At 60.1% G+C, this 57,065-nt stretch carries 48 protein-coding genes, 1 tRNA gene and 5 pseudogenes (1 of these 54 cut by a window edge); 42 read left to right on the top strand and 12 right to left on the bottom strand.

From position 1 onward, the window contains the following. Nucleotides 1–22: 22 nt before the first annotated feature. From ACTG2J_RS05905 to chbG, 24 genes and pseudogenes are all read left to right on the top strand, one after another. Nucleotides 23–1,468 (top strand): HD domain-containing phosphohydrolase, encoded by a 1,446-nt coding sequence (locus tag ACTG2J_RS05905; protein WP_439997283.1) that lies wholly within the window; start codon nt 23–25, stop codon nt 1,466–1,468. Between the two features lie 327 nt (nt 1,469–1,795). After that, nucleotides 1,796–3,364: an ExeA family protein gene (locus ACTG2J_RS05900; RefSeq protein ID WP_040065846.1), complete on the top strand. Its 1,569-nt coding sequence runs from the start codon at nt 1,796–1,798 to the stop codon at nt 3,362–3,364. After that, nucleotides 3,364–4,059 carry a GspB family T2SS assembly factor variant ExeB gene (exeB, locus tag ACTG2J_RS05895; protein WP_139741774.1) on the top strand — a complete coding sequence of 232 codons (696 nt, stop codon included), beginning with the start codon at nt 3,364–3,366 and terminating at the stop codon, nt 4,057–4,059. The genes ACTG2J_RS05900 and exeB overlap by 1 nt, the downstream gene beginning before the upstream one ends. Before the next feature lie 227 nt (nt 4,060–4,286). Next, a complete protein-coding gene (gene exeC, locus ACTG2J_RS05890) occupies nt 4,287–5,120 on the top strand; it encodes a GspC family type II secretion system variant ExeC (RefSeq protein WP_439997903.1) in 834 nt (277 codons plus the stop codon). Between the two features lie 21 nt (nt 5,121–5,141). Further along, nucleotides 5,142–7,181: a GspD family T2SS secretin variant ExeD gene (gene exeD / locus ACTG2J_RS05885; protein WP_216948207.1), complete on the top strand. Its 2,040-nt coding sequence runs from the start codon at nt 5,142–5,144 to the stop codon at nt 7,179–7,181. After that, a complete protein-coding gene (gene exeE / locus ACTG2J_RS05880) occupies nt 7,181–8,686 on the top strand; it encodes a GspE family T2SS ATPase variant ExeE (protein WP_439997282.1) in 1,506 nt (501 codons plus the stop codon). Before exeD ends, exeE begins: the two co-directional genes overlap by 1 nt. Nucleotide 8,687: 1 nt before the next feature. Beyond that, complete coding sequence (gene exeF / locus ACTG2J_RS05875; RefSeq protein ID WP_005338296.1) at nt 8,688–9,908, top strand: GspF family T2SS innner membrane protein variant ExeF; 1,221 nt, start codon at nt 8,688–8,690, stop codon at nt 9,906–9,908. Between the two features lie 97 nt (nt 9,909–10,005). Further along, nucleotides 10,006–10,437, top strand: coding sequence for a GspG family T2SS major pseudopilin variant ExeG (gene exeG / locus ACTG2J_RS05870; protein WP_005338297.1), 432 nt, complete (start codon nt 10,006–10,008; stop codon nt 10,435–10,437). 47 nt (nt 10,438–10,484) lie between these two features. Then, nucleotides 10,485–10,604, top strand: a complete 120-nt coding sequence (locus ACTG2J_RS05865) for a type II secretion system protein (protein WP_082628446.1) — start codon at nt 10,485–10,487, stop codon at nt 10,602–10,604. Beyond that, nucleotides 10,601–11,161: a GspH family T2SS minor pseudopilin variant ExeH gene (gene exeH, locus ACTG2J_RS05860; RefSeq protein ID WP_439997281.1), complete on the top strand. Its 561-nt coding sequence runs from the start codon at nt 10,601–10,603 to the stop codon at nt 11,159–11,161. Before ACTG2J_RS05865 ends, exeH begins: the two co-directional genes overlap by 4 nt. Nucleotides 11,162–11,243: 82 nt before the next feature. Beyond that, nucleotides 11,244–11,603, top strand: a complete 360-nt coding sequence (gene exeI / locus ACTG2J_RS05855; RefSeq protein WP_005338301.1) for a GspI family T2SS minor pseudopilin variant ExeI — start codon at nt 11,244–11,246, stop codon at nt 11,601–11,603. Then, nucleotides 11,600–12,247, top strand: a pseudogene (gspJ, locus tag ACTG2J_RS05850) (type II secretion system minor pseudopilin GspJ); the annotation flags it as partial. The gene exeI and the pseudogene gspJ, both read left to right, overlap by 4 nt. A 112-nt stretch (nt 12,248–12,359) precedes the next feature. After that, entirely contained in the window at nt 12,360–13,361 is a 1,002-nt protein-coding gene (gene exeK / locus ACTG2J_RS05845) for a GspK family T2SS minor pseudopilin variant ExeK (RefSeq protein WP_439997280.1), read from the top strand. A gap of 122 nt (nt 13,362–13,483) precedes the next feature. After that, a complete protein-coding gene (exeL, locus tag ACTG2J_RS05840) occupies nt 13,484–14,668 on the top strand; it encodes a GspL family type II secretion system protein ExeL (protein ID WP_439997279.1) in 1,185 nt (394 codons plus the stop codon). Then, nucleotides 14,665–15,156 (top strand): GspM family type II secretion system protein ExeM, encoded by a 492-nt coding sequence (gene exeM, locus ACTG2J_RS05835; RefSeq protein ID WP_439997278.1) that lies wholly within the window; start codon nt 14,665–14,667, stop codon nt 15,154–15,156. The genes exeL and exeM overlap by 4 nt, the downstream gene beginning before the upstream one ends. After that, nucleotides 15,153–15,920: a GspN family type II secretion system protein ExeN gene (gene exeN / locus ACTG2J_RS05830; protein WP_439997277.1), complete on the top strand. Its 768-nt coding sequence runs from the start codon at nt 15,153–15,155 to the stop codon at nt 15,918–15,920. Before exeM ends, exeN begins: the two co-directional genes overlap by 4 nt. 630 nt (nt 15,921–16,550) lie before the next feature. After that, entirely contained in the window at nt 16,551–16,871 is a 321-nt protein-coding gene (locus ACTG2J_RS05825; RefSeq protein ID WP_005350034.1) for a PTS sugar transporter subunit IIB, read from the top strand. 10 nt (nt 16,872–16,881) lie between these two features. Continuing rightward, complete coding sequence (gene chbC, locus ACTG2J_RS05820; protein ID WP_108541000.1) at nt 16,882–18,243, top strand: PTS N,N'-diacetylchitobiose transporter subunit IIC; 1,362 nt, start codon at nt 16,882–16,884, stop codon at nt 18,241–18,243. A 68-nt stretch (nt 18,244–18,311) separates the two neighbouring features. After that, on the top strand, nt 18,312–19,694 hold the full coding sequence (locus ACTG2J_RS05815) for a glycoside hydrolase family 1 protein (protein ID WP_005350027.1): 1,383 nt from the start codon (nt 18,312–18,314) through the stop codon (nt 19,692–19,694). A 36-nt stretch (nt 19,695–19,730) separates the two neighbouring features. Continuing rightward, entirely contained in the window at nt 19,731–20,084 is a 354-nt protein-coding gene (gene chbA, locus ACTG2J_RS05810) for a PTS N,N'-diacetylchitobiose transporter subunit IIA (protein WP_005350025.1), read from the top strand. A gap of 54 nt (nt 20,085–20,138) precedes the next feature. Further along, nucleotides 20,139–20,966 (top strand): transcriptional regulator ChbR, encoded by an 828-nt coding sequence (gene chbR, locus ACTG2J_RS05805; protein WP_231720413.1) that lies wholly within the window; start codon nt 20,139–20,141, stop codon nt 20,964–20,966. Between the two features lie 145 nt (nt 20,967–21,111). Beyond that, entirely contained in the window at nt 21,112–21,576 is a 465-nt protein-coding gene (locus ACTG2J_RS05800) for a family 4 glycosyl hydrolase (RefSeq protein ID WP_439997276.1), read from the top strand. Next, the gene (locus tag ACTG2J_RS05795; RefSeq protein ID WP_439997902.1) at nt 21,465–22,457 is read left to right on the top strand and encodes a family 4 glycosyl hydrolase; all 993 of its coding nucleotides are present in this window, start codon (nt 21,465–21,467) and stop codon (nt 22,455–22,457) included. Before ACTG2J_RS05800 ends, ACTG2J_RS05795 begins: the two co-directional genes overlap by 112 nt. A gap of 53 nt (nt 22,458–22,510) precedes the next feature. After that, nucleotides 22,511–23,275 carry a chitin disaccharide deacetylase gene (gene chbG, locus ACTG2J_RS05790; protein WP_113738889.1) on the top strand — a complete coding sequence of 255 codons (765 nt, stop codon included), beginning with the start codon at nt 22,511–22,513 and terminating at the stop codon, nt 23,273–23,275. 84 nt (nt 23,276–23,359) lie between these two features. Here the strand turns inward: chbG and ACTG2J_RS05785 are convergent. After that, nucleotides 23,360–23,447 (bottom strand) — tRNA-Ser (locus ACTG2J_RS05785). Between the two features lie 208 nt (nt 23,448–23,655). Here ACTG2J_RS05785 and ACTG2J_RS05780 point away from each other — a divergent pair. From ACTG2J_RS05780 to ACTG2J_RS05770, 3 genes are all read left to right on the top strand, one after another. Next, entirely contained in the window at nt 23,656–24,312 is a 657-nt protein-coding gene (locus tag ACTG2J_RS05780) for a Bax inhibitor-1/YccA family protein (protein ID WP_005338308.1), read from the top strand. 249 nt (nt 24,313–24,561) lie between these two features. Further along, on the top strand, nt 24,562–26,715 hold the full coding sequence (yccS, locus tag ACTG2J_RS05775; RefSeq protein WP_439997275.1) for a YccS family putative transporter: 2,154 nt from the start codon (nt 24,562–24,564) through the stop codon (nt 26,713–26,715). Nucleotides 26,716–26,739: 24 nt separating this feature from the next. After that, nucleotides 26,740–27,090 carry a TusE/DsrC/DsvC family sulfur relay protein gene (locus ACTG2J_RS05770; RefSeq protein WP_019446869.1) on the top strand — a complete coding sequence of 117 codons (351 nt, stop codon included), beginning with the start codon at nt 26,740–26,742 and terminating at the stop codon, nt 27,088–27,090. 112 nt (nt 27,091–27,202) lie between these two features. Here ACTG2J_RS05770 and ACTG2J_RS05765 read toward each other — a convergent pair whose 3' ends face one another. Together ACTG2J_RS05765 and ACTG2J_RS05760 are read right to left on the bottom strand one after the other, a co-directional pair. Beyond that, nucleotides 27,203–28,117, bottom strand: coding sequence for a Gfo/Idh/MocA family protein (locus tag ACTG2J_RS05765; RefSeq protein WP_338710238.1), 915 nt, complete (start codon nt 28,115–28,117; stop codon nt 27,203–27,205). Between the two features lie 163 nt (nt 28,118–28,280). Continuing rightward, nucleotides 28,281–29,126 carry a LysR family transcriptional regulator gene (locus ACTG2J_RS05760; protein WP_439997274.1) on the bottom strand — a complete coding sequence of 282 codons (846 nt, stop codon included), beginning with the start codon at nt 29,124–29,126 and terminating at the stop codon, nt 28,281–28,283. A gap of 105 nt (nt 29,127–29,231) precedes the next feature. Here ACTG2J_RS05760 and ACTG2J_RS05755 point away from each other — a divergent pair, with 105 nt between their 5' ends. The 4 genes and pseudogenes from ACTG2J_RS05755 to ACTG2J_RS05740 all read left to right on the top strand — a co-directional run bounded on the left by ACTG2J_RS05755 (nt 29,232) and on the right by ACTG2J_RS05740 (nt 32,705). Beyond that, complete coding sequence (locus ACTG2J_RS05755) at nt 29,232–29,840, top strand: short chain dehydrogenase (RefSeq protein WP_005347588.1); 609 nt, start codon at nt 29,232–29,234, stop codon at nt 29,838–29,840. Between the two features lie 183 nt (nt 29,841–30,023). Beyond that, entirely contained in the window at nt 30,024–30,548 is a 525-nt protein-coding gene (locus ACTG2J_RS05750; protein WP_439997273.1) for a DinB family protein, read from the top strand. Nucleotides 30,549–30,563: 15 nt separating this feature from the next. After that, a pseudogene (locus ACTG2J_RS05745) lies at nt 30,564–30,991 on the top strand (hypothetical protein). A 214-nt stretch (nt 30,992–31,205) separates the two neighbouring features. After that, entirely contained in the window at nt 31,206–32,705 is a 1,500-nt protein-coding gene (locus ACTG2J_RS05740) for a histidine-type phosphatase (RefSeq protein WP_439988903.1), read from the top strand. Between the two features lie 3 nt (nt 32,706–32,708). On the opposite strand, the pseudogene ACTG2J_RS05735 reads toward ACTG2J_RS05740, so the two are convergent. Next, nucleotides 32,709–33,266, bottom strand: a pseudogene (locus ACTG2J_RS05735) (DUF3362 domain-containing protein); the annotation flags it as partial. Nucleotides 33,267–33,387: 121 nt separating this feature from the next. Between ACTG2J_RS05735 and ACTG2J_RS05730 the strand changes: the two are divergent. Further along, nucleotides 33,388–34,095, top strand: coding sequence for a hypothetical protein (locus tag ACTG2J_RS05730; protein WP_439988904.1), 708 nt, complete (start codon nt 33,388–33,390; stop codon nt 34,093–34,095). A gap of 353 nt (nt 34,096–34,448) precedes the next feature. Next, nucleotides 34,449–34,667: pseudogene (locus ACTG2J_RS05725) on the top strand (IS4 family transposase); the annotation flags it as partial. A gap of 61 nt (nt 34,668–34,728) precedes the next feature. Here ACTG2J_RS05725 and ACTG2J_RS05720 read toward each other — a convergent pair. The 3 genes from ACTG2J_RS05720 to ACTG2J_RS05710 all read right to left on the bottom strand — a co-directional run bounded on the left by ACTG2J_RS05720 (nt 34,729) and on the right by ACTG2J_RS05710 (nt 41,468). Further along, a complete protein-coding gene (locus ACTG2J_RS05720) occupies nt 34,729–37,128 on the bottom strand; it encodes a YgiQ family radical SAM protein (RefSeq protein WP_439997272.1) in 2,400 nt (799 codons plus the stop codon). A 174-nt stretch (nt 37,129–37,302) separates the two neighbouring features. After that, nucleotides 37,303–40,419, bottom strand: coding sequence for an efflux RND transporter permease subunit (locus ACTG2J_RS05715; protein WP_421289256.1), 3,117 nt, complete (start codon nt 40,417–40,419; stop codon nt 37,303–37,305). After that, entirely contained in the window at nt 40,419–41,468 is a 1,050-nt protein-coding gene (locus ACTG2J_RS05710) for an efflux RND transporter periplasmic adaptor subunit (protein WP_439997271.1), read from the bottom strand. The genes ACTG2J_RS05715 and ACTG2J_RS05710 overlap by 1 nt, the downstream gene beginning before the upstream one ends. A gap of 197 nt (nt 41,469–41,665) precedes the next feature. On the opposite strand from ACTG2J_RS05710, the gene ACTG2J_RS05705 reads away from it, so the two are divergent. Next, nucleotides 41,666–43,204 (top strand): sensor domain-containing diguanylate cyclase, encoded by a 1,539-nt coding sequence (locus ACTG2J_RS05705; RefSeq protein WP_439997270.1) that lies wholly within the window; start codon nt 41,666–41,668, stop codon nt 43,202–43,204. 46 nt (nt 43,205–43,250) lie between these two features. After that, complete coding sequence (locus tag ACTG2J_RS05700) at nt 43,251–44,126, top strand: patatin-like phospholipase family protein (RefSeq protein ID WP_439997269.1); 876 nt, start codon at nt 43,251–43,253, stop codon at nt 44,124–44,126. A gap of 71 nt (nt 44,127–44,197) precedes the next feature. On the opposite strand, the gene ACTG2J_RS05695 is transcribed toward ACTG2J_RS05700, so the two are convergent. Next, a complete protein-coding gene (locus ACTG2J_RS05695) occupies nt 44,198–45,538 on the bottom strand; it encodes an APC family permease (RefSeq protein WP_421302068.1) in 1,341 nt (446 codons plus the stop codon). Between the two features lie 199 nt (nt 45,539–45,737). Further along, entirely contained in the window at nt 45,738–46,004 is a 267-nt protein-coding gene (locus ACTG2J_RS05690; RefSeq protein WP_005338367.1) for a helix-turn-helix domain-containing protein, read from the bottom strand. Nucleotides 46,005–46,262: 258 nt separating this feature from the next. Here ACTG2J_RS05690 and ACTG2J_RS05685 point away from each other — a divergent pair, with 258 nt between their 5' ends. The 3 genes from ACTG2J_RS05685 to ompA all read left to right on the top strand — a co-directional run bounded on the left by ACTG2J_RS05685 (nt 46,263) and on the right by ompA (nt 49,499). Beyond that, a complete protein-coding gene (locus ACTG2J_RS05685) occupies nt 46,263–46,859 on the top strand; it encodes a hypothetical protein (RefSeq protein ID WP_411240555.1) in 597 nt (198 codons plus the stop codon). A 308-nt stretch (nt 46,860–47,167) separates the two neighbouring features. Next, nucleotides 47,168–48,190 (top strand): porin OmpA, encoded by a 1,023-nt coding sequence (locus ACTG2J_RS05680; protein ID WP_041202285.1) that lies wholly within the window; start codon nt 47,168–47,170, stop codon nt 48,188–48,190. Nucleotides 48,191–48,497: 307 nt separating this feature from the next. Further along, on the top strand, nt 48,498–49,499 hold the full coding sequence (gene ompA / locus ACTG2J_RS05675; protein WP_113738922.1) for a porin OmpA: 1,002 nt from the start codon (nt 48,498–48,500) through the stop codon (nt 49,497–49,499). A gap of 104 nt (nt 49,500–49,603) precedes the next feature. Here ompA and ACTG2J_RS05670 read toward each other — a convergent pair whose 3' ends face one another. Together ACTG2J_RS05670 and ACTG2J_RS05665 are read right to left on the bottom strand one after the other, a co-directional pair. Continuing rightward, nucleotides 49,604–51,298: an NAD-dependent malic enzyme gene (locus ACTG2J_RS05670; RefSeq protein WP_157161190.1), complete on the bottom strand. Its 1,695-nt coding sequence runs from the start codon at nt 51,296–51,298 to the stop codon at nt 49,604–49,606. A 69-nt stretch (nt 51,299–51,367) separates the two neighbouring features. Further along, the gene (locus ACTG2J_RS05665; RefSeq protein ID WP_279497931.1) at nt 51,368–52,225 is read right to left on the bottom strand and encodes a helix-turn-helix transcriptional regulator; all 858 of its coding nucleotides are present in this window, start codon (nt 52,223–52,225) and stop codon (nt 51,368–51,370) included. 120 nt (nt 52,226–52,345) lie between these two features. Between ACTG2J_RS05665 and ACTG2J_RS05660 the strand changes: the two genes are divergently transcribed. Together ACTG2J_RS05660 and ACTG2J_RS05655 are read left to right on the top strand one after the other, a co-directional pair. Continuing rightward, nucleotides 52,346–53,725: an MATE family efflux transporter gene (locus ACTG2J_RS05660; protein ID WP_279497930.1), complete on the top strand. Its 1,380-nt coding sequence runs from the start codon at nt 52,346–52,348 to the stop codon at nt 53,723–53,725. A 123-nt stretch (nt 53,726–53,848) separates the two neighbouring features. Beyond that, nucleotides 53,849–54,097 carry a YciN family protein gene (locus ACTG2J_RS05655; RefSeq protein ID WP_005338382.1) on the top strand — a complete coding sequence of 83 codons (249 nt, stop codon included), beginning with the start codon at nt 53,849–53,851 and terminating at the stop codon, nt 54,095–54,097. A gap of 33 nt (nt 54,098–54,130) precedes the next feature. Here ACTG2J_RS05655 and ACTG2J_RS05650 read toward each other — a convergent pair whose 3' ends face one another. After that, nucleotides 54,131–55,252: a GGDEF domain-containing protein gene (locus ACTG2J_RS05650; RefSeq protein ID WP_005349944.1), complete on the bottom strand. Its 1,122-nt coding sequence runs from the start codon at nt 55,250–55,252 to the stop codon at nt 54,131–54,133. 246 nt (nt 55,253–55,498) lie between these two features. Here ACTG2J_RS05650 and ACTG2J_RS05645 point away from each other — a divergent pair, with 246 nt between their 5' ends. After that, on the top strand, nt 55,499–56,896 hold the full coding sequence (locus ACTG2J_RS05645; RefSeq protein ID WP_040066712.1) for a nucleobase:cation symporter-2 family protein: 1,398 nt from the start codon (nt 55,499–55,501) through the stop codon (nt 56,894–56,896). A gap of 102 nt (nt 56,897–56,998) precedes the next feature. Beyond that, a pseudogene (locus ACTG2J_RS05640) lies at nt 56,999–57,065 on the top strand (lipoyl protein ligase domain-containing protein); its annotated part runs 629 nt beyond the window's last position; the annotation flags it as partial.

The raw sequence follows: 57,065 nt of genomic DNA, 5'->3' as shown, positions 1-57,065 counted from the left end.
AACCAGCAACATGGGTGGGAATATGCAGAGGATCACGGGGCGCTGCGCCCTGCACTACGGGGTAACCCTGTCACTATTTTGTCTCTATGGCTGGCAGGTTTGCCCGTTTCTCGAGAGTCTCACCCTGCCCCAGTTGCTGGGGCCGACCCTGGTGACGTTCGCCATCATGTTCGCCGTGCGCAATTGGCTGCTCTCAAGAAGGCCCTTGGCGCGCAACGGGCTGGACGGGTTTGGACTGGAGGTGGGTTTCTACCTGCTGGGAGCACTGCTGCTCTCGGGCTACAACGCCCTGACCCACGACTTCCCGCTGGAGAGTCACCTCAAGGTGCTGCTGGGGATGACCACCCTCGGCTTTCTGGTGGCGGCCGATCTGACCCTGGAGCGGGATTGGAATCGGGCCAGAACACGGCAAGCCGAGCAGAGCCTGGCACTGAGCCACCCGCTGGCCATGCCGCTGCCACGCAAGTTCACTCTCTTTACCCTGGCGACCCTCACCCTGCTGGGGGGCGTCTTCTTCTTGCTGTTCAACAAGGATCTGGAGTGGCTGGTGACGGTGGAGCGCAGCCTGCCGAGGGTCGATGCCCAGCACTACATCCTGTGGGAGATCGCCTTCGTAATGACGGTGACCTTCTGTTATCTCGCCCTCATTATTCACGGTTATGGTCGCAATCTCGGCCTATCCCTGCGCCAGCAGACCAGCACAATGGCCAGAGTGCAGTGCGGTGACTTCGACGCCCGGGTGCCGGTCACCCGGGATGACGAGTTTGGCCTTATCGCCGCCAGCACCAATCAGATGATCGGTGAGCTGAAATCCCGCAGCGACGAGCTCAACCTGACCCGCGACGTGGCCATCCTCGGCCTCGCCTCGCTGGCGGAGACCCGGGACAACGAGACTGACGCCCATATCATTCGCACCCAGCACTACGTCAAGGCGCTGGCGCAATACCTCAGTCGCAGCGATTGGGATCGCTATCCGCTCGATGACGCCACCATCGATCTGTTGTTCAAGTCTGCCCCCCTGCACGATGTGGGCAAGGTGGGCATTCCCGATGCCATCCTGCTCAAACCGGGCAAGCTGACCGACGAGGAGTTCGCCATCATGAAGCGCCACCCGCAGATCGGCGCCGATGCGCTGGCGAGTGCCGAGGCGCAGCTGGGCTCCAACTCCTTCCTGCGGCTGGCCCGGGAGATCTCCCTCACCCATCACGAAAAGTGGGATGGCAGCGGCTATCCGGCAGGGATGGCGGGTGAAGCGATTCCCCTCTCCGGGCGTTTGATGGCGGTAGCAGATGTCTACGATGCCCTCATCTCGAAACGGGTCTACAAATCTGCTTTCAGCCATGAGGAAGCGAAGGAGATCATCGTGAAGGGGAGCGGCAGCCATTTTGATCCCGGCATCGTCGCGGCGTTTCTCGCCTGTGAGGCGCAGTTCAGGGAGATTGCCGCGCAGTTTCAGGATCACCACTGAGCAAGTACATGCTGACCAGCTTGCCCTGATGGCTGACAGGGCAACCGGCGTCATAGATTGTACACAAACAGGTCCGACCATGGTCAGCTCAGCGCCATGCTGACGGCCTTTGCCACGCCGTGCCCATATTGATATTTCCCTTTATTTACAGCTATTTTTTGTCATTATGTGATCCGGGTTCGTGCCAATGACGCTACCGGGATCACAAGATGGCAGGAAAAGGCCGCAATTTGCCCTTCGGCGCCAATGATGGCTTCCAATGAAAGCGAGGTTTGCTATCATCCGGAGACATTTTTCATCTGTCGCCGGCTACAAAAGAATACCCTCATGTACACACAGTTCTTCGGCCTCTCGGAACACCCGTTTTCCATCTCGCCCAATCCCAAGTACCTCTATATGAGCGAGCGCCACGGCGAAGCCCTTGCTCATCTCAACTATGGATTGCAGGATGGCGGCGGCTTTGTGCTGCTGACCGGCGAAGTGGGCACCGGCAAAACCACCGTCTCCCGCTGCCTGCTGCAACAGCTCCCCGCCGAGACCGAGATCGCCTATATCCTCAACCCCTCCCTGACCGAACGAGATCTGCTGGCCGCCATCTGCGACGAGTTTCAACTTCCCTATCCCGAAGATGCCGGGATCAAGCGGCTGTTCGACCTTATTCGCGATCACCTGCTGGCCAACCTGGCGGCAGGCAAGCGCAGCGTGGTACTGGTGGATGAGGCGCAGCACCTGCTGCCCGGCGTACTGGAGCAGCTGCGCCTGCTCACCAACCTCGAAACCGACGAACGAAAACTGCTGCAGGTGGTGCTGATCGGTCAGCCCGAGCTGCAACAGATGCTGCGCCAACCCCTGCTGCGTCAGCTGGCCCAGCGCATTACCGCCCGCTATCACCTGCTGCCGCTCTCTCACAGCGATGTGGATGCCTACGTCCGCTTCCGGCTGCAAGTTGCAGGCTGCGTACAACCCATCTTTACCCCGCGCGCCATCAAGACGCTTCATCGCCTGAGTGGCGGCATCCCCCGTTTCATCAACCTCATCTGCGACCGCGCCCTGATCGCCGCTTTCGCCCGTGGCAGCTACAAGATTGTCCACAGCGATATCAGCCAGGCCGCCTTCGAGGTCAATGGCGTTCGGGACGAAGGGAGCTGGGCCTCCGGTCTGATGGTGACGCTGGCGGGCGCCCTGCTGGTGGCCGCAGGCTGGTGGGGCTGGCAATTTTTCGGCGTGTTCCCCACCCGTCCGGTAGTCAAGGTCGAGGTGCCGGTCACCATCGACGAGACCGCCGAGCAGCAGGAGCAGCTGACCGAGGCGATCAATCAGGCCATCGACCCCGACAGCGCCATGCAGAATCTCTATCGGGTCTGGGGTTATGAACCGGAACCGTTCGAGGCAACCTGCGACAACGCGCCCCGTGCCGGTCTGCGCTGTCAGGAGGGAGAGGCGAGCCTCGACGAGCTGCGCGCCCTGCAGTATCCCGCCATGATCACGCTCACTGACCAGACTGGCGGCCTCTACTATGCGACCCTGGTCAATCTGGGGCCGAACAAGGCCAGCCTGATGATCGGCGACCAGAGCTGGCAGGTGGATCGCCAGTGGCTCAGCGACAACTGGGGCGGCAGCTACACCCTGCTCTGGCGCATGCCGAAAGGGGGCGTCAGCCTGATCGCCAGCAATGCCGGTCAGACCCAGATCCAGTGGCTCGACAATGCCCTGAGCCGTGCGCTGCAGCAACCCGAGCGCAAGGTGCGCCGTTTCGATGGCGAGCTCAAGAACAAGCTGCAGCAGTTCCAGCGAGATCAGGGGCTCACCCCTGATGGCATCGCGGGCAGCAATACCCTGCTGCGTCTCAACGCCCTCTCCGGTGAACCCATGCCCAGACTGGAGGAGGCCTCCTGATGTCTACCCTGCTCAAGGCGCTGCGCCGTGCGCAGCAACCGCAACTCTCCGCCCATATTCCGGCCATGGGCTTGCCCATGCCCCGGGAAGAGGAGCGCAGCCCACGCCGCATCGGCTGGCTGCTGGCCCCCCTGGCCCTGTTGCTGGGGGCGGGCGCCAACTATGGCTGGCATCTGCTCCACCTGCGCCCCATCGAGGAGAAGGTGGAGGTGAAAGAGGTGATCACTCCGCCCTTCGTGCGGGTCGAACCCAAGGCAATGGTGACCCGTCCACTGCCCCCGCCCCTGCCGGAGCCGGTGGCCCAACCCAGAGCAGTGGCCAAAAACGAAGGGACCAGTCAGGGGAATACCCCCGCGCTGAGTCTGGCCGAGCAGCTGATGAAAGCCCTCAATGAAACGCCATTGCAGGAGACGCCACACGCCACCGGCCAGAACAACGTGCAACCGGCCCAGTTGATGGCGCTGGGCTCGGCACCCCAGTCGGTGCGCCAGCAGGTACCGCAATTGAGCTACGGCTCTCATGTATTCTCCTCCAACCCCGCCAAGCGCGCCGTAGTGCTCAATGGCCGGGAATACCGGGAGGGGAGCGAAATCGCCCCGGGAGTCGTGCTCGCCACCATCGACCAGCAATACATAGTGCTGCAGGTCGCCGGACAGAGCGTGACCCTCAAGGCGCTGCAGGATTGGCGAGGGTGAGTACGCACCGTACCCTGATGTTCGCTGGCAAGCAGGATGCACCTCACCTGAGTGCCACTTTTGTGAGCATTCAAAGGTTTACGGTGTGATGAAATATCCATTTTTACGGTTTGGCGCACCCCGACCCGTTGTGTCACAGCCACTGGCCGTACACAATACGCAGCCGCCCCAGAGCCTGGAATTTGTTGATTAATATGACGCTACGATTCAGGGATGACATCTTGACCATGCTGCTGGCCCAGTGCCGGCGGCTTCCCATGACCAGAGTCACCCAGGTGGCCTTTCTGGCGCTGCTGATCATACTGGCCCAGCAGAGCGCAGCCCTCACCTGGCGTCTGCTCACCCTGGCAAGCCCGCAAACCAGCCAACCGTGGCAACCCTCCGCAGTGGCGGTCAGCGGCCAGAGCAACCCGCGCCTTGAACTGGGCGAGGTAAGCCGACTGGCGCTGTTTGGCAAGGCGATCCCCAAGGCGCAGGCCAAAGCCGCCGTGGCCGCCAATGCGCCGCGTACCCAGCTCAATGCCCAGCTCAACGGGGTGCTGGCCAGCTCGGATCCCGCCAAATCCATCGCCATCATCGCCATGTCCGGCATCCAGAACTCCTACGGGATCGGTGACATGATTGACGGCACCCAGGCGCGGATCCGGCAGGTCTATCCGGATCGGGTGATCATCGAGCGGGATGGCCGCGACGAGACCCTGATGCTGGATGGCGAGGAGTATGGCAAGCCGCTGCCGCAGACCAACGCCGCCCCCCTTGGCTCCCTGCGCAGCGAGCTGATGGCCGATCCGGGCAAGATCACCGATTACCTCAATATTTCACCGGTTCAGGTGGATGGCCGCATGACCGGCTATCGCCTCAACCCGGGCAGCAATCCTGAGTTTTTCAACCAGAGCGGGCTGCAGGCCAATGACCTGGCCATCAGCATCAACGGGCTGGATTTACGGGACAACATGCAAGCCATGCAGGCGATGCAGCAGATGGCTGGCGCCACGGAAATGACAGTGACCGTCGAGCGACAGGGCGAACAGTTCGACATCTTTGTGCGCTTGTCAGAATAATGATTTGGAGTCGTACCAATAATGACCACTAAAGGGAAAAGCTGGCGTCTGGCCACTATCGCAGCGGCACTGATGATGGCGGGCTCAGCCTGGGCCACCGAATACTCTGCCAGTTTCAAGAACACCGAGATTGAAGAGTTCATCAATACGGTGGGCAAGAACCTCAATAAAACCATCATCATAGAGCCCTCGGTGCGCGGCAAGATCAACGTGCGCAGCTACGACCTGCTCAATGAGGATCAGTACTACCAGTTCTTCCTGAGCGTGCTCGACGTCTACGGCTTTGCCGTGGTACCGATGGACAACGGGGTGCTCAAGGTGCTGCGCTCGCGGGATGCCAAGACCTCCGCCATTCCGGTGGTGGATGGCAGCAACCCGGGCTCCGGCGACGAGATGGTGACCCGGGTAGTGCCGGTGCGCAACGTCTCAGTCCGCGAACTGGCGCCGCTGCTGCGCCAGCTCAACGACAACGCCGGCGGTGGCAACGTGGTGCACTACGAGCCCTCCAACGTGCTGCTGATCACCGGCCGCGCCGCCGTGGTCAACCGCTTGGTGGAGGTGGTGAACCGGGTCGACCGCGCAGGCGATCAGGATGTAGACATCATCAAGCTCAAGTTCGCCTCGGCAGGTGAAATGGTGCGGCTGGTGACCAACCTCAACAAGGATGGCAACCCCCAGGGGGGCACCGCCTCCCTGCTGCTCTCCCCCAAGGTGGTGGCCGACGAGCGCACCAACTCTGTGGTGGTGAGTGGTGAGCCGAAAGCACGCGCCCGCATCATCCAGATGGTGCGCCAGCTCGACCGCGACCTGCAAAGCCAGGGCAACACCCGGGTCTTCTACCTCAAATATGGCAAGGCCAAAGACATGGTAGAGGTGCTCAAGGGGGTTAGCTCCAGCATCGAGGCCGACAAGAAGGGCGGCGGCGCAACCACAGGTGGCGCCAGCATCGGCGGTGGCAAGCTGGCCATCTCAGCCGACGAGACCACCAATGCGCTGGTCATCACCGCCCAGCCGGACGTGATGTCCGAACTGGAGCAGGTGGTGGCCAAACTCGATATCCGCCGCGCCCAGGTGCTGGTGGAGGCGATCATCGTCGAGATGCAGGATGGCGACGGCCTCAGCCTTGGCGTCCAGTGGGGCAATGCCAACGGCGGCGGCACCCAGTTCACCAACTCAGGTCTGCCCCTCGGCAGCGCCATTGCGGCGGGCAAGGATTACCAGAATGGCAAGACCGACACCGCTGCCGGTCTGCTGAAAGAGTTCAACGGCATGGCCGCCGGTTTCTATCACGGCGACTGGGCCATGCTGGCCACGGCGCTGGCCTCCAATACCAAGAACGATATTCTCTCCACCCCGAGTATCGTCACCATGGATAACAAGGAGGCCTCCTTCAACGTCGGTCAGGAGGTCCCGGTCCAGAGCGGTTCACAAAGCTCCACCACCAGCGATCAGGTGTTCAACACCATCGAGCGCAAGACGGTGGGCACCAAGCTGGTGGTGACCCCGCAGATCAACGAAGGGGATTCGGTGCTGCTCAATATCGAGCAGGAGGTCTCCAGCGTCGCCCAGACCCAGGCGACCGGTACTGCCAACCTTGGCCCCACCTTCGACACCCGTACCGTCAAGAACGCGGTACTGGTCAAAAGTGGCGAAACTGTGGTGCTGGGCGGTTTGATGGACGAACAGACCAAGGAGCAGGTCTCCAAAGTGCCCTTGCTTGGCGATATCCCGGTGCTGGGCTATCTGTTCCGCTCTACCTCCAACACCACCTCCAAGCGCAACCTGATGGTCTTTATCCGGCCGACCATCTTGCGTGATGCGGACGTCTATACCGGTGTCTCCAGCAACAAATACAGCCTGTTCCGCGCCGAGCAGCTCAATGCCGCCTCGCAGGAGGGGTATCTCACCTCCCCCGCCCGTCAGGTATTGCCTGCCTATGGCCAGGATGTGATGGTGTCGCCCGAGCTGCAAAAAGAGATCCAGAAGCAGATCAACGAGATGCGGAGCAGACAGCAAAGCACTGTCGAGACCACCACCCCGTTTGTGCAGAGTAAGCCCTGATGAGTGCCTACCATCTGGATGGAAGCGTCGGGCCTGCGCCACTGCCCGAGCTCCCCTTTGTCTTTGCCCGCAACTTCGGGGTGATCCTGATTGAGCGGGACGGCGCCCCCGTGCTGCAGTGCCGCCCCGGTGTCATCCCGCAGGCCCTGCTGGAAGTGCGGCGGGTCGCGGGTTGCAGCTTCGCGGTGGAGCAGCTCGACAACGAGGCCTTCGAAGAGCTGCTGATGGCTCACTACCAGCGCGACTCCTCCGAGGCGCGCCAGCTGATGGAAGATCTCGGCAACGAGATGGACTTCTTCGCCCTGGCCGAAGAGCTGCCGCAAAGCGAAGATCTGCTGGATGCCGATGACGACGCCCCCATCATTCGTCTCATTAACGCCATGCTGAGCGAGGCGATCAAGGAGGAGGCCTCCGATATCCATATCGAGACCTTCGAGCGGGCGCTGGTGATCCGCTTTCGCATCGATGGGGTGCTGCGGGAGATCCTGCGCCCCCATCGCAAGCTGGCCTCACTGCTGGTGTCGCGGATCAAGGTGATGTCGCGGATGGATATCGCCGAGAAGCGGGTGCCGCAGGATGGCCGTATCTCGTTGCGTATCGGCGGCCGCGCCGTCGACGTGCGGGTCTCCACCATGCCGTCCAGCTACGGCGAGCGAGTGGTACTGCGTCTGCTCGACAAGAACAACGTGCGCCTCGAGCTCAAGCAGCTGGGGATGACCGCGGCCAACCGCACCATCATCAGCGAGCTTATTCGCAAGCCCCACGGCATTATTCTGGTCACCGGCCCGACCGGTTCCGGTAAGTCCACCACCCTCTATGCGGCGCTCTCCGAAATCAACTCGCGGGATCGCAACATCCTGACGGTGGAAGACCCCATCGAATATGACCTCGAAGGGGTGGGCCAGACCCAGGTCAACACCAAGGTGGACATGACCTTCGCCCGCGGCTTGCGCGCCATTTTGCGTCAGGATCCGGATGTGGTGATGGTGGGGGAAATTCGAGATCTGGAAACCGCCCAGATCGCGGTGCAGGCGTCGCTGACCGGTCACCTGGTGATGTCGACCCTGCACACCAACACCGCCATCGGTGCTATCACCCGGATGCGGGACATGGGGATCGAGCCCTTCCTGCTCTCCTCGTCCCTGCTGGCGGTGCTGGCCCAGCGGCTGGTGCGCACCCTCTGCCCCGATTGCCGTGCCCCGCGCCCCATCACCGAGCAGGAGCGCCTCGCCATGGGCATCGAGCTGGCCCCCGATCAGCAGGTGTGGCGCCCGGTCGGCTGCGAGCTGTGCAACCACACCGGCTACCGTGGCCGAACCGGCATTCACGAGCTGGTGGTGATCGATGAAGCGGTGCGTGAAGCCATTCACAGTGCCAGCGGCGAGCTCGCCATCGAGCGGCTGATCCGCGGCCACACCCCCAGCATCCGCCGTGACGGCATCGACAAGGTTCTCAAGGGGCAGACCAGCCTCGAAGAGGTGCTGCGCGTGACCCGGGAAGATTGAGATGGCGGCATTCGAATACAAGGCCCTCGACAACAAGGGGCGCAGCAAGAGCGGCGTGATGGAGGGGGATTCCGCCCGTCAGGTACGCCAGTTGCTGCGCGAGCAGGGGCTCACTCCCCTCGAGGTGAACGAGACCACCGAGAAGGCGAAACGGGAAGCGACCCGCTTCGCCCTGTTTCGGCGCGGTGCCAGCACTGCCGAGCTGGCTCTGATCACTCGCCAGTTGGCCACCCTGGTCGGGGCCGGTCTCACCATCGAAGAGGCGCTCAAAGCGGTGGCCGAGCAGTGCGAAAAGGCCCATTTGCGCTCTCTGGTGGCGACCGTGCGCAGCAAGGTGGTGGAAGGTTATTCGCTGGCCGACTCGCTGGGGGCCTTTCCCCATGTATTCGACCAGCTGTTTCGCTCCATGGTGGCGGCCGGTGAAAAATCGGGCCATCTGGAGAAGGTGCTCAACCGCCTCGCCGACTACACCGAGCAGCGCCAGCATATGCGCACCAAGCTGCTGCAGGCGATGATCTACCCCATCGTGCTCACCTGCGTCGCCATCGGGGTTATCTCGATCCTGCTTACCGCAGTGGTGCCCAAGGTGGTGGCCCAGTTTGAACACATGGGTCAACAATTGCCGGGCACCACCCGCTTTCTCATCGGCACCAGCGAACTGATGCAGGCCTACGGCCTCTGGTTCCTGCTGCTGATCTTCCTTGGCAGCTTTGTCTGGCGCTGGTGGCTCACCGATGAAAAGCGTCGCCGACGCTGGCATCAGGTACTGCTCGGTCTGCCGGTGATTGGCCGGGTCAGCCGCGGTCTCAACACCGCCCGCTTCGCCCGTACTTTAAGCATCCTCAACGCCAGTGCGGTGCCCCTGCTGGAGGGGATGAAGATCTCCGGCGAAGTGCTCTCCAACGACTTTGCCAGAATGCGCATTCTCGAGGCTGCCGAGCGGGTACGCGAGGGGACCAGTCTGCGCAAGTCACTGACCGAGACCAAGATTTTCCCGCCCATGATGCTACACATGATCGCCTCCGGCGAGCAAAGCGGCGAGCTCGACAGCATGCTGGAGCGGGCGGCAGACAACCAGGATCGGGAGTTTGAATCCCAGGTCAATATCGCCCTCGGGGTGTTCGAACCCATGCTGGTGGTCTCCATGGCCGGGGTGGTGCTGTTTATCGTGATGTCGATCCTGCAGCCGATCCTCGAGCTCAACAACATGGTGAATATGTAAGTTTCCGGTGTTCGGTGGCGCCGCTGGCGGCTCGCCGAACCCACCCAGTGATCACTCTCTGATGGGCCATCCCATCTCATTCGTTACGGAGCAACTCATGAACAAACGTCGTCAATCCGGTTTTACCCTGCTGGAAGTCATGGTGGTCATCGTGATCCTCGGCATTCTGGCCAGTCTGGTGGTGCCCAACCTGATGGGCAACAAGGAGAAAGCTGACCAGCAAAAAGCGGTCTCCGATATCGTGGCGCTGGAAAACGCCCTCGACATGTACAAGCTGGACAACAACCGCTACCCGACCACCGAACAGGGTCTGGATGCGCTGGTGACCAAGCCTTCTATCGATCCGGCGCCGCGCAGCTACCGCGATGGCGGCTACATCAAGCGCCTGCCGCAAGATCCCTGGGGCAACCCGTACCAGCTGCTGAGCCCGGGCCAGTTCGGCAAGATCGACATCTTCTCCATGGGTCTGGATGGTGAAGCCGGTACCGATGACGACATCGGCAACTGGAACCTGAAGGATTTCCAATAAGTGATATGTCGCCAGCGCATTCACTCCGCCTTGCTGGAGCAGCCTGAATGAAGGCTGCGCCATCTGCTCGTCGCCAATCCGGCTTTACCCTGCTGGAGGTGCTGCTCGTTGCCATGTTGATGGGTCGGCTTGAGGCTACCGCTATGCAGTTGAGGCTAGCGCCATGAAACAGAGTCGCCAATCCGGCTTTACTCTGCTGGAAGTGTTGCTGGTCGCCATGCTGATGGGACTAGTGGCCACCGCCGTCACTCTCAGCATGGGAGGCGCCAGAGGAGATCGGGAGCTGGACAAGCAGGCGCGTCGCCTGATGGCGACGCTGCAGCTGGCGCAGGAGTATGCGGTGATGGATGGTCGGCTGGTAGGCATTCGCATCGAGGATAACGGCTGGCAGTTTATGCAGCGTCAGGCCAAGGATCGCAAGTGGCTGGCCCTGACTGGCGACAAGCAGCTGGGGCCCGTGCAACTGGCCGAGAACATGACGCTGGCGCTGGAGCTGGAAGGCTTTGGCTGGCAGCCGGACTCCGACGAGAAAACCGAACAGAAGCGCGACGAGAAGGAGCGCACGCCGCAGTTGCTCATCTTCCCGGGCGGCGAGCTGAGCCCGTTCGTGCTCACCTTCACCCAGCAGGATGACGATGCCCGCTACACCCGCATCGTCAAGGGGGACGAGTTCGGCCGCCTCACCCTGCTCACCGGTGATGAAGATGAAGAGGTGAGCGAGTGAACGCCCGCGGTATGACGTTATTTGAGAAAGGAGTGATGGTGGCGCCACCTCTGTGCCAACAACATGTGCAACGGGTGGCACGATGAACGCACGGGGCATGACATTACTCGAAGTGATGGTAGCGCTGGCAGTCTTTGCCATCGCGGGTCTCGCGGTAATGAAAACCGCCAGCGAACACCTCTCGGCCCTCAACTATCTGGAGCAGAAGACACTCGCCACCTGGGTGGTGGAGAACCAGTTGGTGCAACAGAAGCTCGAGAACAAGTGGCCCGGCGACAGCTGGGTGGAAGGGGATGAGCAGATGGCGGGCAGCACCTGGTACTGGCGCTATCGCGGCGTTGCCACCGCCGACAACAACTTCCGGGCACTCGATATGGAAGTGCGCACCGAGGCCAAGGCCGAGAACCCGGTCGCCATGATGCGGACCTATATCAGCCGATGACCCAGCTCTCCGCCCGCACGCCTCGCCCCGTCCGTCACGCCGGTTTCACCCTGCTCGAAATGCTGGTGGCGATCGCCATCTTCGCCACTCTCAGCATGGGCGCCTATCAGGTGCTGCAGGGGGTACTCACCAGCGACGAGGTAGCCAAGCGCAAGGAGGCTCGCCTCAACGAACTGCAGCTCGCCTTCACCCTGCTGGAGCGAGACATCACCCAGATGGTGCCGCGCAGCGGTCGCATCGAGGGGGAGAACAACAAGGTGCTGCTGGCGGCTTCCCGCTTCGGCCAGCAGAGCGATGACTGGGGCATGGCCTTTATGCGCAGCGGCTGGCTCAACCCGGACGGCATGCTGCCCCGCTCCCATCTGCAGCGGGTCGGCTGGCGTCTCAAGGATCAGAAGCTGGAGCGCCTGAGCTATCTCTATCCGGATCCGGTGATCGGCACCGAGCCGCGCATCCAACCGGTGCTGACAGGGATCACGGCGTTTCGCCTCTACTTCTTCGACAAGGGCAACTGGAAAGAGGAGTGGAGCCAGCGCAGCGTGCTGCCCTACGGGCTGGCAGTGGAGCTGGATCTGGAAGATTACGGCACCATTCGCCGTCAGTTCCTGATTGGCGCCGGTGGCCAGCGCGCCGAAGAGAACAGCCAGAGCAGCAACCCCGACCAGGGGGGCGGCAACAACAGCAATAACGGGAACAACGGCGGCAACGGCAATACCAATGGCGGTAATGGTGACAGCCAGAACGGAGAGGGCGCCAATGCGGGCTAATCTCGCCTCACCCGATCGCCAGCGCGGCATGGCGCTGCTGGTGGCGCTGCTGATCCTCTCGGTAATGGTGATCATCGCCAGCAATATGAGCGGCCGCCTGCAGCTTGAGCTGCGCCGCACCGCCAACATCACCACCGGCAAACAGGCGTGGTGGTATGCCCTCTCGGCAGAAGCGCTGGTGAGCAAGGTGCTGACGCAGGATTTCAAGGACAACCCCGAGGTGGTCAACCTCAGCCAGAACTGGGCCCGCAAGAATAGTGTGTTTCCGGTGGACGATGGCCAGCTCAAGGGCGAGGTGACCGACCTGCAATCCTGCTTCAACCTCAACAGCCTGAGCGTGGCCTCCAAGGCGGGGAGCGGCGAGGAGCTGGCTCAGCAGCCCTATCCGGTGCAGGTGTTTCGCGAACTGCTCAAGCAGCTGGCGATGGATGATTACGAGGCGGCCCAGCTCACCGACGCCATCCGTGACTGGACCGACAAGGATACGGTGCTGGTCTCCAGCCTTGGCGCAGAGGACGCCTATTACGAGGGTCTCAAGCCACCCTACCTGACCGCCAACCAGTGGATGCTGGGCAAGGATGAGCTGCGGGCGGTGCGCGGGGTGACGGCCAGGGTCTATGCCAAACTGGCCCCCTATGTCTGCACCCTGCCCAACGACAAGTTGAAGATCAATATCAATACCCTTGCCCCCCAGCGCCCCGAGCTGCTGGTCGCCCTTTATCTGGGCACTATCGGGCTGGATGACGCCAAGCGGGTACTGAGCGAGCGGCCACAGAAGGGGTGGAAAGAGCCCAAGCTGATGACGGATCAGCTCGCACCGGTCGACTCGGTCAAAGGGTTGAAAGATGCGCTGGTGGTCAAGAGCGACTTCTTCGAAGCCCGAGTCGTGGCCGAGGTCGGCGACAACCGGGCCTGGCTCGAAACCCTGTTCCAGCGGGGCAAGGACAATAAACTGGTGATGCTGCGCCGCCTCAGTAGCGGCGCCGAATAAACAGCGCATCTGCGGGCCCTCGCCCGCGGGTACGAGAGATGTTGGATGCAGCCTGCGGGCTGCGCACCGGTTGCCAGGGCGCACAACGCCCTTTGCAAACCGGTATCGCAGGAGAGAGATGCGTGAGCGAAAGTCTGGTCATTCGACTGGGGACCAATAAACAACAACCCGTGGCCTGGCTGGTCTGGTCCGGTCAGGAGCAGGAGATCATCGCCTCCGGCGAGCTCCCCTCCGCTGATGCGTTAGGCGAGTTGCAGGAGCGCGCTGGCGGCCGTCCCGTGGTTACCCTGGTGCCGGGCAGCGATCTGATCTTCCGGCGCGTCACCCTGCCGGGTCGCTACAACCGCCAGTCGGCGGCGGCCCTCCCCTACCTGCTGGAGGAGCAGATCGCCTCCGATGTGGACGAGCTCCATCTGGTGGTGCTGGCCCACGAGGGCCAGCAGGTGGACCTGATGGCGGTGGATCGGCAGAAGATGGCCGAGTGGCTCGGCTGGCTCGATGCCGCTGGCCTCAAGAGCCTGCAACTGCTGCCCGATGTGCTGGCGCTGCCACAGGCCGCGGATGGCTGGTCTGCGCTGCAACTCGGCAATGAGTGGCTGGTACGCCAGGGCCCCTGTCAGGGGATCGTCGCCGACGAGCCGCTGCTGACTATCTTGCTGGCAACCGAAGTCGAGCCGGTCACCATCCACAGCCACACCCCGGTGCCCGCCATTGCCGCCGCCAACTGGCAGGCGGCAGAGCCTGAACTCCCTATTCTGCTGCTGGCCAAGGGGGCCCTCACCTGCCGGGCCAACCTGCTGACCGGCCCCTATCGACCCCAGACCGAATATGCCCGCTACTGGTTGCAGTGGCGCAAGGTAGCCATCACTGCGGGTCTGTTGCTGCTGGTGGCCCTCGGCCAGCGCGGCGTGCAGCTCTATCAGCTCACCGAGCAGGACAAGGCGCTGAAAGCGGAGATCCGTGCCGTCTATACCCGCATCTTCCCGGGTGAAAGCCGCATCGTGAACGTGCGCAGCCAGATGAACCAGCATCTGCAACAGATGGGACAGGCCCCGCAAAACGGCGTGCTGCTGATGCTCACCGAGCTGGCCCCCACCTTTGCCGAAGTCCCCGGCCTGAAACCACAGGTGATGCGCTTTGATGCCAGTCGCCGCGAGCTGAGGCTGCAGGTGACCGCCCCCGGCTTCGCCGAGATCGAGCGGTTCCGCGAGCTGGCCGGCAAGCAATTCGAGGTACAGCAAGGCGAGGTGCGCAGCACCGAGGGCAAGGTAGAGGGCGCACTGGTGCTCAAGGGTAAATCATCATGATGGAAAAATTGCAGAGCTGGTGGCACGGCATCACAGCACGGGAACAGCGGCTGGTGGTCGCAGGCGGCGTTCTGCTGCTGGTCGGTCTCTTCTACTGGAGCGTCTGGCAGCCCATCGCCAACCGCATCGCAGAGCGGGAGCGGCAAGTGCAAAACCAGCAGCAGACCCTCGCCTGGCTCAAGGAGAAGGGTGAAGAGGTGCTGGCCATGCAGGGGGGCTCGGGTCGCCAGATCGACACCAGCGGCACCCTGGAAGGGGTGGTCAACCGCACCGCCTTCAACCACAAGATCAAGATTGCCCGACTGCAACCCCAGGCGCAGGAGCTGCAAGTGTGGATCGACACGGTCCAGTTCGATGACTTGCTGCTCTGGCTCTCCACACTGGTGGATCAGCACGGCATTCAGGTTCAAATCATCGAGATCGCCCGCGAGGATCTGGCCCCGGGTCTGGTCAAGGTCAGACGTTTGCAGTTGAGTCGTCCCCAATGAAAAAACGCATCCTGATTGCCAGCCTGTTTCTGGCAGCCTATCTGCTCTTCCTGCTGGCCACCCTGCCCGCAGCGCTGGTGGCTCGCCATCTGCCGCTGCCTGTCAACGTCGCCAATCTGCTGAAACTGGAAGGGGTGAGCGGCACCCTCTGGAGTGGCCAGATTGCCCGACTGCAATATGCCAGCGAATCGGTGAACCAGCTGCGCTGGGATCTCAACGGCTGGTCGCTGCTGCGCTTCGCCCCCGAAGTGGCCATACGCTTTGGCGATCGCAACGGCCTCAATGGTCAGGGCGTTGTCGGCTGGAATGGCGCCGCCTTCGGCCGGGATCTGACCCTCAACGCCCCCGCCCCCTGGTTGCTGAGCCGGGTGCCGATGCGCCTGCCGATCCCGATCACCGTCACCGGCCAGCTACAGCTCAAAGTGGAGCAGTTTGCCCAGGGCAACCCCTGGTGTGACAACCTCTACGGCAACCTCGACTGGTACAACGCCAGCGCCGATACCCCGGCGGGCAAGCTGGATCTGGCCGACCCCGAGCTGAAACTCACCTGCCTCGACTCCAAACTGGTGGCCGAACTCAAGCAGGGCTCCGATGCGGTGCAGACCATAGGTCGCCTCGAGCTGCAACCCAATGGCCAATACCTGTTCCAGGGCACCCTGAAACCGGGCCCAGAACTGCCACCGCAGATGCAACAAGGACTCCCCTTCCTCGGCCAGCCCGACAGTCAGGGCCGCTTCCCCCTGCGCTATCAGGGGCGGATCTAACCCCTATCCCGCCGACCCCGGAGCCACTCCGGGGTCAGCTTGTTTATCCCTTTGTGCCTTCTCCTCTCACTGCACTGACCCCCTCAGCCCTTACTCATTTAACTCTGACGTACCGCCACATCCCCTGCAAGAGTGTCTGATCCCCCTCTCTTTCAACCCGCTCTGCGCAGCAACAACCAGCCTCACTCGTCAATCCATTTGCCGTAAATGGTCAATGAGCGCACACCTTGCTCAAAAAGTGGCAACTCGCCACAGCCAAATTAAATATCAATAAGATTGCATCGCTTGATAAATGTGAGCTGTCACCCGTTATTGATCTTTTCCAGCCACATTACAGCCGCCCACAAAAGCATAAAAATAACTAGCTGAAAAATAACGATTAAAAAAGAGAGTCATCCTCTTCACGCCCCATTCAATCTCATTTCCTTTGTGCCAACCCATCAGAAATGTGAGCAACGGCAAAACAACAGGTCAACCAGAAACTATTGATAAAAACATCGAAATACCAGATGGAACCCAGATGCCGATACAATGAAGTCAACTGGAGATGATTGATTTGTCTTGATAACACAACAGGCAACCATCTCGACCGATCTGTTCATTTGGTTTTCAAGCGTTGAGGGAAGGGTTATGGAAAAGAAGCGTATCTACCTGTTTTGCTCTGCCGGGATGTCCACTTCACTGCTGGTTTCAAAGATGAAGGCGCAGGCAGAAAAATATGATGTGCCGGTGCTGATCGATGCCTATCCGGAGACCCTGGCTGGCGAGAAGGGACAGGATGCCGATTTGGTGCTGCTGGGCCCGCAAATCGCCTACATGCTGCCGGAGATCCAGCAGCAACTGCCGGGCAAGCCGGTCGAGGTGATCGACACCCTGCTCTACGGCAAGGTCGATGGCCTCGGCGTACTGAAGGCAGCGGTAGCCTCCATCAAGAAGAGCCTCGCGCAGTAAGGAGACCCCTGTGAGCAACATCATCGCATCGTTGGAGAAGGTCATACTGCCCATAGCCGTCAAGCTGGGCAAACAACCTCATGTCAACGCCATCAAGAACGGTTTTATCAAGCTGATGCCCCTGACGCTGGTCGGGGCCATGTTTGTTCTCATCAACAACGTCTTTCTGAGCTTTGGCGAAGGCTCCTTCTTCTACTCTATCGGCGTGCGGATCGATCCCGCCACCATCGCCACCCTTGATGGCCTCAAGAGTATCGGCGGCAACGTCTATAACGGCACCCTGGGGATCATGTCCCTGATGGCCCCCTTCTTTATTGGTCTGGCACTGGCCGAAGAGCGCAAGACCGACCCCCTGGCCTCCGGTTTGCTGTCGGTTGCAGCCTTTATGACCGTCACGCCGTTCAGCGTGGGCGAAGCCTATGCGGTCGGCGCCAACTGGCTGGGCGGAGCCAACATCATCTCCGGCATGCTGATCGGTATCGCCGTGGCCGAAATGTTCGCCTTTATCGTCCGTCGCAACTGGGTCATCACCCTGCCAGACAGCGTTCCAGCTTCTGTCTCCCGCTCCTTCTCGGCTTTGATTCCGGGCTTTATCATCCTCTCCATCATGGGGGTGATCTCCTACCTGCTGAACAATGCCGGCACCAACTTCCACCAGCTGATCATGGACAGTATCTCCACCCCGCTGGCCAATATGGGGGGTCTGGTGGGCTGGGTCTATGTGATCTTCTCCTCCTTCCTCTGGTTCTTCGGTGTACACGGCATGCTGGCGCTCACTGCGCTGGAGTCAGGCGTACTTTTCCCCTTCGCCCTGGAAAACGTAGCCCTCTACAACCAGTACGGTTCGGTCGAAGCGGCGTTGGAGGCAGGCAAGCAGTTCCACTTCTGGGCCAAGCCGATCACCGACTCCTTCGTCTTCCTCGGCGGCACCGGTGCCACGCTGGGCCTCATCATCGCCATCTTTATGGTCTCCCGCCGCGATGACTACCGTCAGGTCGCCAAGCTGGGTCTGCCCTCCGGCATGTTCCAGATCAACGAGCCCATTCTGTTCGGCTTGCCGGTCATCATGAACCCCATCCTGCTGGTGCCCTTCATCCTGGTGCACCCGGTACTGATGGGGATCACTATGGCGGCCTACTACGCCGGGATCATCCCGCCCATCACCAACATAGCGCCATGGACCATGCCGACCGGCCTGGGTGCCTTCTTCAACACCAACGGCAGCGTGGCCGCCTTCTGTCTGGCGATATTCAACCTGGGTGTCGCGACCATGATGTATATCCCCTTCGTGCTGATTGCCAACAAAGCGCAGAACGTCATCGATGAAGAAGAGGAGAGCGAAGAGGATATCGCTCTGGCTCTGAAGTTCTGATAACAGCCATTCCAATGACAGCAAGGGAGGAGCAAAACTCCTCCCCTAACAGCCTGGAGAAGTAACCCATGCAGTATCGTTTTCCGGATAACTTCTGGTGGGGCAGCGCCAGCTCGGCCCCGCAGATGGAAGGCGCCGCCAACCGCGGCGGCAAATCCGCCAATATCTTTGACTACTGGTTCTCCATCGAACCGCAGCGTTTCCACAACGGGGTCGGTCCGACCGACACTTCTACCTTCTATGACAACTTCGAGAGCGACATCAAGCTGCTCAAGCAGCTGGGGCACAACAGTTTTCGCACCTCCATCTCCTGGTCACGGCTGATCCCGGACGGGGTGGGCGAAATCAACCAGGAGGCGGTCAGCTTCTACAACGCCGTCTTTGACCGGCTGCTGGCCGAGGGGATCACCCCGCTTATCAACCTCTACCACTTCGACATGCCGATGTGCATGCAGGAGCGTGGCGGCTGGGAGAGCCGGGAAGTGGTGGCCGCCTATGTGCGCTACGCCACCCGCTGCTTCGACCTGTTTGGCGGTCGCATCAAGCACTGGTTCACCTTCAACGAGCCGATTGTGCCGGTCGAGTGCGGCTACCTTGGCCACTACCACTACCCCTGCGTGGTCGATTTTGGTAGGGCGGCCACCGTCGCCTACCACACCGCGCTGGCCCATGCCGGTGCCGTGCAGGCCTATCGCGCCTGCCAGCATGATGGCGAGATCGGCATCATCCTCAACCTGAGCCCGACCTATCCCCGCTCGCAGGATCCGGCAGATCTCGCCGCCTCCCGCATCGCGGATCTGCTGCTCAACAAGAGCTTCCTCGATCCGGCCCTGAAGGGGAGCTACGACCCCGAGCTGGTCGCGCTGCTAGAGCAGTACGACTTGCTGCCGCAGATCGAAGAGGGTGACAAGGCGCTGCTCGCCGCCGGCAAGGTGGATATCCTCGGTATCAACTACTACCAGCCGCGCCGGGTCAAGGCCAAAGAGGTGGCGTGGCAGGGTGTACCGCGCACGCCGGAAGATCTGTTCGACTACTACGAGATGCCGGGCCGCAAGATGAACCCCCACCGCGGCTGGGAGATTTACGAAAAAGGGATCTACGACATCCTCACCGACCTGCGAGTCAACTACGGCAACCTGCCCTGCTACATCTCGGAGAACGGCATGGGGGTCGAAGGGGAAGAGCGCTTTATCGGTCCCGAGGGACGGGTGGAGGATGACTACCGCATCCAGTTCATTCGCGAGCACCTCCAGTGGCTGCATCGCGCACTGGAAGAGGGCAGCGCCTGTCGCGGCTATCACCTGTGGACCTTTATCGACAACTGGTCGTGGCTCAACGCCTACAAGAACCGTTACGGCTTCGTCCGCCTCGATCTGGAGAGCCAGCAGCGCACCATCAAGAAGAGCGGCTACTGGTTTGCCGAGGTAGCGCGCAACCATGGTTTTAATTAACGGTTTCAATTAACGCATTTACGTAAGGAACGACACATGTTCGATCTGGACAACATCACTGAAGAGGCCACCACCAGCAACGATCTGGAAGAGGTGGTAATGGGGCTTATCATCAACTCCGGGCAGGCCCGCAGTCTCGCCTACACCGCGCTGAAAAAGGCCAAGGAGGGGGACCTGGCCGCCGCTCACCAGCTGATGGCCCAATCCCGCGAGGCGCTCAATGCCGCCCATCTGGTGCAGACCCAGCTGATCGAGGACGATCAGGGGGAAGGCAAGATCCCGGTCACCCTGGTGCTGGTCCATGCCCAGGATCACCTGATGACCTCCATGCTGGCCCGTGAGCTGATCAGCGAGCTGATCGAGCTGCACGAAAAGCTGCAGAACCAATAACCTCTGGACGGGGCGAGAGGCCCCGTCATCGACCCGCAGATCAGGAAGCGACTCATGAGCGTTAAAACAATCCGGGAAACCGAACTGTTTAACAACAAACCATTCCACATGTTCATCTACAACAAACAGGTGAGCGGAACCGGTTTGCACCAGCACGACTACTACGAGTTCACCCTGGTACTGACCGGTCGTTACTATCAGGAGGTCAACGGCAAGCGGGTGCTGCTGGAGCGGGGGGACGTGGTGTTTATCCCGCTCGGCTCCCGCCATCAAAGCTTCTACGAGTTCGGCACCACCCGCATCTTCAACGTTGGGATCACCCGTACCTATTTTGACGAGCACTTCAAATACCTGCTGCCGGAACACTTCGTCGCCTCACAGGCCTATGCGCTCAAGAGCGAGTTCCTCAGCTACATCGAGTCGGTGCTGGTCTCACCGGGGTTTAGGGAAGAGGCGCTGACCGAATTTCTCGAAGTGGTGACCTACGCGGTGATGAACCGGCTGCGTCACTACAAGGAGACCTCCGCCAGCGATGATCTTCCGCTCTGGCTCCACGAAACCGTGGAGCGGATGCACGATCGCCCCCTCTTTGCCGAGGATGCGCTGGCCAACATGGTCTCCCTCTGTGGCAAGAGCCAGGAGTATCTGACCCGGGCCACCCGGCGTTACTACAACAAGACGCCGATGCAGATCATCAACGAGATCCGGATCAACTACGCCAAGATGCAGCTGGAGGTGACCAACAACTCGGTGGCCGATATCGCCTTCGAGACCGGCTACAACGACGTCAGCCTCTTTATCAAAAACTTCAAGAAGCTCACCTCGTTTACCCCGGGCAGTTACCGCAAATATCTCTATCCGAAATTCGAAAGTTCAGCCTGAGACCAGCGAGTTGCTGACCTAAACAACCCAGTTCAAGAGAACCAATCCATTGTGACCAGCCCCTGCCACAGGCGGCTGCGGCCCCTCTCACCATGAAGACAGAGCGGCCACCATCAAACCTAGAAAGATCGATGAAGAGGGATTTATGAGCGAGAAGATCAAGGTAGTCACCATTGGCGGCGGCAGCAGCTACACCCCCGAGCTGGTCGATGGTTTCATCAAGCGCTATGCCGAGCTGCCCATCAGCGAGCTGTGGCTGGTGGATATTCCCGCTGGCGAAGAGAAACTGAACATCATCTTCGACCTCTGCCAGCGGATGATCCGTCAGGCAGGCATCCCCATGACCCTGCACAAAACCCTGGATCGCCGCGAGGCACTGGTGGGCGCCCACTTCGTCACCACCCAGCTTCGAGTCGGCCAGCTGCAGGCGCGGGAGAAGGTGAGCGCATCCCGCTCAGTCACGGCATGCTGGGGCAGGAGACCAACGGCGCGGGCGGCCTGTTTAAAGGGTTACGCACCATTCCGGTTATCTTCGATATCATCCGCGACGTGGAAGCGCTTTGCCCGGATGCTTGGCTTATCAACTTCACCAATCCGGCCGGCATGGTGACCGAAGCGGTGCGCCGTCATACCAACTTCCGCCGCTTTATCGGGGTGTGCAACATTCCGGTCGGCATGCAGATGTTTGTGCGCGATGCCCTCCAGCTGACCGAGCAGGATCACCTCTCCATGGATCTGTTCGGCCTCAACCATCTGGTCTTTATCGGCGATGTGCTGGTCAACGGCGAATCCCGCTTTGACGAGCTGCTGGAAGGGGTCGCCGATGGCAGCCTGACCCGCGCCAGCTCGGTCAAAAACATTTTCGACCTGCCGTTCGAACCCGGTTTTATCCGCGGCTTGCGCCTGCTTCCCTGCTCCTACCTGCGTTACTACTTCAAGGAGAAAGAGATGCTGGGGATCGAGATGGGCGAGTTCTATAAAGGCGGCGCCCGGGCTCAAGTGGTGCAGCAGGTCGAGAAGAAACTGTTCGAGCTCTACCAGAATCCCGATCTGTGCGAAAAGCCCAAGGAGCTGGAGCTGCGTGGCGGCGCCTACTACTCCGATGCAGCCTGCGAAGTGATCAGCGCCATCTACAACGACAAGCAGAGCGAGCACTACGTCATCGTGCCCCATCAGGGCCATGTCACCAATATCCCGGCCGACTGGACGGTGGAGATGAGCTGCCTTATCGGGCGTGACGGTGCCATCCCCCACCCGCGCCTCACCCGCTTTGACGACAAAGTGAACGGGCTGGTGCACCTCATCAAGAGCTTCGAGATAGCCGCCGCCAAGGCTGCCATCAGTGGCGACTTCGATGACCTGCTGCTGGCGATGAACCTCAACCCGCTGATCCACTCCGACAACGATGCCCGCATCGTCGCCCGCGAGCTGCTGCTGGCCCACCGCGAACACCTGCCCAGCTTCGCCGCCGCCATCGACGCCCTCGCCTGAGGCCAACACGCCCCACCCGAACTGGCGGGGCGCTTAACCGCAAGGGAATCCTCATGAGCAAGAGATTGATCATTAACGCCGACGACTTCGGCCTCTGCCGCGCCCAGAACTACGGCATCGTAGAAGCGTTCGAGCACGGGGTCGTCAGCTCCACCAGCGCCATCGTCACCTCCCCCGCTATCGCGCACGCCGCCTGGCTGGCCGAACGCTTCCCCGAATTGCCAGTCGGGCTGCACTTTATGCTCAGCTGGGGGAAGCCGCTCACGCCGCTCACCTCGCTGGTGAACGAGCAGGGCGAGCTCAACAAGGGGATCTGGCACAAGAGCGAGGCGGGAGAGCTGGATCTGGCCGAGATATCCGGCGAGCTGGCGAGTCAGTATCAGCGCTTTGTCGAGATCTTCGGCCAACGGCCGACCCATATCGACAGCCACCACCATGTTCATATGTTGCCGACTATCTACCCGCTGGTGGAGGCTTTCGCCAAGGCGCATGGCCTGCCCCTTCGCATCGACCGGGGCGAAATAGCCCGCCACGGACTGACCGTCAACCATCCGCAGAGCTGCGATCGGTTCGACGACCGCTTCTACGGCGCGCAGCTGACCCAAGACAGCCTGCTGCAACTGCTCGATGAGGCCAGTGAACAGGGGGCCCATTCGCTCGAGATCATGTGCCACCCCTCCTTTATCGATCTGGAGATGCAAGGCAGCTCCTACTGCCAGCCCCGCCTCAACGAACTGGCAATCCTGACCGACCCGTCCCTGCCCGCCCTTATCGCCGAGCGCGGCTACCGCCTCGCCAGCTATCGGGAGTGGCAATAGCCAGCACGCCATCAGGTGGACCGGTAAAAACCGCAGATGCAAAAAAACCCAAGCGGGTGACCGCTTGGGCTTTCTCTTTGAATATGGCGGAGGAGGTGGGATTTGAACCCACGGATGGTCGCCCATCGCCGGTTTTCAAGACCGGTGCATTCAGCCGCTCTGCCACCCCTCCGAACGGCGTGCATACTACGCTAAGCCCTTGTTCATATGCAATACATATTTCCTGTGGAATAGTGTGCGGGAGCAAAAGGGCAGGTGGCTTGAAATTGTTCCTCGTCATCCCTATTTGTTCTACATACAATGCGTAAACATGCAGTAACAAACAGCGATCACGAGGCGGCTGCTCGCCGTCTCACCCGGACATCAAGAGGACACCCAAGATGGATACCCGTTCTATCTACACTGGCACCCAAAGTGCCGTACGCGATACCAACAAGGTACTGCGTAACACCTATATGCTGCTCTCCCTCACTCTGGGCTTCTCTGCCGTGGTGGCGGGGGTCGCTACCGTGATGAACATGCCGCCGCTGCACTGGGCCGTGTTCCTGATCGGTGTCTACGGTTTGATGTTCCTGACCGAGAAGAATCGCAACAACGGCATGGGGCTGGTCTTCACCTTCGCCCTGACCGGTCTGCTGGGCTATAGCCTGGGCCCCATCATCAACATGTACATGAACAATGGTGGTGGCGAGATCGTGATGACCGCCCTTGGCGGCACCGCGCTCACCTTCTTCGGTCTGTCGGCCTATGCCCTGACCACCAAGCGTGACCTCTCTTTCATCGGCGGCATGCTGTTCGTCGGTTTCTGGGTACTGCTGGTGGCCATGATTGCCAACATCTTCCTGCAGATGAGCGCCCTGAGCCTGGCCCTGTCCGCCATGTTCATGCTGTTCTCTTCCGGCGCCATCCTGCTGACTACCCAGCAGATCGTGCGCGGCGGCGAGACCAACTACATCTCCGCCACCGTCACCCTGTATGTCTCAATCTACAACATCTTCCTGAGCTTGCTGAGCCTGCTTGGCGGCAACCGCAACTAATCAGAAACCCCGCTTCGGCGGGGTTTTTATTGGCTCCTCTTTCTGTCAGGATAAGTTGTAAATCAAGGATATGAAGCGAAGTGGCCCTGATTTGGATCAGGGCCACTTCGCGCTTGGCGGGTTACTATCTCGCTCTCGTTTCGATCAAGGGTTTCACCTGTCTCATGCCGATGGATCTCTCTGGCCTGCTGCGCCGACTGCTGATTGATAGTCACATCGATTTTGCTTCGCTCAAGGGTGGTGCCTAGCATGCCCATGGAATTCTCCGGTTTGTTACGCCGACTGCTGACCGATAGTCACATCTACTTCGCTCTCAAAGTGCTGCTGGCCATTCTCGGTCTGCTCGCCTTTACCCTGGCCACCGGCAATATCCAGCTCACCGTGCTGCTCTCCCTCGGAGTCGTGGCGGGCGCCATCGCCGAAACCGACGACAGCCTGTGGGGACGGCTCAAAAACCTCGCCATGACGCTCATCTGCTTCATGTTCGCGTCCCTGTGCGTCCAGTATCTCTACCCCACCCCCTGGCTGTTTGCCATCGGGCTCGCCAGCTCCACCTTTATCTTCGTGATGGTGGGGGCGCTAGGTGCCCGCTACGCCACCATCAGCTTCGGCTCGCTGCTGATCGCCATCTACACCATGCTGGGAGCCGCCAAGGCGCCAGATCTTTTCTACCAGCCGCTGGCCCTCGGCGCCGGCGCCCTCTGGTACGGGCTGGTCTCGTTTATCTGGCTCTGGCTGCTCCCCTACAAGACCCTGCACGAGCAGCTGGCCCAGAGCTACTTCGCCCTTGGTCGCTACCTGCTGGAGAAATCCCGCTTCTTCCCGGCGGACGAGCACGGCGCCCAGGCCATTCGCCACAATCTGGCCCAGCTCAACATCAATCTGGTGAGCGCGCTGACCCTCACCAAATCGGCCCTCAACGCCCGCCTGAGTCGCCGCCATCCGGCGAGCCCAGAGCTGGCCAGCCTGCTGCGTCTCTACCTGCTGGCACTGGAGATTCACGAGCGCGCCACCTCCAGCCACTACCCCTACAGCCGGCTGGAAGCAGAGCTCAAGCAGGGCATCGTACTGGAAGGATTTCAGGAGGTGTTTCTGCAACTCTCCGAGGCGTGCCAGCGGCTCGGTTACGCCATTCTGGTGCACAAGCCCTACTCCCATAACAAGCGCATCCACTGGACGCTGGAGGCCCTCGGCGATCAGCTGGAGTTCACCAATCTCAAGCAGCACTACCCGAAAACCCTGCTGACGCCGATGAAGTTCCTGCGCCGCAATCTGGCCAGCATCAACCAGCTGCTGGGCAGCGCCGAAGTGCTGCAAAACCCCGAGCAGCCGGAGCAGGAGCTGCCCGCGCTGGCGCGCCCGCCCCGCCTGCCACTGCTGACCCAACTCAAGCAGCACCTCACCTTGCACTCCATGGTGTTTCGCCATGCGCTGCGCCTCTCCCTTGGGCTGGTGATTGGCTACGGCATATTGCAAGCCTTTGATATGGATAAGGGCTACTGGATCCTGCTGACCGTGCTGTTTGTCTGCCAGCCCAGCTACAGCGCCACCCGTCGCCGACTGGTGCAGCGGATGCTCGGCACCTTTGCCGGTATTCTGGTGGGCATTCCGGTGCTCTGGCTGTTCCCCGAGCTGCACATCCAGCTGGTAGTGATGGGGCTCGCCGCCTTCCTGTTCTTCACCCAGGTGCGCAACAACTACAGCGCCGCGGTCTGCTTTATCACCCTTTACGTGCTGATGGCGTTCAACCTGCTCGATGGCATCGGCTTTGCCATTCTGGGGCCGCGGTTGCTCGATACCCTGCTCGGCTGCCTGATCTCCTACGGGCTGGTAGCCTGGCTCTGGCCGGACTGGCAATACAAGCGGCTGCCGACGCTTATCGCCAACTCGCTCTCGGCCAACGCCCGCTACCTCTCGGCGGTGCTGGCGAGCCTCAAGCAGCAGCGGGACGAGTCCATCGACTATCGGGTGGCACGCAAGAGCGCCCATCTGGCGGACAGCGAACTGGCCACCGCCTGGCAGAGCATGCTGGTGGAGCCGCAAAAGCGCCGCCGCTTCCTCGATCTCTGCTTTACCCTCACCTGGCGCAACCACGCCCTGCTCTCCTACATCTCGGCGCTGGGGGCCCATCGCGACAAACTTGAGGCCATCAGCGGGCTGGATGAGGTGCGCCACCACATCTGCCACACCCTGGAGCAGGCCGCCGGTCATCTGGCGGGCAACCCCTCCAGCTCCATCGGAGGTCAGTGCCCCATTCTTTGCACGGACAGCAGCGAGGAGCAGCTGATGCTGACCCAGCAGCTCAACCTGATCAGCGAGCTGGCGGATCAGCTGCTGCATCTGGCCAACGAGAGCCGGTTGCTCACCGGGGATCAAGGCGCTACCATGCCCGCCCAATCCTGATAGCCCCATAAGCGAGGAGCCCTTATGTCTGCGTCCGAAAAACATCAGCTGGAATTCAACGGCCAACTCATCGAGACCGATGCCAAGGGCTACCTGCTCAACAGCAACGACTGGAGCGAGGAGCTGGCGCTGGTGCTGGCGGCGCAGGAGGGGATCACGCTTGAGGAGCCGCACTGGGAAGTGGTGCGCTTTGTGCGCGCCTTCTATCTGGAGTTCAACACCTCCCCCGCCATCCGCGCACTGGTCAAGGCGATGGAGAAGCAGTACGGCCCAGAAAAGGGCAACAGCCGCTATCTCTACAAGCTGTTCCCGGAAGGGCCAGCCAAGCAGGCAACCAAGATTGGCGGCCTGCCCAAACCGGTGAAGTGCATCTGATCCCATGCATCTCATCCCATAACAACGGGGGGCCGCAACTGCGGCCCCTGTTGTTTTTGGTGCGCTATCTTCGTGCACCTCGTCTTCATATATCGCAGGCTTCCAGCCAGCCTTATCCCCGCTTGTCAGCCAGCGCCACCAACTGCTCCGCCAGCCGGTGGCCGTGCAGGTAGGAGTCGATCAGCTCGCCATCTGCCTTGCCCGATTCAATCTGCTGATACCAGTGCTCCAGCATGGCAGCAAAGCCGCGCTGGGCCAGCACCGGCTGCCAGTCGTTGGGGCTAAGCATCTCGGCCTGCTTGTCGCGGGCGATGCTGCCGCGGGTGCAGTTCTCAAGGTGCAGGGAGAGGTTGTCGCCGTAGGCATCGATGCGCTCCTCGGTGATCCCGGCGCTGCGGTTCATGCTGCCGCTGATGGCGCGATCGCCACTTTGCCAGCTGATGCTCACCCCGGCCAACAGGCTGTTGTCCTGCGCACAGGGGCGCAATACCGCATGAAAGTCGCCGACCGGCACGCCACCATAAAAACAGAGGCTGTCGAGCACATGGATAAAGTCGTCGAACAGAAAATCCCGCGCCTTGCCGGGCAGGGCAAAGCGATGTTTCTGCCAGTTCAGCTCGGTAAGCGGCTGGGCCCGCGCAGCGTCCATGGCGGGCAGATAGCGGCGGTTAAAGCCGGTAAAGAGGGCGCAATCTTGCGCGATGGCGAGGTTGGCCAGCGCTTCTGCCTCGGCCAGATTGTCGCATAGGGGCTTGTCGACAAAGGTGGGGATACCCGCACGCAGGCACTGCTCGGCCAGCTCGCGGTGAACGGCGGTAGCGGCGTGGATCATCACAGCGTCGGGACGGCTGGCCAGCAGGGCCGCCACATCGGTAAAGCACTCGGCGACCCGATACTGGCGGGCCAGCTTTTCCAGCACCGCTGGATTGCGGGTGCAGAGCAGCGGGGTGACCCGCTCGTCGCTCGCCAGCAGCGGCAGATAGGCTTTTTGGGCGATATCCCCCAGACCAATCATGGCAATGCGCATCTCAACTCCTTTTCACTCGATAACGGGACAAGCAGATAACTGCCCGCACCATCGCAGGATTTGTCCCGCAGATCCAGCCTGCCGTTAGCGCACTGGCTGGTGTGTGCAGCTCTCGGCAAACGGCGATGTTATCTAGGCATGGCAAGATCGCAAACCGACTTGATCACCTCGGCCAGCCACTCGATGGCGAGATTGCCCTGACTTTTGCGGTGTCTGCCGACCACCACCTCGAACGGCTGCGGCGCCCCGGCCAGCTCCACGGTGCGAAAATCGCCGAGGGCGGCGATGGCCGATGGAATGCAGGCCGCCACGTCATTGACCGACATAAAGGCTTGCAGCGAGGTATAACAGGGGAGCGTCGCCACCGCCGCGTTGGCAACCTGCTGCGGGCTATCTGCCCTTCGAAATTGCCGACGCTGTTGGCGAACTGCACAAAGGGGATGGCCGCCAGATCCTGCGGGGCGTTGTCCGGAAGATATCGGGAGTCGCGGCGCAGCACGCAGCAGTAGTGATCCCGACGCAGGGTGGAACGCAGCAACCCCGGGTCGAGATAGGCATCAAAACCAATCACCAAATCGACCTCGCCGCTGGCCAGTGCGTCCAGATGCTGCTCGGTCTGAAAGTCCACCACATCGAGCCGGATGGAGGGCGCCTGAGTGCGCAGGGCGCTCGCCAGCCTTGGGATAATGGCAAGCTGGGCATACTCATTGGCCATCACCCTGAAAGTGCGCTGGCTGCTGGCGGGGTCGAAGGGGGCAGCCACAAAGACCCCGTCGATATCGGCCAGGATCTGCTCGAACTTGTCAGCCAGCTCGCAGGCGTAGTCGGTCGGCTGCAACCCGGCGCTTTGGCGGATAAAGAGCTCGGCGGGAAAGAGCTCGCGCAGCTTTTTCAAATGGCTGCTCACCCCCTGTTGGGAGATCTCCAGCAGCTCGGCCACCCGCGACACGCTCTTGTATCTCACCAGCAGCACCAGCACCCTCATCTGCCTGATATCGATCTTCTCCACCCTTACCTCACCAATTTCAGTTGTATCACATACAAACCACCCATGATTTACATTGTATCAGTGGCTCTCTAACCTTGCAGCTCTTCCAGCAAAGCGAGGTTAACGATGAAAACAGTCATTCTGATTGGTGCTCAGGGAAAAATGGGGCAAGCCGCCCTCAGTGGTCTGGGCAAGCACAAGGTGATCACCGCCAGCCGCTCCGGCGAGGGGTGTGATTTTCAGGTGGATATCACCAGCAGAGAGTCCATCGAGCGGCTCTACCAAAACGTGGGATCCTTCGATGCGGTGGTCAATACCGCAGGATTTTGCGAATACGCCCCCTTTGGCGAGATGAGCGACGAGCAGTGGCAAACCACCATCCAGAGCAAGCTGATGGGGCAGATCAATCTGGTCAATATCGGCCTCAACTACATCAATCAGGGGGGCTCCTTCACCCTGATCTCCGGCATCCTCAATATCAAGCCGATCCCGCTGGCCATTGCCGATGCCACCACCAGCGGCGCCATCGATACCTTTGTCCAGTGCGTGGCCCACGAGCTGCCCCGCGGCATCCGCATCAATGTGGTCAACCCGACCGTACTGGAAGAGGCGTGGGACGTATATGGCGAGATGATGCCGGGCTTCCAGCCGGTGCCGGGCGCTTTGGTCGGCAAGGCATTTGAGCGCTCCGTCGATGGCTTTATTAGCGGCCAGGTGCTCTATGTCGATGCCTGATCCGGTTCAGGTGTGACCCCAATGCCTTTGTAATTCCTTGTCGATGTTTTTCCTCTTCCCCGAAAGCTCTGCTCTCGGGGCTTTTTCTATGACGGGGGGCAGAACAGCAGCAGAACGGGTTTCGTATTGAGCCCATTTTGGCTACCATGCCGCACTTCACGAAGCGACAAAGGCAAGGACGCGATGAGCAACAAGACACTGCAATCCCTCTTTCACTACAAACGCTGGGCCGATAGCGAGCTGCTGGATGCCATCGCCATGCTCGATGCGCAGCAATATGGCGAGGCCCACCACACCTGCCTCAGGATCTTCAACCATATCCATGTGGTCGATGCCATCTTCAAGGCCAATCTGCTGGGGGAAAACCATGGTTTTACCGCCACCAATACGCCGGAGACACCGACCCTCACCGCCCTGCGCAGCGCAGTCACCAAGCTGGATAACTGGCTGGTGGATTACGTCGCAGCGCTGAGCCCGCAAGAGGGGGCAACCCCGCTCTCGTTTCACTTTGTCGATGGTGACAAGGGGCAGATAAGCCGCGATGAAATGCTGCTCCATCTGGTAACTCATGGCGGCTATCACAGGGGAGCCATCGGGCGGATTCTGGTGCAGTGTGGCATCACGCCGCCGCGCGATACCCTGACCACCTTTTTGCATCGCAGCGAGCCGGAGCGACGTGGCCAAGATAGCGCGTCACTGGCGCAATAACGGAGTCTTGCCCTTATGAATCGTCTTGTATGTATTTCTCATCCGCTGCTGCTCGCGCTGCCATTGCTGCTAGGTGGCTGCGCTGCCGCCATCGATCACTATTCGGGGCGCTTTCGCGAGACCCTGACACAGGGACAACCCCGAGAACATATCCGTGCCGAGTTGGGCGAACCGCAGCCTTGTACACAAGGCCAATATCTGGATACGCCGCAGGTCAAAGGGTGCGATCGCTTTACCGTGCTCGGCAAGATCCACAAGCGCGCTGACGGCAATGGTCAGGCCACGGCAAGCGCCGTGGGGAGCTGATCCTGATACCGATGACAGTAGCTGGGGTCGCGGCGGACTATACCCAGCGCCACACCATTACCGTCTATTACGGTCGGGACGATCACTACCTGTTTCACACCCTGCAGAACGCCAAGGGGCAGGAGGTAAGACAATAAGCCCCCATCCCAAACGCGCTCACTGACCACTCAGCCGTGACCGGCGCAGTGGTTGGTTGAGCCTCTATTGCCTTCCCTATAGCCATCTCCTGCCCCTCCCCTTGCTTACTGCTTTATCAGAAGTCATCAGCCTGTCATCTGGCCGACATCCCGCGGTCATTTTCAAGTCATAGAGTTTTTCACTTATTTTTCATATGGATAGATAAGGAACATCATGACTTTCCCGCGCTCTTCTTATGTGGCTTTGGCCGTCTCGCTGGTCTTGCTTGGCGGCTGCCAGTCAGAGAACGAATCGTCTACCGACAGCCAGGGCAAAACCGCCTATCAATACAGCACCAAAGCGGTCTACAGCCCGCAGCAGCAGGCGGAGAGCTACGAGCCAGCGCCTCAGGGGTTCAGCCCGGTCTTTACCGAGATGGTGGCGCGCCACGGCTCGCGCTCCCTCTCCAGCCCGAAATATGACGTACTGACCAAGCTGGTATGGGAAGAGGCGCAGCGTCAGGGGGCGCTTACCACCCTCGGGCAGGGGCTGGGAGGCAAGGTCGATCTGGTGACGGCCGCCAACCAGAAACTGGGCTATGGCCTGCTCTCGGCGCTGGGCAAGGAGGAGCACGCCAATCTCGCCACCCGGCTGGCGGCGCGGCTGCCGACCCTGCTCAACAGCAGCGAACCCCACTGCATCAAGGTGGTCACCTCGGGCAAGGACAGGGCCAACGAAAGCGCCTTCTACTTTATGGAGAGCCTCAAACGCGACGTGAGCTATGTCAGCGACTCGGCGCAGTGCTACCTCACGCAGGATGACCCCTCGAAAATCGACAAAAAGCTGGTCAACAAGTTCGAGCTTTACTTCCACAAGACCACGCCCGAGGGGGATTACGCCCGCTTCCTGCCCGCCTATGAGAGCTACCAGCGCTTTATCGGCGACGAAGATGCCGGAATCGCCCCGGCCCCCGAGCTGGCCAGGGCGCTGGATCAGCTTAAAAACCTGAGCAAAACCAAAGAGATGGCCCGCAGCATGCTGGAGCGTATCTACAGCAAGGGCTTTGTCGACTATCTGGCGGGCGGCGTCGAGTTTGTCGCCGTCAATCCGGAAGATGGCGGCATGACCTATGTGCGCGACGAAGTGGATGCCGCCCTGATGCTCTACAACCTCTTTATCATCGGCCCCGGCATGATCCGCGAAGCGCAGGCACAGGGCAGCGAACCTTGGGCGCTGGAGCAGTTCCTCACCCCGGAAGAGTCTGCCTGGTTCTCCTACCTCTCCGATGCGGAAGATTTCTACGAGAAGGGGCCGAGCTTTGCCAACCAGAGCGCCCCCTACGCCATTGCCCAGCCGCTGCTCGACGGCCTGTTTGGCGAGGTGCAGCGTCAGGTGGTGGAGGGTGAGCAGAGCCGACGGGCCACCCTGCGCTTTGCCCACGCCGAAGCCATTATCCCCCTCGCAGCCCTGATGAAGCTGGAAGGGAGCCGTCAGGGGGCCAGCCCGGATCAGCTGTTCAGCCAGCAGAACAACGAGTGGCGCGGCGGCTGGGTCTCCCCCTATACCGCCAATATTCAGTGGGATATCTATCAGAACGGGCAGCGGCAAGTGCTGGTCAAGATGCTCTATAACGAAAAGGAGATCGCCTTTAAGACGGGCTGCCAACCCTACCAGAGCAGCAGCCACTACTACGACTTCGAGGAGCTCAAGCGCTGCTACGGCTATAACGGCTAACCCTTAGCGCGCCGGTCGCTTGGCACCACTCCCTTTGGCCGTTGGCTTGCCGCCCTGAGCAGCGGGTTTGGCACCCGGCTTGGCAGAGCCGGCGCGGGTTGGCGCGTTGCCCTTATGGGCGGTTTTTCCGACAGGTTTACCCTTACCAGCACTCTTGCCTTCGCCCTGTGCGGCCGGTTTGCCGTTAGCCGCCCCTTTCTGCAGTTGGGAACCCACCGGCTTGCCGCCCGTCGGTTTGTTGCCTGCACCATTGCCACGCTGGTGTTCGCCTCTTTGTTGAGACATTGGGCTATGGCGAGTCAGGGCAGGTTTCAGCCCCTTGCCGCTGGCGGCACGTTCATTGCGTCCTTCCACTGGCACCAGACAGCCTGGGCCGTTGCCAATCAGGTGGCCCTTGCCCATGGCGAGCAGGGCTTCGCGGATCATCGGCCAGCCAGCGGGATCGTGGTAGCGCAGCAGCGCCTTGTGCAGGCGGCGACGGCGCTCGCCTTTGGCGACAAACACATCGCCACCGCTGCGGCTCACCTTGTTTAATGGGTTTTTCTCCGTGTAATAGATTGTCAAAAAGGTGGGTGTCCCAGATTTACCCTAAGGTGGAAAACTGTACGTCATCATTCTACTATTAGATGGCAACAGGAGTTTTTACAAAAAAAACACGTAATTTGAGCCGGAGGTAATAAACATGAAGAAAAACATTATTTTTTTGTTGGCATCATCAATTATCTTACTTGGATGTACCGCTAATGATGGTAAACTTTTGCGTAGTATGATGCCAGAAATAGCAGACACCTTACAAACAACTGGAATAAACACTAATAATGATTCGATGACCCAATCAGGAATGGTATTAGAAGCCATTCACGAAGCTCTCCCTGAAAATACCAGCTCAGAAGACATAAATTCATCAGCGTCTGATCCTGATCCATCAGAACATTCATTGATATTAACAGCCAGTGCAGAAAATACCAGAATAACTTTACCTTCAAGTATTTTACAAAAAGCTAGTTGCAATGGAGATTTATCATTTCTTTCTCCACTGCTACCTAACTATCAGGACAGTAACCTTAATAGTGTAAGAGATATAATATTAAATTCATCCATATCTGATGCTATTCAAGCCGCCAAGTCACAAGGATATACAAAAAGTGAAGCCTTAATCTCACTCGAGCAACAGGCGATTGAACATGATAATACTGCAGCGGAGGCAGCATCAAGCGCAGATAACACACAGGGAGCTGGATCTGCCATCGAAAGAGCAAAAAATGATACTTTGTCATTAAACTTTACATGTGAGGGTGTTTACAATAGCAGTGTTTGTGCATTTATAATGAACAGATGGGGTTCGCTAGGATCTCGAGCAAGTGGAGCTTTGTTTTCAAAATGTTGGTAGAAAAAACGCTATTTTCTAAAAAACTTGCATGTTCCTGAATAACCTTAACTCCAGACGCCGGCTTCAAGCCGGTGCCTTCTTTACACCACTTTAATACGCACTTAATTTATAAATCCTCTTAGATTTTTAGGAAAGAAATTTAAGTATCCATCATCCAGTTATAATGTGACTGATTAGCATAGTAGTTCTTAAAGTTATTATTTAAGCTTGTAAATACTCAAGCAAGCTGATATCCATATTACTATCTGTAAAATTATAAAAAGATGCCCATCTGGTCGTAATGCCAATCAGTTAAGGAGCCATTTACAGTGCCTCCTGATGTGTAAAAATCTGAAGCCTGTTTGTACAGATCTAGTTATCACATGGCATCGGTCTATCTCATCCATGAACTGAGCTGCATTCCGTACCTGTCATCGGGGAGTATTCCGAAGCGGGTGGCAGAGCTGGAGAAGCAAGCGGGGCAGTTTGTGTTGCGGGAACGAAGAGCGCGGAGTTACCCCCATAGTGTGAAGGCATGGCCACTGACGTATGCGGTACAAAAAGCCAATAAAAACAATGTCAGTCAGGCTTGACTGACTGGCATTGCTCCTCCGGTCGCCTTTTTATTTTCTATCGCTTTCCAATCAGGAAATATTACCGAGCCGGTCGCTTGGCACCATTACCTTTAGCCGCAGGCTTGCCGCCTTGAGCAGCGGGTTTGGCACCCGGCTTGGCAGAACCAGCACGGGTCGGCGCCTTGCCCTTACCAGCCGGTTTGCCCTTGCCTGCACTCTTACCGGCATTCTGGCCTGCGCCTTGTCCGGCGGGCTTGCCGTTCCCCAGCTTGAGCTCGGAGCCCAGCAGCTTGCCATTGCCCTTGCCGCTCTTGTTGGCGCTGCTGTTGGCGTGCTGGCCGTTGCTCAGGCCCGCAGCCTTGTTGCCTGCGCCATTGCCGCGCTGATGGGCAATGTTACTGTGGCGAGTCAGGGCCGGTTTCATCCCCTTGCCAGTGGCGGCACGCTCGTTGCGCCCTTCCGCAGGCACCAGACAGCCGGGGCCATTGCCAATCAGGTGGCCCTTGCCCATGGCGAGCAGGGCTTCGCGGATCATCGGCCAGCCAGCGGGGTCGTGGTAGCGCAGCAGCGCCTTGTGCAGGCGGCGACGGCGCTCGCCCTTGGCGACAAACACATCGCCACCGGTGCGGCTCACCTTGTTTAACGGGTTTTTCTCCGTGTAATACATGGTGGTGGCGTTGGCGAGCGGCGACGGATAGAAGTTCTGTACCTGATCGAGCTTGAAGCGGTTCTCTTTGACCCAGAGCGCCAGATTGATCATGTCTTCATCGGTGGTGCCCGGGTGGGCGGAGATAAAGTAGGGGATCAGGTACTGTTGCTTGCCCGCCTCTTTGGAGTATTTGTCGAACAGCTCCTTGAACTGGTAATAGCTGCCCATGCCCGGCTTCATCATCTTGGAGAGCGGCCCCTCCTCGGTGTGTTCTGGCGCGATCTTGAGGTAGCCGCCGACGTGGTACTTGGCCAGCTCCTTGATGTAGCGGGGATCTTCCACCGCGATGTCGTAACGCACGCCGGAGGCGATGAGGATCTTCTTGATCCCCTTGAGGTCGCGCGCCTTGCGATAGAGGTTGATGGTCGGGCTGTGGTCGGTGTCCATGTGCGGGCAGATGGTGGGCCAGACACAGGAGGCGCGACGGCAGGTCTGCTCGGCCTTGGGGCTCTTGCAGCGCAGTTTGTACATGTTGGCGGTGGGGCCGCCGAGATCCGAGATGACGCCGGTAAAGCCCGGCACCTTGTCGCGGATATCTTCGATCTCTTTCAAGATCGACTCTTCCGAGCGGCTCTGGATGATGCGCCCTTCGTGCTCGGTGATAGAGCAGAAAGAGCAGCCGCCAAAGCAGCCGCGCATGATGTTGACCGAGGTCTTGATCATCTCGAACGCCGGGATCTTCTCGTTGCCATAGGCCGGGTGCGGCACCCGCTGGTAGGGCAGGCCGAATACGCCGTCCATCTCCTCGGTTTCCAGCGGGAAGGCGGGCGGGTTGACCCAGACGATGCGATCGCCGTGGGCCTGCGACAGGGCGCGGGCACAGCCGGGGTTGGTCTCGTGGTGCAGAATGCGCGAGGCGTGGGCGTAGAGCACCTTGTCCTCTTTCACGCGCTCGAACGCCGGCAGCTTCACATAGGTTTTTTCCCACGGCTTGGGCTTGGGCGGCTGCACCAGCACAGGCTGGGCCTCCTGCGCGGCAGGGGCCGCGTCAATGGCATCGTCCGAGCAGGGTGCCCCTTCCATATAGGGGTTCATGATGGGATCGATGCGGCCAATCTGGTCGAGCTTGCTCGAATCCACCCCTTTCCAGCCCGGCAGCGGCTCCTTGCGGATGACGGCGGTGCCGCGAATATCCTGCATGGTGTCGATGGTCTCCCCCGCTGCGATGCGGTGGGCCACTTCCACCAGCGGCCGCTCGGCGTTGCCGTAGATGAGGATATCGGCCTTGGCATCGAGCAGGATGGAGCGGCGAATGGTCTCGGACCAGTAGTCGTAGTGGGCGATGCGGCGCAGGGAAGCCTCGATGCCGCCGATGACCACCGGCACCTCTTTGAAGGCTTCTTTACAGCGCTGGGTATAGACCAGAGTCGCGCGATCCGGCCGCTTGCCGCCCACATCCCCCGGGGTGTAGGCGTCGTCGTGGCGCAGCTTTTTGTCGGAGGTGTAGCGGTTGATCATGGAGTCCATGTTGCCCGCGGTGACCCCGAAGAAGAGGTTCGGTTTGCCCAGACGCATAAAGTCATCCTTCGATGACCAGTCCGGCTGGGCGATGATGCCGACCCGAAAGCCCTGCGCCTCCAGCATGCGGCCGATCACCGCCATGCCGAAGCTCGGGTGATCCACGTAGGCATCCCCCGTCACCAGAATGACATCGCAGCTGTCCCAACCGAGCTTGTCCATCTCTTTGCTGGACATGGGCAGGAAGGGCGCCGTGCCGTAGCACTCGGCCCAATAGCGGGGATAGGAGAAAAGGTTGGGTACCGGCTGCATTTTGAACACCTGGAAAAATTCGGGTCGCGCATTATACCGGTTGCGGCCAAGGGGAGCGATGGCTTTTTGTCCCTATAGATCCCGCGGAATAGGCCGCCGCCCGCAATAGCAAGGGCGCCCGCAGGCGCCCTTGTGATGATGAGGCTGATTTACTGGCCTCCGTCAGGATTGAGGTCAGAGCGCCGGAGGGTGCGACTCCCCTGCCCCCTTGGCGGCCAGCGCTTCGTCTACCTGCTGATCCCGCGCCCCTGTCATGCCAGCGTGACGGGCGATCAGATGGTAGATGGCGGGCACCACCAGCAGGGTAACCAGGGTCGCCAGCGACAGCCCGAAGAAGACCACAGTCCCCACCGCCATCCGGCTCTCGTAGCCAGCCCCCATGGAGAGCATCAGCGGCACAGCGCCGATAATGGCGGTCAGCGAGGTCATCAGGATGGGGCGCAAGCGGCGCACCGAGCCTTTGATTATCGCCTCCTCGAACCCTTCGCCGCGCTGGCGCAGCTGGTTGATGAACTCGACGATGAGGATGCCGTTTTTGGTCACCATGCCAATCAGCATGATCATGCCGATCTGGCTGTAGATGCTCATCTCCTGCCCCGTCAGCCAAAGGCCAAGCAGGCCGCCGAAGATGCCGAGTGGCACCGTCACCATCACCACCGCCGGGGTCAGGGTGCTCTCGAACTGGGCCACCAGCACCAGATAGACCACCAGCAGGGCGAGGCCAAAGACCAGCACCATCTCCCCCTGATTGTCGCGGTAATCCTTGGAATCACCGGCGTAATCCACCGTCATGCCGGTGGGCAGGTTGGCGTTGGCCCAGCCATCGAGGAAATCGAGGGCCTCACCCAGGGTGTGGTCGGGGTGCACGTCGGCAGTCAGGGTAATCGCTTTTTGCCGCTGGTAGTGGTTGAGGCGGTTGGCGGTCGCCACCTGCTTGACGGTGGCCAGAGTCGAGAGACTGACCATCTCGCCATTGGCCGCCTTCAGGTAGATGCGACCGAGATCCGAGATGCCGTTGAACTCGGTCTGGTTGCCGCGCAGGTAGACGTCATACTCCTCGCCCCTGTCCACATAGGTGGTCTTGCTCGCCCCGCCCAGCAGGGTCTGCAAGCTGTTGGCCACGGTGGAGACCGGAATGCCGAGCTGGCTGGCGCTGTCGCGATTGATGGTCACCTGCAGCTCGGGGGTCTTCTCGGCGTAGTCGAGATCCGGGCTCAGCATCAGGCCGCTGCCCTGCGCTGCCTGTTGCAGCGCCAACCCTTGCTGGTAGAGCTCGGCATAGTCGTTACCCTGCAGCACGAACTGCACCGGCGCGGTGGAGCCACCCCGGAAGCCGGGCTGGAAGGTGCGGATCATCACATCGGGAATGCCGGATAGCTTGGCACCCAGCGAGCGGGAGAACTCGGTGGCGGTGACGTCGCGCTCCGCCCAGTCGGTGAGCTGGATAATCACCATACCGGTCTGATCGCCGCCACGACCAAAGGCAGGGGTACTGAAGCTCAGCGCCTGCACTACCCCTTTGCCCAGCATCGGCATGATGGCGGACTCCACCTGCTGCATGTTGCGCTTCATCCGCTCGATGCTGGTCCCCTCTGCCCCCTTGACGAAGACATAGATGACGCCGCGATCCTCGGTCGGGGTAAGGCTGGTCGGCAGTTGGGTAAAGAGGGCACCGATACCGCCCAGACAGAGCAGCAGCACCAGCGGCGTCCAGCGGGAGCGACGCAGCACCCATGCCAGCAGGTGGCGATAGTGCCCCTCCAGCCAGCCGAGCCCGCGATCGAGCCCGGCTGTCAGCCGGTTCGGTTTATCCAGCGGGCGCATCAACCAGGAGCCCATGGCCGGGGTTAGAGTCAGCGCCACCAGCGAGGAGCAGAGCACCGCCAAGGAGAGCAATATCGCAAACTCGGTAAAGAGCCGCCCCACCATGCCATCCATAAAGGCGATGGGGACAAACACCATCACCAGCACGGCGGTGGTAGCGATGACCGCAAAGCCCACCTCGCGGGTGCCGTGCCAGGCGGCCAGCAGGGGCGGTTCACCCCGCTGCAGATGGTGGTGGATGTTCTCCACCACCACGATGGCATCATCCACCACCAGGCCGATGGCGAGAATAAGGGCCAGCAGGGTGATGAGGTTGATGGAAAAGCCGAAATACCAGGCGCCGATAAAGGCGGAGATGAGCGATACCGGCACCGTAATGGCCGGAATGAGCGTGGTGCGCCCCTGGCCGAGGAACAGATAGAGCACCGCCACCACCAGCACGGCGCAGATGGCCAGGGTCTCGTACACCTCGTCGATGGCCTGCTTGATAAAGATGGTGGAGTCGTAATCCACCTCGAGCTTGGCCCCCTCCGGCAGGAAGCGCTGCATCTCACCGAGTTTCTTCTCGATCCCCTGTGCCACTGCCAGCGGGTTGGCGGTGGACTGGGCGACGATGCCGATACCCAGACTCTCTTTGCCGTTGCGCTGATAGGCGCTGTCTTCGTTCTTAGCTCCCACCTCCACGTCGGCGATATCGGCCAGATAGACGCTCTGACCGTTGGCGGCTGTGGTGACTTGCAGCTGCTGGAAATCTTCCGCTGTGTGGTAGAGACGGGCGATCTGCACCGCCATGGTCATGGAGTTGTTGCGGATCTCGCCACCCGGCAGCTCGATATTCTCCCGCTTGAGGGCCTCTTCCACATCGCTCACCGTGATACCACGGGCGGCCATGTCGGCCGGGCGCAGCCGCACATACATCACCTGGGTGAGATCGCCGGAGAGCGCCACTTCGCTCACGCCGTCCACCAGACTCAGGGGGTCGACCAGCACCCGGTTGGCGTAGTCGGTCATGGCGGTGCGATCCATCTGGCTGCTGCTGAAGTTGAGCCAGATCGCCACATCGCCGTTGCCGCTGTCCTTGGTCACCAGCGGCTCGTCCACATCATCGGGCAGCCGTGGCCGCGCGCGGGATAGGGCATCGCGCACATCGGAGATCCCCTCCACCATGTTCCAGCCGAGCTTGAACTCGACGGTGATCATCGAGCGCCCCTTGCGGGTCATGGAGTTGATGTTCTTGATGCCGCTGATGCCGGATAGCTGATCCTCGATGGGCTTGGTGACCTGACTCTCCATCACCGAGGGGGCGGCCCCCTCATAGGTAGTGGTGATGGAGACCGACGGGATCTGCACATCGGGCATCTCCCGCACCGTCAATTTGCTGAAGGCGACCAGACCAAACACGGTGAGCAGGGCGCTGAGCACCACCGCCACCAGCGGGCGGCGTACTGAGATATCGGAGAGCCACATCAGCCGTTCACCTCGGCCAGATCACGCACCTGCACCCCATCACGCAGATTGACCAGCCCCTCGACCACGATGCGATCGCCGACCTTCAGCCCCTCGGTGACCCAGACGGTCTCCCCTTCGGTCTCGCCGAGCACCACAGGCACCCGCTTGACCCGGCCATCGGCCTCGAGACGGTAAACAAAGCGCTGCTCACCAGCGTACTCCACCGACTGGGCGGGGATCAGGGTAAGCTGCTGGGCGGGCAGCGCCAGCTCCACATTGAGCAGCATGCCCGGACGCAACTGACCGTTGCCATTGGGGATCATCACCCGCGCCTTGATGTTCTGGGTATCGTTGGAAATGCGGCTGTCGAGGGTGGTCAGGGTGCCGCTGAATTGCTGATCCGGCCAGGCAGTACTGGTGGCGGTGACCGCCATGCCCGGTCGCAGCAGGGAGAGGTAACGCTCCGGCACCGCCAGATCGAGGCGCAATTTGTCCAGTTCATCGAGGTGCAGCAGGGTATCGCCACTATTGACCAGCGCCCCTTCGCTCAAATCAATCAGGCTCACGGTACCGGCAAACGGCGCCTGCAAGTTACGCAGGGAGAGCTCGTAGCGGGCGGCATCGAGGCGTGCCTGCACCTGGGCCACGGTGGCCTCCTGCCCCTCCAGCTCGGATTGGGTCACGGCGCCACGGGCCACCAGCTTGCGCATATCACTCAGCTTGCGGTTCTCGTCGCGCAGACTGGCGCTCTGCTCGGCCAGCTCAGCCTGCTGTTTGCCCGCATCCAGCGCGATCAGGGTCTCCCCCTTCGCCACACTCTGGCCAGATTGCACCGCAATCTTGACGATGCGACCGGTCACTTCGGGGCTGATGATGACGGAACGATTGGCCGCCAGCTTGCCCACCAGCTTGAGGGTCGGCTCGGCCAGACTTTGCTTGACGGTTTGAGTGCGGATATTGACCTGTCTCGTCGGTGCTTTGGCGGCGGGTTCGCTGTGACGCAGCGCCCAGACGCCGGCAACCACGATTAGAAGAAGGCCCAAGCCGAGCCAGATACGCATTTTCATCGAACAGTCCATGAAGAGTGAGAGGGTAAATCCAGATTGGGGCCATTTTAGCCCCAGACTATGCCGTGACTATGTATAAATGTGACAAAACGTAACAAGAGCGGGATAAGCTCACTCTGTTTCAGGTCGCGCCGTTTGTTTTCACGCCACATCGCATACACTAACGACAATTTCCTTCGCAACCCGACTGACTGCCTATGCCCAAAATGTCTGACCACCGCTTTCTCACACGCCTGACCTGGCTCCTGTTCGCCGTGGTCATCCTGCTGATTGGTCTGACCTTGCGGCAAAGCCTGAAACAGATAGAACGCCTCTACCAGAGCGATACCCTCAACAGCGCCATCTACCTGCGGGATCGGTTCAAACAGACCGAAGTGTTTCTGGAGGCGATGCGCGGTCAGGCCGAAGAGCGACTGCGCAGCGACCCCCAGTCGGTGCTCACCCGCCAGCTCTATCGCCATATCGAGGCGCTGCCAGAGGGGCTGGCCCTCGACAAACTCCCCGGCGATTTACCGGCCGGACTGGCGGGCAACCTCACCGGTGACGGCCCGCTGCCGCCCCCCGGCAGTGCGCGGGAGGCGCAACTTCATTTGGCCCTGAGCCTCTCCCCCTTGCTGGCCACCGCCAGTCAGCGCCTGGGCAGCGAGATCGCCTGGGCCTACTTCACTGGCGTGGACAACTTTATCTACCTCTATCCCTGGATCCCCTCCAGCCAGTTTCGCTTTGCCCGCAGCATCTATGACAAGCACTACTGGCAGGATGCGCTGATGTCACCCAACCCCCGCCGGGACACCATTCTCTCCCGCCCCTACGAAGATTTTGCCGGACTGGGCACCATGGTCACCATGTCCCAGCCTCTCTACAAGGACGGCTCGCTGGTAGGGATGATCAGCATGGACATCCTGCTCTCACGCTTGCAATCGCAGCTCAATCAGCTGGCGCCGGCGCTGGGTGAGTATCTGCTGCTCAATCAGTACCATCAGGTGCTGGCCAGCAGCGCACTCCAGCCCGTAGTGCCGCAAGACCCCGAGCCGACCGACGAATACCAGTGGCAACAAGGGGCATTGCAGCTGACCATGGCAATCCCAGATACCCCGTTGCGACTGGTGCACAACGTCACCCTGCTGCCGCTGGTGTGGGCCATGCTCTGCCAGTCCACGCCGACCCTGCTCGCCATCCTCTTTATGCTGCTGGCCGCCCTCTCCAACCTGAGGTCCCATCGCCTCAACCAGCGGCTCAATTATCTCTCCTGCCACGATGCCCTCACCGGCGCCTTCAACCGCCACTATCTGGTGCTGCTGGAACAGGCGGGCGATCTGGCCCGGCTGCAAGCGGGGATCCTGATGTTCGATGCGGATCACTTCAAACGGGTCAATGACAACTTCGGCCATGCCGTCGGCGATATCGTGCTGATCCGGCTGGTGCAGCTCTGCCAGCAGCAGATTAGGCCCACTGATCGCCTGATCCGCTGGGGGGGCGAAGAGTTTCTGCTGCTGATTGGCCGCGCTGATGCAACGCAGCTCGGCGAGCTGGCGGAGCGGCTGAGAAAGGCGGTGGCGGATCACGACTGGGCCGCCATCGAGCCCGGGCTGGAGGTCACCATCAGCCTCGGCTATCTGCCCCACCAGGAGAACCTTCCCCTGCACGAAGCGGTGCGCCGCGCCGATGTGGCGCTCTATCAGGCCAAGGCCAACGGTCGCAACCGCAGCGAAAGATGGCAGGGTGACGCCTCCTGACTCTCGGAGTAAGCTGAGCCCTCAACCCCTTTTTTGGAGGACTGTCGTGCCACGTAAACCCCGCGTAGGGCTCGCTCTCGGGAGCGGCGCCGCCAGAGGATGGGCCCATATCGGCGTCATCCGCGCCCTTGAACGTCTCGGCATCAAACCGGATTTGATCGCTGGCTGCTCCATCGGCAGCTTTGTCGGTGCCGCCTATGCCGCCGGAGAACTGGATCGACTGGAAACCTGGGTGCGCGGCTTTACCCGCCTGCAGGTGGTCAGCCTGCTCGACCCGGCCCTCTCCGGCGGTCTGTTTCGCGGCGAAAAGGTATTTGGCCTTGCCGCCAGCCATCTGGGGGACCCCGATCTCGAGAATCTGCCCATCCCCTTCGCCTGCATCGCCACCGAACTCGATACCGGCCGCGAGATCTGGCTGCAACAGGGCCCGCTGCGCCAGTCGGTGCGCGCCTCCTGCGGCATGCCGGGGATCCTCACCCCGACCCGGATCAACGACCGCTGGCTGGTCGATGGCGCCGTGGTCAATCCGGTGCCCATCTCGCTGGCCCGCGCCATGGGGGCCGAGGTGGTGATTGCGGTCAACCTCAACACCGATATGCACCAACCCTGGACCGATCAGCCGGATCAACCCGGCAGCGGCGGCCTGCTCAGCCAGTGGCTCAATCGCGGTGAGTCCGCGCCAGCTACCCCAGGTCTGTGGAGCGTGATGAGTGGCTCCATCAACATCATGCAGGAGCGGATCACCCGCGCCCGGATGGCCGGTGACCCGCCGGAGATCCAGCTCTGCCCGCGCCTTGGCAGCTTCTCCATCATGGATTTTCATCGCGCCAGCGATGCCATCAACGAGGGGGAAGCCTGTGTCGAGCGCAACCTCGATCAGCTCAAGGATGAACTGGGCCGCCTCGGGTTGCTGGGCAGTTAGTTGTCGACATGCTGTGGTTTACACATGAAAAAAGCGCCATTCGGCGCTTTTTTTTCAACTCACTTACCCGGTCACTCCTTACGGTAGAAGAGCAACCCGAGCAGAATCACCCCCACAGAGACCAGCAGATAGAGTCCCAGACTGGGATTGGTGATACCGCCATACAGAATGATGAGCGCGCCCAGGGTGGCGCAGGTCGGGATCACAAACCGCTTTATCCAGCCCAACTCGGTAAAGGTGCGCATGTACCAGACATAGAGGAACAGATAGAGGCCATAAATCAGCACGATCGGCATCTCGTCCAGAGCGATGTAACGACCGAATGTCTCGTTGATGCTGCAGTACCACAACACTGAGTAGATCACCGACAACAAGGCTGCTGCGAGGGCCGAGTTGATTGGCATGTGGTGATGCGGTTCGATACGGCTCATCCACTTGGGGGCAGGACCCTGATTGCGGATCGCCAGCGAGTAGGGAATGCGCATGGTCGCCAACACCAGACCATTGAGGGTGCCGAGGCAGGAGATAATCACGAACACGGTCAAAATGGTCGAGGCAGTCCCGCCAAACAGGCTGGTTGTCGCGAGATTTACCGCGTTATCCCCTTGCGCCACTATCTCGTCCGTCGGCAAGACGCTGGCGATCCCCAGAAAATAGGTGACATAGACCACAAAGACTATCAGGGTGCCAATCACCAGCGCTCTGGGCAGATTCTTCTTGGAATCGCGAATTTCGCTGTTGATGGTCACGGCGGCGATCCACCCCTCATAAGCGAAGGCGGTGGCAACCACGGCCGTGGCCAGCGTGCCTCCGGAGCTTCCTATCCCATCCATTGCCTGCACAAAGTTGGTCACGGTGACACCATTGAGCAAGCCTGAAATGGTGCCCACAATGGCAACCAGGATCAGCGGGATCAACTTGATCAGGGTAGAACCCACTTGCAGCTTGCCCGCCAGGACCGGGGTGTAGAAGTTGATCAGATAGGTGACCGTCATATAGACAGCCGCCAGTATCCAGGTCGCACCAGAGTTGGTCGGATTATCACTACCGAGCAAGATCATGGTGTACAGAGCAGCGACCCAGGCAAGGATGGCGGAAAGAGGGGCGTAATAGAGTACGCCTTTAAACCACCCCACCAGATAACCAAACATTTTGCCGTATGCCGCTTCGGCATAATCGACGATACCGTTGGACTTTTCGATCCGCTGGGCAAACTCGGCAAACACCAGCGCGCCGAAGATCATCGAAAATGCCCCCAGCGCCCATGCCAGCAGCGCAATGGCCAGATTACCGCCAGTCAGACGCAGTACATCATCGGCCTTGAAGAAGACACCGGAGCCGATCACCACGCCGACCACCATCGCAATGGCAGTCATCAGGCCATAGCGTTTATCCAACTCATTACTGCTCATACCCATACTCCATACGATTGCTCATATCATCCTGAATGTAATAGTGTTCAGGTGGCCAGATACCACCAGGGGCCCACTTTTCGGGGCCGCTTATTCTCGTTGGCCTGCATGGATAATTCAAAGCGTGTTAGATCAAAATATCGATCGGCAACCCAAAAAAAATACCGCCCGAAGGCGGCATTTCTATTCACATCGATGATCACGCCTTGGCGAGGTCATCCGGGCCAATCTGGCCGATTTCGGCGACTTTCTTGTCTGCCAGCAGCCAGAGGGTGAACTTGTGCAGATCCGGGTGGTGCGCCAGGGCAACCAGGAAGGCGCCCCCAACTTCACGGTAACCCAGCTCGTAGTTTTTCAGCGTGGTGGGAGGAACACCCAGCAAATCTGCAAACTTCGGACGGCTCAAACCGACCGCTTCACGGATCTGACGGATCTTCTTGCCAACAGTGACGATATTTGAATTCATAATGTTCCATACTCCGTTTGGTGGATTTACTCCGCCTTTTATTTTTCGCGACGACTCGTAGTCAAGTGTATCAGTTTTGTTCGGACTCGTTATGGTCGAGCCTCTATCTTATGAGCGCCTTTCGGCGACAACCCTTGCCTTCAAGGGGGGATGGTAATCGCTCAGCCGCCTCAGGTAAACAGTCTCGAAAAGAAACCTTTATTGTGGCCCCCCCAATAACTCGTATAATCCGCCGGATACCCATTAAGAGGAATAAGTATGGCGTTTCCCGGCATTATCTCTCGCCTGCACCCCGTATCCAGCACAGAAGAACTGGCACAACAGCGCCTGCAAGGTGAACAATATCGCGCCGAAGCATTCTGGCTTCCGGCCTTGATGTCCAGCCACGCCAGCGAACTGCTGGCCGCCCTGCCGGAGAGCTGCAGCCTGTTTCTTGAACAGGCGTGCCCGGACCTGGCCTTGCGCAGCCATGACGGCACCCTGCATAACAATGAGCAGCTCGTCACGGTAAACGGTCAGGCAATTGCTCTGGCAACCACCCCGGGTGATGGTGGTCTGGTGCCCGAATCGGGCATGTGCGAGATGGCCGACTGGCTGGAGGCGGGACATCGCCACTTCATCAGTTCAGCTGCGGTTCAGCCTGTGGCTCGCGCCATCCTCAACATCTGGCCCCTTGACCCCTATCTGGCCCGACATTTCTTGATGACATTTACCCCCCTGCTGCAGAGCGCAACCCAGGCTGATTACCTCTCGGTCTTTGCCGCCAGAGCGAATCCTGCCAGCCCGCTTAGCGACTGGGTTCAGGCTTATATGAAGCTGGAGAAGAAACTGCACAGGGCCTATCTGGATCACTAATTAATCAAAATAAACAGCCAGTTAAGAGCACGACACAATTTGCCACAAGGCTCATTTGTGAGCTTGATCATGTTTTAAAATCGGCATAGAGTGCGCCTCGTCATCGGAATGACATCAGTTGCCTGGCAGTGGTTTCTCACGCATTGCGTGCCATGCCAGCGCACTCGACACACCAGGAGAGTGTGCAACCCGGTTATACCGGGTCATCTGCCAGACTCGACGCCAGCCGTACGGCGGAGCCTGCAGCTTACATAAATTACAAAGTGTGAAGCACGTGAATAACGTGCGATCTCAACGAGGATTTTTTTATGATGAAAATGGCTCCTTCCATGATCGCCATCGCCATGGCTGCTCTGGGTGCTACCGCTGCTCACGCCGCTGACGACATCTACTTCGGTGCCGGTGTCGGTGCTGCTCACTTCAACGGTCTGAACAAGATCGATGGCGGCGGTTACGCTGGTACTGAAGATGCAGCTGCCGCCAACGCCTTCGTTGGTTACAACTTCACCGAAAACTTCGGTACCGAATTCGGTTACCAGTATGCCGGTCGTGGCAACACCGAAGGTCTGCGTTACGAAAACCAGGGTGCCACCCTGTCCGGTATCGCCCGTATGCCGGTTGGCAACGACTTCTCCCTGTTCGCTGAAGGCGGCGCCTACTGGGCTCACACCGACGGTCTGGGCATCAGCGACACTAAAGTTTCCCCGCTGGCCGGTGCTGGTGTGACTTACAAAGTAAGTGACGCGCTGGATCTGCAAGCTCGCTACCGCTACATGTGGGACGTGGCTGACCTGAACGTTGACGGCACCCATTACAAGTCCAACCAGAGCGTTGCTACTCTGGAAGCGGTATACCACCCGTTCCGTACTTCCTACGTAGCTCCGGTAGCTGCTCCGGTTGTTGAAGAAGCGCCGGCCCCTGCTCCGCAAGTGGTAGAGAAGAACTTCGCCCTGAACTCAGACGTGCTGTTTGCCTTCGGCAAAGACACCCTGAAGCCGGAAGGCGTTGCAGCCCTGAACGGTCTGTATCAGCAAATCGTTGAGTTCCAGCCGAAAGATGGCAACGCTGTTGTTGTTGGTTACACCGACCGTATCGGTTCCGACGCTTACAACCAGAAGCTGTCTGAAGCCCGTGCCCGTACCGTTGCCAACTTCCTGGTGAGCAAAGGTATGGCTGCCAGCAAAGTTGCCATCGAAGGTCGTGGCGAAGCCAACCCGGTTACCGGCACCAAGTGCAACGGCGTAACTGCTAAAGCTCAGCTGATCTCCTGCCTGGCTCCGGATCGTCGCGTAGAAGTTCGCGTATCTGGCGTACAAGAAGTTCAGCAATAATCTGACCTCGTTCAGATAGTGCGAAAAAAAGGGATGCTGCGGCATCCCTTTTTGTTTGTCTCGTTCTCGCTTGCATCCCTCACTCCCGCCTCCCTGCCCTTGCCTGCCCCGTCTCGAAAGCATAAAGTAGTTGCGCCTGTAAGGTATTGGATAAGCACTAAAAAGCGCTTCTTGTCCGGTCTGTTGTCCATGACGCCAATGCATCATGAGAGTCCAAAGCCTTCGCTATCCACTTTGCTGGCGATTTTTCGCAGCAATAAAAACAAGTGCATTGCCCGACATGGGCTAACACAACGAGGATAAACCGATGAAACTCAAAATGGCTCCTACCCTGATTGCACTGGCGCTCGCCGCCGCAGGCACCACAGCTCAGGCTGCCGATGACTGGTACACCGGTGTTGGTGCAGGTTGGGCTTATGCTCACAACCTTGACGATGTACAAGGTCTGGATACAGACAAAGACGCCACCGCGCTGAGCCTGTTCGGCGGTTACAACTTCAACGACTACTACGCAGCTGAGCTGGGCTACCTCTACGCCGGTAAAGCGGGCGTTGACGGTGCAGATTTCAAAACCCAGGGAGCCACCCTCTCCGGTATCGCCCGCCTGCCACTGGGCGACATCTTCTCGGTGTTTGCTGAAGGTGGTGCCTACTTCAATCACGTCAACGGTAATGGCAACAGCGACAACGGCACTGCGCCGCTGGCGGGTCTGGGTCTGACTGCCAAGCTCTCCGACCTTATCGATGTGCAGGCACGCTACCGCTATCTTTGGAATCTGGGTGACGAGCAGAAAACCTGGGAGAGCGACATGAGCGTCGCGACCCTGGAGCTGGTGATGCACCCGAACCGCACCTCTTATGTTGCCCCGGTTGCCGCCCCTGCGCCTGAGCCGGTTCCCGAGCCGGTACTGGTCGACAAGAACTTCGCCCTGAGCTCTGACGTACTGTTTGCCTTTGGCAAATCCACCCTCAAGCCAGAAGGTGTCGCAGCGCTGAACACCCTGTATCAGCAGATCGTTGATGTTCAGCCGAAAGATGGCAGCGCCGTGGTCGTCGGTTACACCGACCGTATCGGTTCTGATGCCTACAACCTGAAACTCTCCGAAGCGCGTGCCCGTACCGTAGCCGACTTCCTGGTTGGCAAAGGTCTGCCGGCTGGCAAAGTTGCCATCGAAGGTCGCGGTGAAGCCAATCCGGTCACCGGTACCCAGTGCAACAGCGTCAAGGGCAAGGCTCAGCTGATCTCCTGCCTAGCGCCGGATCGCCGTGTAGAAGTTCGCGTCACCGGCGTGCAGCAAGTGACCCAGTAATCACGTCTGACAACACCAAGGGGATGAAACTGCATCCCCTCCGGATGCAAAAAGGGATGCCGAGGCATCCCTTTGTTTTTACGGTGATTTAGCGCTGAGCTGTATCAGAAGGAAGTGCGGCGGTAGCGGCGATATTCCGGATGCCAGAAGTTGGCGTCGATGGCCTGATCGATCACCTCGTCCGGGGTCTGCACCGCCTTGCCCTGCAGCATGGCGGTCTTGGCCACCATCTTGGCGATGTAGCGGGAGACCCGATGGATATCCGCCAGATCCGGCAGCAGAGATCCCTCCTCCCCTTTCACCAGCGGCGAACACTCCGCCAGCGCGCGGCTGGCCGACATCAACATGGCGTCGGTCACCCGGGTGGCGCCGGAGGCGATGACGCCAAGGCCGATCCCCGGGAAGATGAAGGAGTTGTTGCACTGGGCGATGACGTAGCGCTTGCCCTTGTGCTCCACCGGTGCAAACGGACTGCCGGTGGCCACCAGCGCCTGACCGTCGGTCCAGCGGATGAGGTCTGCCGGCGTCGCCTCGACCCGTGAGGTAGGGTTGGAGAGCGGGAAGATGATGGGACGGGCACAGTGCTTGTGCATGGTCTTGACCACCTCTTCGGTGAACAGCCCCGGCTGACCGGATACCCCGATCAGGATATCCGGGCGACCGTGCTCCATCACCTCCAGCAGGGAGATATTGTCCCCCACCGGCCAGTCGGCGATGCGCTCCACCGGTTGGGAGAGACGGCGCTGGAAGTCGAGCTGGTTGGGGATCTTGTCGGTGATAAGACCGAAGCGGTCCACCATAAATACCCGGCTGCGCGCCTGGGCATCGGTCAGCCCTTCGGCCTTCATCTGCGCCACGATCTGCTCGGCGATACCGCAACCGGCGCTGCCCGCCCCGAGGAAGGCAACCCGCTTCTCGGAGAGCTTGGCGCCGGAGGCCTTGCAGGCGGCGATGAGGCTGCCCAGGGTCACCGCTGCAGTGCCCTGAATATCGTCGTTGAAGCAGCAGAGCTCGTTCTTGTAGCGGTTGAGCAGCGGCATAGCGTTGTTCTGGGCGAAATCCTCAAACTGCAGCAGGATATCGGGCCAGCGGCGCTTGACCGCCTGAATGAAGGCATCGACAAACTCGGCGTACTCATCCCCCGAGATACGCGGATTGCGCCACCCCATATAGAAGGGGTCATTCAGCAGTTGCTGGTTGTTGGTGCCGACATCCAGCACCACCGGCAGGCAGTAGGCGGGCGAGATACCGCCACAGGCGGTGTAGAGGGAGAGCTTGCCGATGGGAATGCCCATGCCGCCGATACCCTGGTCACCCAGACCCAGGATCCGCTCGCCATCGGTCACCACGATCACCTTGACGTTCTGCTTGGTGGCGTTTTGCAGCATGTCATCGATCCTGTCCTTGTCCGGATAGGAGATAAACAGGCCACGGGCGCGGCGATAGATGTTGGAAAACTCTTCGCACGCCTTACCGACGGTCGGGGTGTAGATGATGGGCAGCATCTCGGTCAGGTGGTTGTGCAGCAGACGGTAGAAGAGCGTCTCGTTGGTATCCTGGATGTTGCGCAGGTAGATGTGCTTGTCCATGTCGTTGCCAAACGCCATGAACTGGCGATAGGCGCGCTCGGCCTGCTCTTCGATGGTCTCGATATTCTGGGGCAACAGACCTTCGAGGTTGAAGTTGCTGCGCTCTTCGCTGGTGAAGGCGCTGCCCTTGTTGAGCAAAGGGGTCTCCAGCAGGGCGGGACCGGCGTAGGGAATGTAGAGAGGACGTTTCTGGTTATTATCTTCAAACATGGATCTTGGTACCTAAACGGTTAGCTAGACGCAGGGACCCGCCGATCCTAGGGGCTTGTCTCATTAATTTCAAAGAGTTTGCACATCCGTTGCAAAAGGTTTGCGACCCAGTCGACGAAAGGCGCCGGGGGTCTGACCAGTCAGACGACGAAAGCGGTTGGCAAAGTTGGCGCCATCGCTGTAACCGACCCGGGCCGCCAGCTCGCCAAGTGGCCAGTTGGTATAGAGCAGCAGCTGGCGCGCCTTGTTCATTCTGAGCTCGGTCACTCTCGCCATCGGCCCCACACCGAACGCTTGCTGACAGAGGCGGTGCAGATGGGGAACGGAGCAAGCCATCTGTCGGGCCAGCAGGGCGACACTCCAGGGTTCGTCCAGGCGCGCCTCCACCCGGCGAAACAGTGCCTGCAATCTGAGTTCAGGGGTGCCGCGCACCTCCCCTTGCAGGGTGCGCTCCAGCAGCGCCAGCAACAGGCTGAGCAGTTGAGGTTGCAGCGAAGAGCGAACCCCCTCCCCCTGCATCAGGCTGAGCAGATGGTAGAGCTGATCGCCGCCATCCCCTTGCCAGATACGGTGGCCAAGGCGGTGCAGATGCTGCCAGCGCGGCACGTCATCGAGCAAAATCCAGCTGATCTGCCAGCTTTCGCCAATCAGCTTGAGCCCACCGGGCACGGCGGCCGGCAGGAAAATCAGCGATCCGGCCGGAATGGCTTGCTCCCCCTCGTCGGTGAGCAGCGCGCCCCCCTCATCGTGACTCACCATCAGAATGTGAAACTCGGGGCGATTGCGGCGGATGAGGTAGTGATCCCGCACCCGGGAGAGGCCGGTCAGGAAGATCCCCGCCTCGCCGAGCAGGGGCAGCCCTTCACGTCCCAGCATCTGCTCTTCACAGGCTGGCGCTATCTCCAGACACTCGCTGGCAAATGGCATAACACCTCAACAGGATAGTTTTACACAAGAAAATCGAGAGCTACTCACAGTGAGAAGAGCCTCGTCAGCCCCTATCATACCCCTGACAAACCTTGCTTTTCTCATACCCGGTTAACAACTATGAATTATTGGCAAGCGATTTTAAAACAAACCACCGATCGCGAGTTCATGACCCGATTGTGGCGGCTGGCCCTGCCTGTCTCGCTGCAATCCATGATGTTCTCCCTGCTCGGACTCATCGATATCATGATGGTGAGCCAGCTTGGCACCACGGCTGTGGCGGCGGTCGGCTTGGGTAACCGGGTCTTCTTCTTCAATCTGCTGGTGATAGCGGGCCTCGCGGGCGGGGTCTCGGTATTGGCAGCACAATACTTCGGGCGCGGGGAGATGGCCGGGGTGCGCCGCTCCCTGGCGCTGGCCATAGTGGGCGCCCTGCTGGTCACCCTGCCCTTTGCCTTCATCTATGTGTTATCACCGGGCAGCGTGCTGGGTTTTGCCAGTCAGGATCCGGCGCTGCGGGCACTGGCGGATCAATTCTTGATGATCACCGGCGCCACCATCCTCTGTACCGCTATCGTAGTGCCGCTGGAATCAGCCCTGCGCTCGGTCGGCAATGCCGCCGCGCCGACCCGCATCGGCATTATCGCTATCATCGCCAACGTCATCCTCAACTACGCCCTTATCTTCGGTCACTTCGGCTTCGAGGCGATGGGGGTGGCCGGCTCGGCCTGGGGCACCACCATTTCCCGGCTGCTGCAGACAGCCCTGCTGCTGCTCTACGTAAAGCGTTATGAGGCGCGCCTGATCCCGCGCGCACCAGACTGGCTGGCCGCCTTCAAGCGCAAGGAGGTGGTGCGCTTTACCCTGATCGCCCTGCCGCTGCTGTTCCATGACGGCCTCTGGGCCTTCGGCATGCTGATTTACGGCTTTCTCTACGCCCATCTTGGCACCGATTCGCTGGCCATCATGACCACCCTCGGCACCCTGGAGAGCATCCTGATCTCCCTCTTCTTCGGACTGGCGGTGGCCTGCTCCACCCTGCTCGGCCACCGGCTCGGGGCCGAGGAGTACGAGGTCGCCTGGCAGCACTCCCAGCTGTTCCTGCTGCTGGCACCGATTGGCGCGCTACTGGTGGGGATCATCGTCTGGCTGCTGCAAGCCAACCTGCTGCAGTGGGTCGGCAACCTGCCCCCCGAGCTGATAACGGAAGCGGGTCAGGTGCTCGGCATCATGTGCCTCGGGATGCTGCTCAAGGTGTTCAACATGGTGGGGATCATCGGGGTGCTGCGCTCTGGCGGCGATGTGAACTACAGCATCTTTATCGACATCGTCGGCATGTGGTGCATCGGCATCCCGCTCGCCTGGGTGGCTGTCACGCTGCTCGGCTGGCCCCTCTCCTGGGTGGTGGCGGTGGTCTTGCTGGAGGAGCTCAGCAAGGTGTTGCTGGTGCAGCGCCGTATTCGCCAACGCTGCTGGTTGAAGAATCTGGTGATCGGATAAACAGCCACAAATCGGGGTCATATCAATGACAGAAAAACCCTGTTTGCAGTATGCTTGGCGCCTCTTCAATCAGAGGCAGGGATCCACGGTTTCCCTGTCCAGTAGTCGTTTAAGGAGACGAGCATGCAACCACAGAAAGAGCTGATCACCGAGACGGCCCTGCTTGAGATGGCCAACAAGATCATCAAGGAGCATGAAGACTTCATCCACGGTATGCGCGCCGATTCGGTGGAGCAGAAGGGGGATATTCTGGTGTTCAAGGGGGAGTATTTCCTGGCCGAAGACGGCACCCCGACCGGCAAGACCATGGCGGTCTTCAACATGTTCAAGCTGCTGGCTCAGCAGCTCTCCGGCAAGTACAAGCTGGCCTGATCTCGCCAGCTCATTGCCAACAGGATGCCGCCCTCAGGCGGCATCTGTTTTTGCGCGGTTTTGCCCCTCGACCACCACGCAGTTGCGTCCCGCCATCTTGGCCTGATAGAGACACTCGTCGGCACGGTTGATCAGAATATCGATGGTGTCATCGGAACGAGCCATGGCAATCCCGATACTTACCGTCACCTCCAGCAATTCGTCCGAAGTGGGGCTCTTCACCAGCCGCGCCTCGACGGCAATGCGCAGCCGCTCGGCCATTTTGCTCGCCAGTGCCGGATCGGCGCAGTTGTGCATCAGGATGGCAAACTCTTCGCCGCCATAGCGCCCCAGCACCATATCAGGCTCAAGCTGCTCCCCCAGGGTGGTCGCCACCTCCTTGAGCACCGCATCCCCCGCCAGATGGCCGTAGATATCGTTGATCCGCTTGAAGCGATCGAGATCCAGCAGCATCACCGCAAAGGGCTTCTTCTTGAGTTGCAGCCGGATTCTGGCCTGCTCCAGCTGCTTCATCAGCAAGCGGCGGTTCATCATGCCGGTCAGCTCATCGGTGGTCGATTCCCGATATAGCCGCAGCAGCATGTTGAGCTGGCCGCACTGCACCCAGCAGCTGGCCATGGTAAACATGCCGAGCACCCACACCTGATTCAGGGTGGCCTGACTCCAGATGCTCTGGCCCACCAGCAGCCAGTGGCCCAGCAGCATGGTCACCAGCACCACGCCTGCCAGTTGCAAGCCGAGGGAGAGGGGAATGGGGAAGATGGCAAACAGGGTTATCAGCAGATAGGGAAAGGCAGCATAGCCCGCCTGTAACTCCTGTCCGGCGCCAAAGCTGTTCAGGCAGAAGAGGGAAAAGAGCATCATCACGGCCATCAGGTAGCCAAGGGCCAGCTTCATCCGTTCCCGCTTGAAGTGGATGAGGTACGAGAGCGGAATAAGTGGCGAGAGCGCCAGGGTGCAAAAGATCCTGGCCTGGAATAGCTGCTCGAAATGAACGGCGGGCAAGGTCAACCAATCCACCACGGCCCAGGCGGGCAATCCGAGCATCAGCAAGCAGGTCAGCAGGCGCAAACGCACCGTCATAAACCCCATGCGTGTACGAGTAAAGTCTTCGGAGTGAACCCTCGCACTCCAGAACTCTGACAACTTGAGCATCCAGAGTCTCCACGATGAATACTGAGGGCTCATTCTACACCTACAAAGTGGTAAAAATGTCATTAGCGGGGAGAATAAAAAGGAGAGGTTGATCACACAAACCGACAGATGATAATCGCAGTGCGCAAACGTTTCAACCCATCAAAAAATAAACCTTTTTTTGCATAATTAGCGCTGGTCAGCCTCATTTCAATCACTACAATAGCGCCCAATTTTCTCCCCCTCCCCACACAATTCGAGGTACTTATGGAACAGGCTGCTGTCACACGCGCCAATCGAGAGGCACATCCACCCAGGCGAGCCCATAGCGAACTGGTCTATGGCATAGAGGATGTCCCGCCTCTGCCCCAGACGCTGTTCGCCGCCCTGCAGCATATGCTCGCCATGTTTGTCGCCATCATTACCCCGCCCCTGATTATCGCCAATGCCCTCGGCCTCCCTGCCGCCGACACCCGTTATATCGTCTCCATGTCGCTGGTCATGTCCGGCATCGCCTCCTTCATTCAAACCCGCCGCTTCGGCCCCATCGGTTCCGGCCTGCTCTCGGTGCAAGGTACCAGCTTCAACTTCCTCGGCCCCATCATCGCCTCCGGTCTCGCCCTCAAACAGGCGGCCATGCCCACCGAGGATCTGTTGGGCACATTGTTTGGCACCATGATGGTTGCTGCACTCACTATCGTGGTGATGAGCCGCTTCCTCCATCTGGTGAAACGGATCATCACCCCACTGGTCACCGGCATAGTGGTGCTGCTGATCGGCCTGACCCTGATCAAAGTGGGCCTGATCAGCATGGGCGGCGGCTATGCAGCCCTCTCTGATGGCAGCTTCGCCAGTCACACCAACCTCTTCCTCTCCCTGCTGGTGCTCGGCCTTATCGTGTTGCTGCAACGCAGTCGCAACCCCTGGTTGCGCCTCTCCGCCATCATGATCGCCATGCTGGCGGGCTATGCCGTGGCCCTGCTGTTGGGCAAAGTGAGCGCCCCCACCTTCGATGGCCCCCTGGTGATGGTGCCCATTCCGCTTCACTACGGTCTCGGCTTTGACTGGCAGCTGTTCGTGCCGCTCGCCATCATCTTCGTGGTCACGGCGCTCGAAGCGATCGGCGACATGACCGCCACCTCGGATATATCTGGCGAGCCACTGGAAGGGCCTGTCTATATGGAGCGGATCAAAGGCGGCGTGCTGGCTGATGGTGCCAACTCCATGCTGGCGGCAGTGTTCTCCACCTTCCCCATGTCAACCTTCGCCCAGAATAACGGCGTCATTCAGCTGACCGGCGTCGCCAGCCGTCACGTCGGTCTCTTTATCGCCGCCATGCTGGCCCTGCTCGGCCTGTTCCCGGCGGTCGCCAGCCTGGTACAGCAGATCCCCGAGCCCGTACTGGGGGGCGCCACTATCGTGATGTTCGGCACCATCGCTGCCGCTGGCGTGCGCATCATTGCCCGCGAGGAGCTGGATCGCCGCGCCCTGATGATCCTGGCGGTGTCGCTGGCCATGGGGCTGGGGGTCGCACAGGTGCCGGAAGTGCTGCAACACCTGCCGGAGCTGGCCAAGAGTGTGCTCTCCTACGGCGTCGCCACCGGTGGCATCACCGCCATCGTGCTCAACCTGCTGCTGCCCAAGCGCGAAGCGCGCCACTCCTGAGACATCGTCCACCGATAGCCAACCCAAGCCCCGCACTGCGGGGCTTTACCTTGCCAGTCGCCACGGGTAGTGTGCTGGGCAGCCTTTTTTGAGGATGCCGCAATGCCCTATCGCCTGCTCTCCCCCCTCCACGATACCGCTTCACCCGCACAGATACTGGCGCAAGAGC

It is taken from the genome of Aeromonas sp. 6P, from assembly GCF_051919525.1.
GTDB lineage: Bacteria > Pseudomonadota > Gammaproteobacteria > Enterobacterales > Aeromonadaceae > Aeromonas > Aeromonas veronii.
Note: the sequence above shows the minus strand (reverse complement) of the source record. Positions and strands in the feature narration are given on the sequence as shown.

What these genes read in the sequence shown, in the direction of transcription:
- ACTG2J_RS05905 (WP_439997283.1), top strand. Translation starts at nt 23, where the DNA reads ATGCAGAGGATCACGGGGCGCTGCGCCCTGCACTACGGGGTAACCCTG.
- ACTG2J_RS05900 (WP_040065846.1), top strand. Translation starts at nt 1,796, where the DNA reads ATGTACACACAGTTCTTCGGCCTCTCGGAACACCCGTTTTCCATCTCG.
- exeB (WP_139741774.1), top strand. Translation starts at nt 3,364, where the DNA reads ATGTCTACCCTGCTCAAGGCGCTGCGCCGTGCGCAGCAACCGCAACTC.
- exeC (WP_439997903.1), top strand. Translation starts at nt 4,287, where the DNA reads ATGCTGCTGGCCCAGTGCCGGCGGCTTCCCATGACCAGAGTCACCCAG.
- exeD (WP_216948207.1), top strand. Translation starts at nt 5,142, where the DNA reads ATGACCACTAAAGGGAAAAGCTGGCGTCTGGCCACTATCGCAGCGGCA.
- exeE (WP_439997282.1), top strand. Translation starts at nt 7,181, where the DNA reads ATGAGTGCCTACCATCTGGATGGAAGCGTCGGGCCTGCGCCACTGCCC.
- exeF (WP_005338296.1), top strand. Translation starts at nt 8,688, where the DNA reads ATGGCGGCATTCGAATACAAGGCCCTCGACAACAAGGGGCGCAGCAAG.
- exeG (WP_005338297.1), top strand. Translation starts at nt 10,006, where the DNA reads ATGAACAAACGTCGTCAATCCGGTTTTACCCTGCTGGAAGTCATGGTG.
- ACTG2J_RS05865 (WP_082628446.1), top strand. Translation starts at nt 10,485, where the DNA reads ATGAAGGCTGCGCCATCTGCTCGTCGCCAATCCGGCTTTACCCTGCTG.
- exeH (WP_439997281.1), top strand. Translation starts at nt 10,601, where the DNA reads ATGAAACAGAGTCGCCAATCCGGCTTTACTCTGCTGGAAGTGTTGCTG.
- exeI (WP_005338301.1), top strand. Translation starts at nt 11,244, where the DNA reads ATGAACGCACGGGGCATGACATTACTCGAAGTGATGGTAGCGCTGGCA.
- exeK (WP_439997280.1), top strand. Translation starts at nt 12,360, where the DNA reads ATGCGGGCTAATCTCGCCTCACCCGATCGCCAGCGCGGCATGGCGCTG.
- exeM (WP_439997278.1), top strand. Translation starts at nt 14,665, where the DNA reads ATGATGGAAAAATTGCAGAGCTGGTGGCACGGCATCACAGCACGGGAA.
- exeN (WP_439997277.1), top strand. Translation starts at nt 15,153, where the DNA reads ATGAAAAAACGCATCCTGATTGCCAGCCTGTTTCTGGCAGCCTATCTG.
- ACTG2J_RS05825 (WP_005350034.1), top strand. Translation starts at nt 16,551, where the DNA reads ATGGAAAAGAAGCGTATCTACCTGTTTTGCTCTGCCGGGATGTCCACT.
- ACTG2J_RS05815 (WP_005350027.1), top strand. Translation starts at nt 18,312, where the DNA reads ATGCAGTATCGTTTTCCGGATAACTTCTGGTGGGGCAGCGCCAGCTCG.
- chbA (WP_005350025.1), top strand. Translation starts at nt 19,731, where the DNA reads ATGTTCGATCTGGACAACATCACTGAAGAGGCCACCACCAGCAACGAT.
- chbR (WP_231720413.1), top strand. Translation starts at nt 20,139, where the DNA reads ATGAGCGTTAAAACAATCCGGGAAACCGAACTGTTTAACAACAAACCA.
- ACTG2J_RS05800 (WP_439997276.1), top strand. Translation starts at nt 21,112, where the DNA reads ATGAGCGAGAAGATCAAGGTAGTCACCATTGGCGGCGGCAGCAGCTAC.
- chbG (WP_113738889.1), top strand. Translation starts at nt 22,511, where the DNA reads ATGAGCAAGAGATTGATCATTAACGCCGACGACTTCGGCCTCTGCCGC.
- ACTG2J_RS05780 (WP_005338308.1), top strand. Translation starts at nt 23,656, where the DNA reads ATGGATACCCGTTCTATCTACACTGGCACCCAAAGTGCCGTACGCGAT.
- yccS (WP_439997275.1), top strand. Translation starts at nt 24,562, where the DNA reads ATGCCCATGGAATTCTCCGGTTTGTTACGCCGACTGCTGACCGATAGT.
- ACTG2J_RS05770 (WP_019446869.1), top strand. Translation starts at nt 26,740, where the DNA reads ATGTCTGCGTCCGAAAAACATCAGCTGGAATTCAACGGCCAACTCATC.
- ACTG2J_RS05765 (WP_338710238.1), bottom strand. Translation starts at nt 28,117, where the DNA reads ATGCGCATTGCCATGATTGGTCTGGGGGATATCGCCCAAAAAGCCTAT.
- ACTG2J_RS05755 (WP_005347588.1), top strand. Translation starts at nt 29,232, where the DNA reads ATGAAAACAGTCATTCTGATTGGTGCTCAGGGAAAAATGGGGCAAGCC.
- ACTG2J_RS05750 (WP_439997273.1), top strand. Translation starts at nt 30,024, where the DNA reads ATGAGCAACAAGACACTGCAATCCCTCTTTCACTACAAACGCTGGGCC.
- ACTG2J_RS05740 (WP_439988903.1), top strand. Translation starts at nt 31,206, where the DNA reads ATGACTTTCCCGCGCTCTTCTTATGTGGCTTTGGCCGTCTCGCTGGTC.
- ACTG2J_RS05730 (WP_439988904.1), top strand. Translation starts at nt 33,388, where the DNA reads ATGAAGAAAAACATTATTTTTTTGTTGGCATCATCAATTATCTTACTT.
- ACTG2J_RS05720 (WP_439997272.1), bottom strand. Translation starts at nt 37,128, where the DNA reads ATGCAGCCGGTACCCAACCTTTTCTCCTATCCCCGCTATTGGGCCGAG.
- ACTG2J_RS05715 (WP_421289256.1), bottom strand. Translation starts at nt 40,419, where the DNA reads ATGTGGCTCTCCGATATCTCAGTACGCCGCCCGCTGGTGGCGGTGGTG.
- ACTG2J_RS05710 (WP_439997271.1), bottom strand. Translation starts at nt 41,468, where the DNA reads ATGAAAATGCGTATCTGGCTCGGCTTGGGCCTTCTTCTAATCGTGGTT.
- ACTG2J_RS05705 (WP_439997270.1), top strand. Translation starts at nt 41,666, where the DNA reads ATGCCCAAAATGTCTGACCACCGCTTTCTCACACGCCTGACCTGGCTC.
- ACTG2J_RS05695 (WP_421302068.1), bottom strand. Translation starts at nt 45,538, where the DNA reads ATGAGCAGTAATGAGTTGGATAAACGCTATGGCCTGATGACTGCCATT.
- ACTG2J_RS05690 (WP_005338367.1), bottom strand. Translation starts at nt 46,004, where the DNA reads ATGAATTCAAATATCGTCACTGTTGGCAAGAAGATCCGTCAGATCCGT.
- ACTG2J_RS05685 (WP_411240555.1), top strand. Translation starts at nt 46,263, where the DNA reads ATGGCGTTTCCCGGCATTATCTCTCGCCTGCACCCCGTATCCAGCACA.
- ACTG2J_RS05680 (WP_041202285.1), top strand. Translation starts at nt 47,168, where the DNA reads ATGATGAAAATGGCTCCTTCCATGATCGCCATCGCCATGGCTGCTCTG.
- ompA (WP_113738922.1), top strand. Translation starts at nt 48,498, where the DNA reads ATGAAACTCAAAATGGCTCCTACCCTGATTGCACTGGCGCTCGCCGCC.
- ACTG2J_RS05670 (WP_157161190.1), bottom strand. Translation starts at nt 51,298, where the DNA reads ATGTTTGAAGATAATAACCAGAAACGTCCTCTCTACATTCCCTACGCC.
- ACTG2J_RS05665 (WP_279497931.1), bottom strand. Translation starts at nt 52,225, where the DNA reads ATGCCATTTGCCAGCGAGTGTCTGGAGATAGCGCCAGCCTGTGAAGAG.
- ACTG2J_RS05660 (WP_279497930.1), top strand. Translation starts at nt 52,346, where the DNA reads ATGAATTATTGGCAAGCGATTTTAAAACAAACCACCGATCGCGAGTTC.
- ACTG2J_RS05655 (WP_005338382.1), top strand. Translation starts at nt 53,849, where the DNA reads ATGCAACCACAGAAAGAGCTGATCACCGAGACGGCCCTGCTTGAGATG.
- ACTG2J_RS05650 (WP_005349944.1), bottom strand. Translation starts at nt 55,252, where the DNA reads ATGCTCAAGTTGTCAGAGTTCTGGAGTGCGAGGGTTCACTCCGAAGAC.
- ACTG2J_RS05645 (WP_040066712.1), top strand. Translation starts at nt 55,499, where the DNA reads ATGGAACAGGCTGCTGTCACACGCGCCAATCGAGAGGCACATCCACCC.